Source organism: Planococcus citreus (assembly GCF_003664125.1).
GTDB classification, from domain to species: Bacteria; Bacillota; Bacilli; order Bacillales_A; family Planococcaceae; genus Planococcus; species Planococcus citreus.
The window spans coordinates 1-57,671 of the sequence record NZ_RCCP01000006.1 but is presented as its reverse complement, the minus strand read 5'-3'; the positions used below and the strand labels follow the sequence as shown (position 1 = coordinate 57,671).

Genomic DNA, 57,671 nt, shown 5'->3' with positions numbered 1-57,671 from the left:
CGGTGCGCAGACGGCAGCCAATTTGATCCAGCCGGATATCTTTTATGCGCTGGACGCAAGTCCGGCAAACGATGCGACAGGGGACAAGAACGAATTCGGCCAGTTAGGGAAAGGGGCGCTATTGCGCATCCTCGACCGCACGATGGTCACGCATCGCGGCATGCGTGAATTCATTCTCGATACTGCTGAAACACATAACATCCCCTATCAGTATTTCGTTTCGCAAGGCGGAACAGATGCTGGAAAAGTCCACATCGCCAACGAAGGCATTCCGAGTTCCGTCATCGGCATCTGCTCGCGCTATATCCATACTTCCGCCTCGGTCATCCACACCGACGATTACGCAGCGGCCAAAGAGCTGCTCGTGAAATTGGTGAAAGCTACAGACCAGTCGACGATTGACACAATCAAACAAAACGTCTGACGAAAAGCGGCCCCCGGGCCGCTTTTTATCTAGTTGTGAATAAAAATTTACCGCGATGCAAAGGAGAGAGAGAAATGAAATTATGTGTGGCATCGACCAATCCGGCTAAAACCGGGGCAGTCGCATCAGCTCTTGAGAAGTTGGGCATTCAGGCAGAAATCAATCAACAAGAAGCACAATCAGGTGTTTCAGCACAGCCATTTTCCATTGAAGAAACCAAAGCCGGAGCGATCAATCGCGCCCATCATGTGCTTGGGGATTGTGACGCAGCAATCGGATTGGAGGGCGGTGTTTTTGAACTCGACGGGACATTGTATTTGTGCAACTGGGGAGCCCTCGTGACGTCTAGTGGTGCTGTATATGTTGCAGGCGGTGCGCAAGTGCCATTGCCTGCGGAAATTGCCATGCTTTTGCGAGCTGGCGAAGAACTCGGCCCTGTCATGGACCGCTATGCACAAGAAACGGGAATCCGCCATCATAAAGGAGCGATCGGCATTTTGACTGCCGGCAAGCTGAACCGGGTCGAGATGTTTTCACAAATCATCGTCTTATTGTTCGGGCAATGGCAGGCAAACAGCGATTAAGTTGCATGTGCCCTTAAACATCTTTAAAATGTAGCTAGAAAAGAAAAGCTTATTCAACCAAGCCCGTTTTTCTGCATGAGTCAGGAAACGGGCAGCTGATGGAGAAAAAGAGGGGGAAATGCTGTGCTTCGAATGGGTTTACAAATGATGTTGTTTTCGTCAGTCCTGATCCTCGCTGGCTGTGTCAGTCCAGAGGACGAGCTGGTGGAAGGCGTATCAAGCGCCAGGGCGGCATTTGAAGAGGAGGCGCCGGAACCGAACGAAACCGCCGGCGAAACGGAGCTGTATGTTCCCGGGGGCTATGAAGTGGAACAGCCTTCAGATGATCATAATGTATTGATCACCCGCGGCAGCCAAGCGTTTGCGTTGTTCCTCAACCCAAACGAAGCACCGGACAGCACGTTCTTCTACGATTTGCAAAAAGCGAATCCGGAAGAAACGTGGCTTGCTGATGAGAAATTCAGCCAGCATGGCCGGTTCGGTTTCGTCACGGTCCGGACGATTGCAGAAGACCGCTATGAATTGGTGGTCAGTTCCGGAGGCGCGAAACTTTCAACGATTACAGAACAAGCCGCGCTTCGAAACCATATGGAATGGATGATGAAAACTGCCCGTTCCATCGAAGCGGCAAAAGAGGAGTGAACGATATGGAAAAATTGCAGTCAGTCCAGCAGTTTACGCAACTGGCAAACTCAGAGAACGTCATTTTCATGTTTACGGCCGGATGGTGCCCGGATTGCCGGGTGATCGATCCGATCATGCCTGACATTGAAGAAAAATTCAGCGACTATACTTTTATCTCGGTCGACCGGGACGAATTCATCGACCTATGCATCGAAAAAGATATCTATGGAATCCCGAGTTTCCTTGGATTCCGTGAAGGCGACGAGCAAGGGCGCTTTGTCAGCCGCGACCGCAAGACGCAGGAGGAAATTGAATCGTTTATCTCCAACCTGTCGAAATAAAAGGGCAAACGGTTCTCCTGTGTGCAGGATGAACCGTTTGTTTGTGAAAAGGAGGAAATTAGGAATGAAATCCGCCGAGTTATTTACTATACTGAAAGAGCGGGTTGCAAATGACCAGTTGAGCTGGACATTGGACCGCCAAAAAGATATCGCAAATGTTAGGCATAAAAAGCTGGGGAAAGGCATGACCATTTCCTTGCCGCAAGTGATCAACCGTTTCGAAACAAAAGGCGATTCAGCAATTGAAGAAATCGCCTACACGATTTCCCAAACTTTCCAGGCGATGGAACGCGAGTCGGAAGGGGAATTGCCGGGCGAGCAGCATATTTACCCGGTCATCCGCTCGACTTCGTTTCCGGAAGAATCGCGTGAAGGCCATCGTTTCCTGACATCGCCCCACACGGCAGAAACACGTATTTATTACGCTCTCGATGCCGGGAAGACTTACCGGTTAATTGATGAAAAAGTGTTGGAAAACCTAGCGCTGACAGCCGATCAAGTGCAGGAAATCGCTAAATTCCAAGTGAAAAAATTGAAAACGGCTGTCAAAGAAGACCATGTGGCAGGAAATGTCTTCTATTTCCTGAACGAAAATGATGGTTATGATGCCACGCGCATCTTGAATGAAACATTTTTGAAAGATATGAAAAAGAAAGTACAAGGGGATATGACAGTCTCAGTTCCCCATCAAGACGTCTTGATCATCGGGGATATCCGCAACGAGACCGGATACGATGTGCTTGCCCAGATGGCAATGCATTTCTTCACGAACGGCAAAGTGCCGATTACGTCCTTGTCGTTCGTCTATGAAAACGAGGCGCTTGAACCGATATTCATCTTAGCGAAAAACAGACCCGAGAAGGAGAACGATAAAAAATGAATGCATTCTATAACAAACAAGGCGTGGGCGACGTGCTGCTCGTTCAATTGACATTGGAAAAACCGGATAAAATCCACACAGAACAATTTGGGGATGTAACCTTGATCAAAAATGACCAACAGGAAATCGCCGGTTTCAACCTGTTCCAGGCAAGCGATTACGCAGATTTGCCGGAAGGGCAGCCTGTGGAAGTGACGGAAGCACTCGTGACAGCGCTTCAAAATGCATTGGAGAAAAACGGCGTCTCCCATACGCTGGAAGTTGATTTGACACCGAAATTCGTTGTCGGCTATGTAGCGTCGAAAGACAAGCACCCGAATGCGGATAAATTGAATGTGTGCCAAGTGGCGGTCGGCGAAGAAACCTTGCAAATCGTTTGCGGCGCGCCTAATGTGGAGGCTGGCCAAAAAGTGGTCGTCGCCAAAGTCGGGGCGGTTATGCCTTCCGGTATGGTCATCCGCGATGCAGAATTGCGCGGCGTCGCTTCTAGCGGCATGATTTGCTCTGCGAAAGAATTGGACTTGCCGGATGCACCGGCGGAAAAAGGAATTTTGGTATTGCCGGAAGATGCGCAAACAGGATCTCCATTTGAAATGAAGGTGTAACGATGAGCTGGATGAAAAACATGTGGAATAAAATGTTCTCAGAAGACACTGAAACAGAAGAAAAGCCGTTCGTGCGCAGTGAAGAAACACAGCACGTTGAGCCGAAACCGCAGGAAAGCAAGCCGGCGCCATTCCGGTTTCCGCTCATTTCCGACGAAGAAGCAAAAGGCTTGCCTGTAGAAAACCGCAAACCCGAACGGCGTGAAGAAAAGCCGCGTGTTGATGTTCCTTTAAAAGCAACGGAAGAAAAGACTTATGAACTCGATGCTTTGGAACCGAGCGGGAAATTGCCGAAACCAAATGCAGGGCGCAATAAGAAAAAACGCCCCCATGTGCCCAAAACAGCTGAACCGCAGGGCCTTGATCTTCCAGGTAACACGACGCGGCGCTTCCAGCCGACGCGTGTAGCTTCCCCTGTGCATGGATTTACAGACCGTCCGACGCCAATCGATGAATTATTGGAACAGGAAGCGAAAAAGAAAGCAGAGCTTGAACGCAAAAATGATTGGTCGCAGCGCAGCCTGCAAGAATTGTACAAAAAAAGTGACGACCGTTTGCCGCAGTCAAAAAAACCAGGTTCTAATTTGGAAACAACGGTATATAAGCCTGTAGAGCATAATGAGCAAGCTCCAGAAACTGAACCTATCAGTGAAAAAACACATGAAAAAGCAGAAATGGGAGAAGACCAACAACCTGAAAAAAAGCCTGAACCCCATTATGAATGGGCAGACCGCAGCCTTCAGGATTTATTGCCGAAAAACCAAAAAGTGGAACAAGAACCTGAAAAAACGCTTGAACAAGAACCTGAACAAGCGGAAGTGAGGGTTTACCGCACAGCCGAGCAAGAACAGCCATCGAACGAGGTGGCGGATGCTGGCAACGCTGAAGAGAATGGCGGAGTCTCCGAGGAAGATACAGGCAAAGGCGGCCCAACAGCAATTGTTGAACCGCCTGTAACGGAATCGGAAACACATGCAGAAACGGCACAAACGTCACAGCCGGAACCCGAGCGTGAAAAACCTATACATAGCCCGGAGCCGAAACCGGTATTGCCGCAAGCGAAAGCACAGGAAAAAGGCAAAAAAGAACGAACAGTGCCATTCAATGTGTTGATGTTGAAATCGGATAAAGATCGTTTGCCGAAACAACAGCAAGCACCGACAGCGGAAAAAAAAACGGCATTAATAGAGAAAACCGCAGCTGAACCTGTAAATGATGATGAAAAAAGCTATACCGGGTATCAATTGCCTGGCCATGAGTATCTGCTAGAGCCTGAAAATGACTTGAAAGATGAAACGTGGATGCAAGAACAAGGCGAGCGCCTTATCGAAGCTTTGTCTCATTTCCAGATCAAGGCAGAGATTGTCGGAACGGTGCAAGGGCCGGCCGTCACCCGTTTTGAGCTGCGTGTGGCGCAAGGAATTAAAGTGAGCAAAATCCGCAACTTGGCCGATGATTTGAAATTGGCGCTTGCAGCCCGTGATATCCGCATTCAAGCGCCGATTCCCGGAAAAAGCTCGATTGGCATCGAGATTCCGAACCGCCAAAGCCGCGCAGTGCGTTTGTCGGAAGTTATCGGAAGCCCGAATTTCAAGGCTTCGGATTCACCGCTTGAAGCAGCGCTCGGCCTCGACTTGGCCGGGAATCCGGTCACGCTTGATTTGCGTAAGATGCCACACGGCCTGATCGCGGGCGCTACAGGGTCCGGGAAAAGCGTATGCATCAACTCGCTGCTCGTGAGCCTGCTGTACCAATCTTCGCCTCGCGATTTGAAAATGCTGTTGATTGACCCGAAAATGGTGGAACTGGCTCCTTATAATCATATTCCGCATTTGGTCAGCCCCGTCATTACAGATGTTAAGGCAGCGACCGCTTCTTTGAAATGGGCCGTGGAGGAAATGGAACGCCGTTATCAGCTTTTCGCCCATACTGGTGTCCGCGATTTAGATCGTTACAATAAAATGGTCAATGACAAAGGGCAGCCGGCACAGCATCTGCCGTATATCTTGATCGTCATTGATGAATTGGCCGATTTGATGATGATGTCACCTTCTGATGTGGAAGATTCCATTTGCCGCATTGCTCAAAAAGCGCGCGCCTGCGGAATCCATTTGGTGATCGCCACCCAACGCCCGTCTGTAGACGTCATTACAGGCTTGATCAAATCCAATATTCCGACGCGCATCGCTTTTTCTGTCTCGTCGCAAGTGGACAGCCGGACGATTTTGGATACCCAAGGAGCAGAGCGTTTGCTTGGGCGAGGGGACATGCTGTATTTGGGGAATGGCATGGCCGCTCCGAACCGCTTGCAGGGAACTTTTGTAACAGATGATGAAATCGAAAAAGTCATCGCCCATGTGCGTGCACAAGGCGAGCCTGATTATATCTTCAAAGAAGAGGAATTGATCCAGCGCAGCCAGTCACCTGCCGAACAGGATGATTTATTCGAGGAAGCCTGCCGTTTCATCATGTCGCAAGGAAGCGCATCGACTTCGCTTTTGCAGCGGAAATTCCATATCGGCTATAACCGGGCCGCCCGTTTGATGGACTTGATTGAAGAATATGGTTTCATCTCCGAACAGAATGGCAGCAAAGCGAGAACGGTGCTAATTACGGAAAGCGATATCGAAGAAGTGTTCCGTTGAACCTAGAAGCCGCCAGAATTACAGGAATTATTGATTATTTCAGTGCCTCCATACTTTGTGATATAATCGGAGCATTGTGAAAAACCACCCAGCTATTGATTCCGCACAGGCGGTTTGACTAGACTAATTTTCCACTCCCACAGGAGGTTCATTTATGACAGTATTACATTTTACGGGCATTAAAGGCTCTGGCATGAGCGCTCTGGCCCAAATCATGCATGATATGGGCGAGTCGGTGCAAGGCTCTGATATCGCGCAGCATTTCTTCACGGAAGAGCGGCTGCGGGAGAGAGGCATCACGATTTTGCCTTTCGATCCCGAAAACATTTCTCAGGATATGACAATTGTTGCCGGAAATGCATTTAACGACGAACATCCAGAGCTGGTCAAAGCCCGTGAAAGCGGCGCAACCATCATCCGGTACCATCAATTCCTCGGCGATTTGATGAAGCAATACGTATCGGTCGCCATCACCGGCGCCCACGGGAAAACTTCGACGACCGGGCTTATGGCGCATGTGCTGAACGGTTATAAGCCGGTCTCGTACTTGATCGGTGATGGGACAGGATCTGGCCAGGAAGATTCCCATTTCTTCGTAGCGGAAGCATGCGAATACCGCCGCCATTTCTTGGCGTATCACCCGGATTATGCAATCATGACCAATATCGATTTCGACCATCCCGATTATTTCGGCAGCATTGACGATGTTTTCAAGGCGTTTCAGGAAATGGCGCAGCAAGTGAAGAAATGCATCATCGCTTGTGGGGACGACGAATACTTGCAGCAGATTCAAGCGCCGGTGCCGGTTGTCTATTACGGTTTTGGCGAGGAAAATGATTTTCAGGCACGTAATATCGTCAAAACAACGGAAGGCACGACATTCGATGTGGTCATCCGCAATGAATTCTTCCATACGTTCACCATTCCGATGTACGGCGACCACGCTGTGCTGAACGCACTCGCTGTCATTTCGCTATGCCAGTATGAAAGCATCCCTGCTGATATCATCCAGCGCCAATTCGTGAGCTATGAAGGCGTTAAACGCCGCTTCACGGAGACAGTCATCGATGATCGCGTTTTGATCGATGATTATGCCCACCATCCGACGGAAATCCGCGCCACTTTGCAATCGGCGAGCCAGAAGTATCCTGAGCGCGAACTGATCGCGATTTTCCAACCGCATACATTCAGCCGTACGCAAACCTTCCTCCAGGAATTTGCTGATTGCCTGCAGGAAGCAGATCATGTCTATTTATGCGATATCTTCGGTTCTGCTAGAGAAGAAGCCGGCACTTTGACGATCCGGGACCTTCAGGAAAAAATCGAAGGCAGCCAGCTGCTACAATTGGAAGATGTCGAAAAACTGGCCGTCCATAATAATGCAGTATATCTTTTCATGGGAGCTGGAGATGTAACGAAATTCCAGCAAGCATATGAAGAAGTTTTAGCAATGCCGAAAAAAGCCTAACCATTACATATGGTTAGGCTTTTTTCTTATGGAGACAAAAAAGGCGTCGCAAATACAAAAATGTTTGGTTAAGCAGGGAGGCATTTAAAAGCTTTTGCCGAATAATATTAGAGGCGTGTTTAAACCCGTATAGGGCAGGGTAGAAAACAGGTATACGAAATTTAACTAAACCGAAGGAGGAAACAGAATGGATTGGTCAATCTTGCTTTACATTGCCGCGATTGTCGCCGCTGTTGGATTTTTAATTCTATGCGTAGCGCTGGCGATGACTTTGAACTCACTCAAGAACACATTAAAAGAGGTTTCCGGCACTGTTTCAGGGCTGGAGAATCAATTGCAGGGGGTTACGTTGGAGACAACAAACCTATTGCATAAGACGAACGAACTCGCTGAAGACATCACGGTCAAATCAGAGAAATTGAACGGTGTCGTCGATGCGGTCAAAGGCGTCGGAAACTCTGTAACAGACCTGAACTCTACAGTACGCCACATCACTTCACGCGTCGGCGTGCAAGTTGAGCAGAACGAAGATAAAATTGCTCAAGTGGTCCAGTGGAGCAATGTTGCAATGGGCATTGCTGATAAATGGAAAGAGCGCAAAGTATACCAAACACGCAGCACAGAGCAATACACGCCGGTTCCTGGCCAGAAGAAATTGCCAGGCAGCAGCGACCAGTATTAATACCATCTAATCACCAACATAATGGAGGAATGGACAATGGGAAAAAATAAAAATACTTATTCGAAACCTAATTATAATGAATCCCAGTACAATGGCGAGTACTATACGCAAGGCGGCAAATACAGCGACCAAGGCGGGCAATATGAACAAAGCCAATATGTACCGCAATCCTACGGTTCATCAAGCCGCTATGACGATCTATACGATTACGAAGAATCGAACGGCGGATCCGGCTTCCTGACAGGCATGATTGTCGGCGGTCTTGTCGGAGCGGCGGCAGCATTGTTCTTCGCGCCTAAAGCAGGCAAAGAATTGCAAGCTGACTTGAAGACGCAAGCGACTACTATCAAAGAAAAAGCGCAGCAGTCGAAGGACTCAAGCGATTCAAATGATGGCCCTGGCTTCACGCAGCAATTGAAAGAACAGTCGACAAAAGTGGTCGATAAAGTGAAGAACATGAAAGGCAACAATTCACCGATGGATGACGGCACTGCTTCATCTGAAGGCGAAGAAAGTGTTGAATTGCTCGAGACAGTACAAAACAAAGTCGATAACGGCGACAAAGCCGGAAACGATGCATTCACATCTACAGCCAATGCTTTGAAAGAAGCGGTTGAAGAAGTGAAAGAAGAAAACAAATCAAGCCATAACGACTCGAAGACGTCAGCGGGCACAAATGCCTCTGCAAGCCTTCAAGGATCGGCTGATGCAAAATCTTCCTCAAGCGCTAAAGGCTCTGCATCTTCACAAGGGTCTTCATCTGCAAAAGGAACTTCAAGTTCGCAGGGATCTTCAAATGCTAAAGGGTCTTCTAATTCACAAGGCTCCTCGAATGCAAAAGGATCTTCAAATCCACAAAGCAATCAGAACAAAAAGAATTAATTTTGGGAGCGGTTGAAATGGAAAACTTCGTACATGTGAGAAACTTGGATGAGCTTAAGCAAGCGGTCGGCAATGAACAGCATTATTGGCTGTTGAAACATAGCAGCACTTGCCCGGTCTCAGCAGGCGCATGGAAAGAATATTCAGAGTATGCATCATTGCATCCCCATCAATTATTCCTTTATCTCGTCGTCCAGGAAGACAAAGAACTTTCGACGTCTATCGAGGAAATCACAGGGGTTCGCCATGAATCGCCTCAACTCTTCCATTTTGCCAGCGAGCAAGTTGACTGGCATGCGAGCCATAATAAAATCAAAAGCAAAGCGATGGAAGCATTCATCGCCTAGCCCAAATGCAATAATAGGAAGAGCGGATGGATTTATTCCATCCGTTTTTCTATGGAAAAAATATTTCCTGAAACGGCTGTGCGCCCCGCCATGTGTACATTCTACCTTCAAAATTCCTCATGAAAACGCTTTAGCGCGTTGAATCGCTAAACATATTTCGTGACTTTGCTGAATAGTTTGCTTATAATGGTCATATCGTGTTAATATGACACCTATTATAGGGTCACTCTTGAAAGGGGAAGTGGAGAATGAGTCAGACAGAATTGGAACAGCTTAGAGAACAAGTGGATGCAGTAAACCTGCAAATTCTTTCTCTTATCAACGAGAGAGCTTCCGTGATCCAAGAGATCGGGAAAATCAAGGAAAAGCAAGGCGCTACTAAGTACGATCCATTACGCGAGCGTCATATGCTTAATCTATTGAAAGACAATAACAATGGTCCACTCGATCAAAAGACGGTCGATCATATTTTCAAGGAAATCTTCAAATCGGCACTCGATATGCAAGAAGAGGACAGCCGCAAAGCACTTCTCGTTTCCCGCAAGAAAAAAGCGGAAGACACAATCGTTTCCGTCAACGGCGAGAACATCGGCGAAGGCACACCATCGTTTATCTTCGGCCCATGTGCTGTTGAGTCGCAAGAGCAAGTTGACCAAGTAGCACAAGCTATCAGCGACAAAGGCTTGAAACTGATCCGAGGCGGGGCTTACAAGCCGCGTACATCGCCATATGATTTCCAAGGACTAGGGTTAGAAGGCTTGAAGATGCTGAAAAAAGCAGCTGATCAATATAAGCTTGGCGTTGTGACAGAAATCGTGACACCGCATCATCTGGAAGAAGCATTGGATTACCTGGATGTCGTTCAGGTCGGCGCACGCAATATGCAAAACTTCGAACTATTGAAAGCTGTTGGGCAGATCAACAAACCGGTGCTCTTGAAGCGCGGCATGTCTGCAACGGTCGATGAGTTCATCAAGGCAGCTGAATACATTATCGCTAACGGGAATGACCAGATCATCCTTTGCGAGCGGGGCATCCGCACATACGAAAAAGCGACGCGCAACACGCTGGATATTTCCGCGGTGCCGATCTTGAAACAAGAAACGCATTTGCCGGTCTTCGTGGATGTTACGCATTCTACTGGCCGCCGCGATTTGCTATTGCCTGCAGCTAAAGCGGCAATCGCTATCGGAGCTGATGGCGTGATGGCAGAGGTCCACCCAGATCCTGCAGTCGCACTTTCTGACGCACAGCAGCAAATGAGTTTGCCGCAATTCGATGAATACTACGATTCATTGATGAAATTCATGAAGCAGTACGAATTGAAAGTATGAGCAAAAGCCGGACTCGTTCCGGCTTTTTTGTGTTTTAAAAGGCAGGCAGCGGGGAAAGGTCATGGAATAAGGGCTTAAAGATGGACAGTTTCATGAACTTTCCCGATAAGCGCTGCTGCAATACATAATAAGAGTTGATATTCATAAAGCGGTTATCGTATCATTGAATGAAAGAATGGAACAGGAGGGCGCAAAATGACCGTTACGATTTATGATGTGGCACGTGAGGCAAATGTTTCCATGGCTACCGTATCCCGGGTAGTGAATGGCAACCAGAATGTAAAACCAGCCACAAGAAAAAAAGTATTGAAAGTGATCGAAGAACTCGGCTATCGTCCGAATGCCGTAGCTCGCGGATTGGCGAGCAAGAAAACAACAACGGTCGGCGTCATTTTACCCGATATATCGAATAGCACGTATTCTGAACTGGCACGGGGCATTGAAGATATCGCGACGATGTACCGCTACAATATCATCCTGTCCAATTCTGACCAAAATCCGAACAAAGAGCTTCAATTGCTTGAAACGATGCTCGGCAAGCAAGTGGATGGCATTGTCTTCATGAGCGATGTCATTTCGGATGAATTGCGCAAGGAGATGGAACGTTCCCCAACACCAATCGTATTGGCGGGTTCAATCGATGATACAGCATCGATCGCTTCCGTTAATATCGATTATTATGCAGCTGCCTATGAAGCGGTCAAGAAATTCATCGACAGCGGGCATAAGAAAATTGCTTATATTTCAGGGCCGTTATCGTCCGAGATCAACCGTGAACATAAGCTGAAAGCCTATCAGGATGCATTGCAGGAAGCAGGGCTCGATTATGATGAGCGCCTTGTCGTCGAATGCAATAACACCTATGAAGAAGGCCTGGAAGCTGTGAGTGAACTGGAATCGATTGAACCGACAGCTTATTTCGTCAGTAACGATGAAATGTCCATAGGCGTCATCCATGCAGTGGAAGCGCTCGGCAAACAGATTCCGGAAGACGTTGAAGTCATCACTTACGAAAACTCGAAGCTTGCACGCATGGCACGACCGATGTTGACGGCTGTGGCATTGCCGCTATACGATATCGGTGCGGTGTCGATGCGCTTGCTGACAAAGTACATGAACAACGAAGAAATCGAAGAAAACCAAGTCGTTCTGCCTTATCGCTTGGAAGAACGTCAGTCCACTAGGCATCAATAGATTTCTTTGATTACGTTTATTCAATAGAAAACCGCCCTTGCGAGGGGATTGAATCCAATCCTCAAGCAAGGGCGGTCTTTTTGTTCAAACTGCGGAATATTCCGACTAAATAAAGCGTGGCTTATTGATTGCGGATCATATACAGCGCCTTATCGAGCATTTGCTGATTTTTTTCGGTGATCTCCGCTTTTCTTGGAATCGGCTTGTACATATTTTCCGGATCTTCCCATGTCTCGATCAAAGGGACAGGGGATTCAGGCTGCCAGCGCTTGAGCCATGCTTCAGGCAACTTTCCATGCGGCAACGGATGGCTGTTCATTTCCATCCATAGGAGCGACCAAGCACGGGGTACGACCCGCCAGATGTCATAGCCGCCGCCACCGACCGCTATCCACTTGCCGTCGCAAAACTCATGCGCCAATTCATGGGCGATTTTCGGGATTTCGCGGTAGATTTCCATCGTGCTGCTCAAATGGGTCAAGGGATCCAAATAATGTGCATCAGCGCCGTTCTGGCTTAAAATGACATCCGGCTTGAAATGTTCGACGATTTCACGCATGGCGGTCCGGTAAATTTCCAAAAACGATTCATCTTCAGTGAAGGCATCGATCGGGAAATTGAATGAAGTGCCATAGCCTTGGCCACTTCCGCGTTCGTTGATATTGCCGGTGCCGGGGAATAGGTAGCGTCCCGTTTCGTGGATCGACACGGTACATACATCCGGGTCATCATAGAAGCACCATTGCACGCCGTCGCCGTGATGGGCATCCGTATCGATATAGAGGACGCGTGCACCGTATTTTTCTTTCAAGTAATGGATGGCGACCGAGCTGTCGTTATAGATGCAAAATCCCGACGCCTTTCCTCGGAATCCGTGGTGTAAACCGCCGCCGAGATTCAAGGCATGTTCGGCTTTGCCTTCCATCACTTGATCGACTGCGGTCAATGTGCCGCCCACCAAGCGGGCACTCGCTTCATGCATATTCTCGAAAATCGGCGTATCTTCCGTACCGATGCCGTAACCTTCCCCGGCTTCCGGAGTGATTTCGCCGCGGCTTGCTTTCTTGACGATATCGATATAGCGCTGGTCATGCGCGAGCAATAGTTCTTCATCTGTTGCAGTCCGTGCAGGCACAATCAAATCCTCTGGAAGGGCGTCCATTTCCCTAAGTAAATCAATGGTAAGAATGAGCCGTTTTTGGTTGAACGGATGCGTATCAGAAAATTTATACCCCAATTGATCTTCTGAATAGATGAAGACAGCGTGTTTTTTCATTCCTGCATGAGATTCGGCCATAAGACATCGAAACCTTCTTTGCGCAGATCTTCAATAATGGAAATGGGGTTCATCGTTTTGATACGGGAAGCCAGGATCTTATTGGAATTGTCTTCCCGATCCGGGTAGACGAGTACGCTCAATACATTGACTTTGTGCTCATAGAACACTTTGCTCACTTCATAGAGTGCGCCTGAACGGTTAGGGACTTTGATTTCGATTTGAGAGCCGGGTTGGTGTGCGCCGGTCAATTCGATGTACGTATACAATAAGTCGGTTTCTGTCAGAAAGCCGACAAGTTCATTTTGGCTGACGACCGGCAGGCAGCCGATCTTCTGTTCATAGAACAGCAAGGCGATTTCTTCGACAAAATCGAGCGGGTGGGCGATCATCGGATTTTTGGTCATGATCTCCGATACTTTCTTTTTATACGGTTCGCCTTTCGGGGATACCGTGAACATGGAAGGCATGGCATCTTTCAAGTCGCGGTCAGTGACGATGCCGACCACTTTCCCGTCATCGACGATGGGCGCGTGGCGAATCCGTTTTTCTTCGAACAGATCCAGCACGTCTTGGACGGTCTGGTCTGAGCGCAGCGTGAAAACATCCTTCTTCATGATTTCTTCTACTAACATACAAACACCCCTTTAGTAATCAGTACATATAGCGGTTCATGAAACGCAGCTGGTCGAACTTTTGAATCGACTCGGTATCGACGCGAGAACCGATGCGCGCCATCAGCGTGTTGGCTGGATGCGAGCTGATTTCCGGATCATCCGTGGCGAAATACTCCAGCCCCCCAGCCTGCATCATCTTTTCCATGATCTTGCGGTATTCCCAGACATTCAGCCCGGTTCCTTTTAAATCCCAATGCCAATAATATTCGGTCGTGATGACGATGAAATCGTCAAAGGCATCATCCATCATCGATACTTGCAGCAGTGCTTTGCCGACACCGGCACCGCGATATTTCGGAATGACCTCGATCGCCCCGAGCTCGATCAAGTTTTCCATCTTTCCTTCGGACCAGCGTTCAAGTGGATCGGGGTAGAGGTAGGTGACATACCCGACAATCATGTTTTGGTCACGCGCAATCAATATGCGCCCTTCCGGTAAATCCGCTATTTCCGTGATGGCTTTATGCTGCTGTTCCGGTGGGCGGAAAGCGACCAAGTCCTCATGGAAATCCAGTTCTTTCAATTCCTTAGATGGGACGGGGCCTTCGATGATGAGTGGCCCGTGTTTCGTTTTCAATTCCATCGCATTGTACGTCTTCTTATGTTCCATCATTTCACCGCCTGTGGTTGCAATTAGCTTCATTATACATGAAGGGCGGAAGGAAAAGAAAGTTGCTTGGATAAATACACCGTATTTTCTAAAGAATTAAAATTATTAGCATTTACCTTCCAGGTTGATGTAGAATATAGAGAAACAAAGGGAAAGGGTGATTTATGTGAAAGTGGAAGCGTTACCAGCAAAACCAGGGGAGCATCATTTACATAATTACGAAGAGCAGTCGGCGAGTTTCGATTGGTCGGAAGTTGAAAAAGAGTTCAGCTGGTCTCAAACCGGAAAAATCAATATGGCCCATGAGGCGATTGACCGCCATGCTGAATCGGACCGCAAAAACAAAGTCGCTCTCTATTATAAAGACCAGCATCGTCATGAAACCTATACATTCTATGAGATGAAGCGCATGACGAACCGCGCGGCGAATCTTTTGAAATCGCATTCCGATTTGGAGAAAGGAGACCGCATCTTCATCTTTATGCCGCGTTCTCCTGAACTGTATTTCCTGATGTTCGGTGCATTGAAGATGGGCTTGATCGTTGGGCCGCTATTTGAAGCATTCATGGAAGGGGCAATCTACGACCGTCTGGATGACAGCGACGCCAAAGCGATCATCACGACGCCGGAATTGCTCCCGCGCATCCCGAAAGACCGTCTTCCCAATTTGAAGACGATCTTCCTAGTGGGAGCGGAAGGGGCAGAAGAAAGCGGGGGCCATGTCGATGTGCTCAAGCATCTTGATTCCTGCTCGGATCAATTCGATGTCGAATGGCTGGAAAAAGAAGATGGATTGGTTCTTCATTATACATCCGGTTCTACAGGCAAACCAAAAGGCGTCCTGCACGCGCAATATGCCATGGTGCAGCAATACCAGACAGGTAAATGGGTGTTGGATTTCCAGGAGCAAGATATTTATTGGTGCACAGCTGACCCAGGCTGGGTGACGGGAACGGCTTACGGCGTGTTCTCTCCGTGGCTGAACGGCGTCACGACTGTCATTCTCGGGGGTCGTTTCTCTCCGGATGCCTGGTATCAGGCAATTGAAGATTTTGGTGTCACGGTATGGTATAGTGCCCCGACAGCGTTCCGCATGTTGATGGGCGCAGGTGATGCATTGGTGAAAGAATACGATCTGTCCACATTGCGCCACGTTTTATCCGTGGGTGAGCCGTTGAACCCGGAAGTCGTCAAGTGGGGTGCGCAAGTGTTCGATAAACGGATCCACGATACATGGTGGATGACGGAAACAGGGGCACAAGTCATTTGCAATTACCCATCGATGGCAATCAAGCCAGGCTCGATGGGCAAACCGATACCAGGTGTGCAAGCGGCGATTGTAGATGATCAAGGCAAGGAATTGCCGGCGAATCAAATGGGGAATCTGGCGATTAAAAAAGGCTGGCCATCCATGATGCGCCAAATCTGGAACAACCCGCAAAAGTACGACTCCTATTTCTTGAATGATGAATGGTATGTGTCTGGAGACTCGGCTTATATGGACGAGGATGGGTATTTCTGGTTCCAAGGAAGAGTGGACGATGTCATTATGACGTCAGGCGAGCGTGTTGGGCCATTCGAAGTCGAAAGCAAACTACTCGAGCATCCGGCAGTCGCTGAAGCAGGTGTCATCGGCAAACCTGATCCGGTGCGCGGGGAAATCATCAAAGCGTTCGTCGCGCTTGTTGAAGGCTACGAGCCATCCGATGAACTGATCGAGGACATCCGGCAGTTTGTCAAAAAAGAACTGGCTGCACACGCAGCACCGCGTGAAATTGAATTTAAAGACAAGCTTCCGAAAACGCGAAGCGGCAAAATCATGCGCCGTGTCTTGAAAGCTTGGGAATTGGATCTGCCGACTGGCGATTTGTCCACAATGGAAGATTAAAAAAAGCCCCTCTGCTAAATGCAGAGGGGCTTTTGTCATGCTGCGTCTTCTTCGTTCTCTGGAGTTTCCGTGTCAGGTTCTGACTGCTCTTCTGGTTGTTCCGGTTCTTCCGGTTCTTCAGGTGGTGCTTCTTCCTCTTCTTCTGGTTCTTCTTCCGGTTCTTCTGGAGCTGGAGTTTCTTCGGCTGGTTCTTCCTCAGCCGGTTCTTCTTCCGGCTCTTGTCTTTCTGTTTCTTGCGCTGGCGCCGGAGTTTCTTCTCTTTCAGGTTCCGGTTCCGGGGCAGGAGCAGGTTCTGGTTCAGGAGCAGGTTCCGGTTTTGGCGCTGCAATCGTCACGCCATTGGACGCTGCCGATTGACGGCCTGTAATATCCACTGCGACGACTGTATAAGTTCCAGGGCCAGGTGCGCTAAAGGAGTTACTGCTCGATTCTGAAACTGAAGCGACTCTGCTACCGCCGCGGAATACACGGTAACCGACGACATCGTTTGAAGCGGAATCGCTCCACGTGATTGTGCGTCCATTGATCGAAGTGCCGACAGGGGCAGGGGCCGCGCTGTCTGCATCGAACTTGGCGCTGGAGACGACGTTGCTGAATCGTGAACTGCCAGGGAATAATTTGCCTGCGTCTCCTCCGAATGGAGCGAGCATGCGATCGACGTATTCTTCTGAAACGCCGAGGCCGCCGCCTGACACAAATTCACTTGGAGTATTTGACAAAGCAGCATAGCGTTTGCCGTTGATGGTCGTGTATGAGCCGCTGCTCAAGCTGTCGTCGCCATCTTTAGGCGTCATGATATCAGCGATGAACAAGTCGGAGCGGACCAAGCCGGCTTTTTTACAAGCTTCGTTCGGAGCGAATCCAGAGATTCCGCAGAACGAGCGGCTGACGATGCCATCTGGTTCCTGGAATTTGTCTCCTGAACCGATAGCGTCAGGTGCGACGTCATAAGTTGCATTCATCAAGTTCGCCCATAATTGGTTGACGCGGACGGATGGCTGCAAGTTTTGGTTTCTGAAATTATCGAGAGAATACTTTTCTTTATCATAGCCGAGCCAAACGCCCATCGTGATGTTCGGGTTATAGCCGACGAGCCAGACATCGCGTGTTTCTTGTGTCGTTCCGGTCTTGCCGGCAAAGTCCGCGTTGAACTTCAGCATGCCGTTTGCGCGATTGGCCGTTCCGCGATCTGTCTTGAAGACATCGCGAAGCATATCGGTCAATACGTAGGAAGCTTGAGGCGTGAAGACGTCTTTCGCTTCGGCTTCATGTTCATAAATGACATTGCCATCTGCATCTTCGATTTTATCGATCATCGTTGTTTCCATATGCTTGCCGCCATTGGCGAGAGCTGCATAGGCATTCGCGACTTCTTCAACAGACCCTTCAATGCCGCCGCCAAGTGCTGAGGAAACGACGCCATCACCTTCATCTACGCGCGAGAAGCCATTGTCGATCAAATATTGGATCGGCATGTCGTCGCGCATTTGAGCAAACAAGCGCAAGGCGGGAAGGTTCTGCGATTGTGCAAGTGCATCGCGTGCCGGCATGATGCCTTGCTCGCTTGTTGGAATGAAGTTCGTTGGTTCATAGCTATTGCCGTTATCGTTCATTGTAAATTTCACATCGACCACCGGGCTGCCGGCGCCGATCAAGCCATTTTCCAAGGCTGGGCCGTAAACGAGCAGGGGCTTAACCGTAGAACCGATCGAGCGATAGGCTTGTGTTGCGTGGTTCAAGTTTTCGATTTCGTGGTCACGTCCGCCAACAAAGCTTAGAATACGGCCGGTGTCGTTTTCCAAAGTAACACTGCCGACTTGTACAGGCAGTTGGCGGGTTTTTGTTTCGCCGTCTTCATCGATATAATCCTCGGATAGGGTCGTGCCGTATCCTTGATAGGCTTTTTGTGTCTTTTCTTGCGCAATATACAGTTCTTTATTGATACTCGAATGGATTCGGTAGCCATTCGACCGCACAGCGCGGTCAGCTAAAATTGCATATTCCTCATAGAGGTTTTGATCCTGGTCCAGTGTTTCAGGATCAATGCCATTTTGCTCGGCCAGCACATCCATGATGATGCGGGTGGCGCGTTTCTCTAACTCTGCAGTTACGAAAGGATGATCTTCGTATGAGCGGGTTTCACCAGTTCTGAAGTCTGCGACAATATCGTACTCCAAAGCTTCTTGATATTCCGCTTCGGTGATATAGCCTGTTTCAAGCATGCGGTACAAGACCGTTTTCATGCGGTTGAGGCCAGGCTCAAGGCCGGCCTCCTCTTTAACTTCACCCCTGTTTGTATATGGTGTGTAACTGAAAGGCGCTTTCGGGATGCCGGCGATGAATGCCGCTTGCGGCAAGTTCAAGTCGCTTGCAGGAACATCGAATATGCCTTTAGCAGCCGTTTCGATCCCTGCGATGTTCGTGCCCGCTGAATTTCGGCCATATGGGATGATATTCAAATAAGCTTCCATAATGTCTTCTTTGTTCATGAATTTCTCAAGACGCATCGCCAAGAGGATTTCTTTCGCTTTGCGTTCATAAGATACTTCGTTTGTCAAAATCTGGTTTTTGATTAATTGCTGGGTCAACGTTGATCCGCCTGATTGGCTGTCCGAATTGGAGACATCCTGGAACAAGCCACGCATGATTGCTTTCGGGACAATTCCTTCATGTTCAAAGAAATACTCATCTTCAGTAGCTAGGACTGCATCGATAGCCACATCGGAGACATCTTCCAAAGTCGTTTCTTCGCGGTCAAGGTCGGTTTGCAGTTTGCCAAGGTAGGTATTGTCGGCAAAGTACAATTGGGAAGTTTCTTCATAGCTATAGATGTCCGACAGCATTTCCTCTTCAGTCCGCAGCTGTTCTTCGTCCACCAGTGAAGCGAAATAGCCGGCTCCTGCCGATGCGGCAAACACGCCGCCCGCCACCAGTATAATAGCTAGAATGATTGCCAAATTCCAAATGACGCCCGTCGTGATTTTAAAACGCCTAAACCACTTATGGGAAGTCCATCTATCGGTTGTTTCCTCTGCCTTCAATAACCATCTTCTAAATTTATCTTGCACATTATCCCCCTCCTAAAAATCTTTTTCATTATAGCATAATCCGATAATTGAAACGAAAGATATTGACAATCTTTAGGATTCGAGTACACTACATAATAGAATCTTCATAATCAAACGGAGAACGGCCCCCAGTAGGGCATGCAATTTTGAAACCAGAGAGCCGGTGGATGGTGCAAACCGGCCAAAATGCATGCGTCGAATTACAGGCCTGGAGTTTGCGGAAGTGCCCCGTCTGGCACGTTCAAGTGGGAGGATGTGTCCTCCAAGCTGGGTGGTACCGCGCATATGCGTCCCTGCATGAATTTCATGCAGGGGCTTTTTTGTGTCCCGGCAATCAGGTGAAGCAGATAAAGGGAGGAAATTTACATGACAAATGCATTAATCGACGATTTAAACTGGCGTGGGCTTCTGTACCAGCAAACAGACGAAGAAGGAATGGCAGAAGTGCTAGACCAGGAAAAAATTTCACTGTATTGCGGTGTCGACCCGACTGCCGACAGCATGCACATCGGCCATATCGTGCCGCTTTTGACTTTGCGCCGTTTTCAATTGCACGGCCATCGCCCGATCCTTTTGGTGGGCGGGGCAACCGGCATGATCGGGGATCCATCTGGACGCAACGAAGAGCGCCAATTGCAATCGACGGAACAGATCGACCGCAATGTCGATTCGATCAAAAAGCAAATGGAACAGATCTTTGACTTCCAGACGGAGAACGGGGCGAAAATGGTCAATAACCGCGACTGGATCGGCGGCATGAGCGTCATCGAGTTCCTGCGCGATTTCGGTAAATTAATTTCCGTCAATTACATGCTGGCGAAAGATTCGGTCGCATCGCGTCTCGAAGGCGGAATTTCGTTTACGGAGTTTTCCTATACCTTAATCCAAGCGATCGACTTCAACCATCTTTACAATGAATACAATTGCCGCGTTCAAATCGGCGGGTCGGACCAGTGGGGCAATATCACCTCAGGTCTCGAAGTGATCCGCAAGACGCACGAAGAAGAAGCGAAAGCGTTTGGCATTACAATCCCGCTTGTAACAAAAGCGGACGGCACAAAATTCGGCAAGACGGCGGGTGGCGCAGTTTGGCTTGATGCGAAAAAGACCTCCCCTTACGAGTTCTACCAGTTCTGGATCAATACGGCTGATGCAGATGTCGTGAAATACTTGAAGATTTTCACGTTCCTCGAAAAACAGGAAATCGAAGCACTCGCCGAAAGTGTTGAAACGGAAGCGCATCTCAGAAAAGCGCAAACCGTGCTCGCGGAAGAAATGACCAAGCTCATTCACGGGCAAGAAGCACTCGCAGATGCCCAGCGCATCACAAAAGCATTGTTCAGCGGCGATCTGAAAAGTTTGAGCGCAGACGAAATGAAAGCGGCGTTCAAAGACGTTCCTTCTGTCGAGATGACGAAACAAGCGAAGCCGATCGTCGATTTGATTGTCGACAGTAAAGTATCTCCTTCGAAACGCCAAGCACGTGAAGATATCACGAACGGTGCGATTTCGATTAACGGCGAGAAAATCCGCGACCTGGAATACGTGGTTGATGAAAAAGACCGTTTGGATGACGAATTCGCGATCGTCCGGCGTGGCAAGAAAAAATACCATATGATCCATTTCGTTTAAACACTGACGCCGCCAGCATTTGCTGGCGGCGTTTTTTGATGTTGTGAAATGTTTAGCGCATCTTCGATGGGGAAACATATATCACTAAGATGCATGAACAGGATTCCAAAATATGAAATGGAGGGCGAGTAATATGTCACGAGTGGTCGGATCATACGGTACGGAAATGGAAGCGGTGGAAGTCATCGAAGATCTTCAGCGGCAAGGCTACCGCGACGAAGACATTTCAGTGCTCAGTAAAGATAAGGGTGATGTAGAGCGCGTAACAGAAGAAACTGGGACGCAGGCCGGTGAAGGAGCCGCTGCCGGTGCCGCTACAGGCGGAGCGCTCGGCGGTCTCGGCGGCGTCTTGGCCGGCCTTGGCGCGCTGGCAATTCCGGGCATCGGGCCAATCGTTGCAGCTGGCCCGATTGCAGCCGGTTTGACAGGCGCAGCAGCGGGAGCGGGCGTTGGTGGGATTGCCGGCGCTTTAATTGGCCTTGGCGTCCCTGAAGACGAAGCAAAAAGCTACGAAGAACAGTTTAAAGAAGGGCACATTCTCGTACTAGTGGAAGACGATGAAGCGAAACAGCCCGACCGCAATGATGTGGACCGGTTTACAGAAAATGATGATCCATTGATCGGTACCGAACGCTCAACAAATATTCGCGGTGATGCCGGGCCGGGGCGCGACCGGCTGTAAAGTTGGATAGACGAAAAAACCCCGCGGCGCTGTTATGCGCCGTGGGGTTTTTGGGGTCTTGCATTATACATGCGATTGCTTTTCTTTAATGAATGAAGGGAGCGGGAAATCCGCGAATGCTTGTGGATGGACCAATTTGCCGAGTTTGATGGCCCCTTCGATCAACCTGGGGGATGGCCGGCAGAATAAAGCCTCTTCCATCACATGGATATGTTCGATCGCTTTCATCGATTTCCAATCCGGGCGTTTCAAGACAAGTTCTGGTTTGACTTTCGAGGTCATGATGCCGACCCAAGCGAGCAAAATATAGTCCGGATTGCGTTGTTTAACGGCATCCCAATCTGTTTGGATGTTCGCCGGTTCCTCATCTTCGAAACAATTGCGGGCGCCGACAAGCCGGCTGATTTCGCTGAGCCAATTGACGCCTCCCGGGGTGAAGACGGGTTTTGGCCACCATTCCCAGTAGAGGGACGGAGAGGACGTGGCGCTGTCGCCTCGTTTTTTCAATTCGGCGATCGCTGCGTCATATTCCGCGAGAACCGCTGAGCTGTCGAAGTGAATGGCTTCGGCGACCGTTTCCAGATCATTGCGGATGTCCGCGAGCGATTGCGGGTCCAGGATAAGGTGCGGAATGTTGCGTTTTTCGAGCTCTTCAATATTTTTTTCCATGCCGGGCACGCTGAGCGATGCCAGGACGATGTCTGGCGCAAGGGCTTCGACTTCATCCATGCGTATTGAGAGATCCGGCCCCAGACGCGGAAGCCGTTCGATGCTCTTCGGCCAGTCGGAATAATCATCGACGCCGACCAGCAGATGATCGGCTTTCAAAAAAGCGAGCAACTCGGTATTGCTTGGGCAAATGGATACGATTCGCATAAAGACGCCTCCTTTATATGGCTACAGTGTAGCATAGCCCGCGAGAGGAATCGACGACATAAAAGGAGTTGGCGCTATTTTGAGGGGAAGTTTAGAATACATTATAGAGAATAGAGGCCGAAAGCGAATTCGGGATATAGCGCCGGTATGGTCAAGAAAGGGGTCAGCGCGATGATAAACAAAGGGAAAATCATCTTATTAAATGGTGTTTCCAGTTCAGGAAAATCTTCTTTAGCTAAGCTGTTGGCAACAAAATTGGAAGGGTATTTCCATTTTGGCATTGACGACTTTGATCTAGTAATCGAGAAAATGGAAAATCGCAACACGTCAAAGTTGATACCCATTCCGACAGAAGTGTTTTTTCACGAGACTGTAAAGCTGTTTTCGGATAAAGGCATCCACTTGATTGTCGATCAAATCCTTCATGATGAGGAAACGATTTCCCATCTTGTATCTGTATTGAAGGAATATCCGGTGCTTTTTATAGGCATCCATTGCAGTGTAGAGGAAATCGACAGGCGGGAAAAGAACAGAGGGAACCGAATAATTGGGCAAGGACGGGCGCAATTGGAGTTTGTCCATCGCCAAAATGAAACCTATGACATTGAAGTCAATACAATGGAAACCTCTCTTGAAGTGGCTGCAGAGAGGATCGTTGCAAGGATAATGGATGGGGAAGCAATTGGCGGATGGACGAATTTTAGTGAAAGTTGGAGTAAAAAGCTGGCCGAAGAATAATTGCCATAGAAAATAGAAAAAACCCTCCAGGCGAACCTGGAGGGTTTTCGTCAATCGATTAACGTGAGTAGAACTCAACGATCAATTGTTCGTTGATTTCAGCAGACAATTCGCTGCGCTCTGGGAGACGGACGAATGTGCCTTCTTTTTTGTCAGCGTCGATTGAAACGTATTCTGGAACGAAGCTGTTAACTTCGATCGCTTCGTTAACAACATCAAGGTTGTTGGACTTTTCGCGGAAAGCGATTGTTTGTCCTGGTTTCACAGCGTAAGACGGGATGTCTACACGTTTGCCATCAACAAGGATGTGGCCGTGGTTTACCAATTGGCGGGCTTGGCGGCGAGTGCGCGCAAGGCCGAGGCGGTAAACGACGTTGTCAAGGCGTGTTTCAAGCAAGATCATAAAGTTCTCGCCGTGTTTGCCTTCCATTTTACCAGCTTTGTTGAACAAAGTTTTGAACTGGCGTTCGTTAACTCCGTACATGAAGCGTAGTTTTTGTTTTTCTTGCAATTGCAAACCGTATTCAGAAACTTTACGGCGTTGGTTAGCACCGTGTTGACCTGGTGCGTAAGGGCGTTTTTCGAGTTCTTTACCTGTGCCGCTCAAAGAAATTCCAAGGCGACGTGACAGTTTCCATGCTGGACCTGTATAACGAGACATAATGAGTCTCCTCCTCTAATTTGGTTTTTAGAGTAAAATAAAAACCAGATGTATTCATGCTGTAAGCCATTTTGTTTTCATGTACCTTCGCTCAGCAGCCAAGAGTTACGCGATACACCTCTGTCTAGACGAAAGCACCGGAAACCCGGTTCACGCTTTTCTGGACAAGGAACAAAATGGGCAAACCCGCACATACAACTGCTGCGATTATTTTACACAAAGGCTAGTATACCCGATATCGACTGCGGCAGTCAATGGATAATGGGCAAGAAGCGCAGAAATGGCACTTTCTTTTTTTGCGTTCTCAGAGTAAAATGGAGATAGTTGTAAATGTAAGCGCTTTCTATTTTTGTTGAGGGGTGTATGAATGATGAGACAAAAGAAAAAGTTTGAAACAGCAGTGATTCATGAGGGTTATGACAGTTCTGTGCATCATGACAGTTTGGCTACGCCGCTTTATCAAACGTCCACGTATTCGTTCGCGAATGCCGAACAGGGAGAAGCCCGTTTTGCTGGGGAGCAGGACGGAAATATTTATTCGCGCCTCGGCAATCCGACAGTGCGCGTCTTGGAACAGCGCATGGCGGAGATCGAAGGCGGGGGAGGCGCACTGGCATTTGGGTCGGGGATGGCCGCAGTCAGTGCGATCCTTGTCCATTTGACGAAAGCAGGCGACCACGTGCTGTGTTCGCGTGGTATTTACGGCTGCACATTCGGGTTATTGGAAATCATGGAAGACAAGTACGGCATTACGCATTCGCTCATTGCGATGACGACTGAAGAACAAATCGAACAGGCGATCCGTCCGGAGACGAAAGTCATTTATGTCGAAACGCCAATCAATCCGACGATGGAACTTGTCAATTTACGCGCGGTTGAAGCCGCTGCACAAAAACATGGCTTACGGGTGGTTGTCGACAATACGTTCAGCTCGCCGTATCTGCAGAATCCGCTCGAGTTCGGCGCTGATTTCGTACTTCACAGCGCGACCAAGTATTTGAACGGCCATGGCGATGTCGTCGGCGGTGTACTCGTCGGGGCAGATGCGGAGGAAATGCAAATGATCCGCATGACCGTCCAGAAAGATTTCGGGGGCATCATGTCACCGTTTGATGCCTGGCTGTTGATCCGCGGATTGAAGACTTTGCATGTGCGGATGGACCGCCATATCGACAATGCGGAAAAGGTCGTCGCGTTTCTCCAGGGCGAACAGGCGGTCAAGCGTATTTTGTATCCATTTGATGCTGGACACCCGCAAGTGTCGATTGCCAAAGACCAGATGCGCCGCGGCGGCGGATTGATCTCGTTCGAGCTAGAAGGCGGAAAAAAACAAGCGCAGGAATTTTTGAATGCCTTGTCGCTCATCAAGATTGCCGTAAGCCTGGGGGATGCCGAAACCTTGATCCAGCATCCGGCAACGATGACCCATGCGGTCGTGCCTCCGGAAGAGAGGGAACGGATGGGCATCAGCGATTCACTCGTGCGCTTGTCGGTCGGGCTTGAGAACGTCGAGGATTTAATGGCCGATCTTGAGCAGGCTTTCGCTCAAATCAAATCCAATTTGCAGGAAATCTAAAAAAGATCCCGGCAGATAGTCTGCCGGGATCTTTCATGCGTTTAGATGTGCTTCAATAAGGTTTCTGCAAACTTTTCAAGCCCGGTGCGGTCTTCGTCCGTAAAACGGGCAAGTTCCGGGCTATCGATGTCGAGCACGCCGTAAGCTTCGCCGTCTTTGAATAGCGGTACGACGATTTCCGAACGGGAAGCAGCATCGCAGGCAATGTGGCCAGGAAAAGCATGGACATCATCGATGAGCATCGTTTCATTTTTGTCGATGGCCGTGCCGCATACCCCTTTTCCGACCGGGATGCGGACACAAGCCGGCATTCCCTGGAATGGGCCAAGGACAAGCTCGCCGTCTTCCATCAAATAAAATCCGACCCAATTGATGCGGTCAAGGAATTGGCCAAGCAATGCAGAAGCATTCGATAAATTGGCGATGCGGTTCGGTTCGCCTGCAAGAAGGGCGTCCAATTGTTTATTGAGCAGGTTGTATTGCTCTTCGCGTGTGCCGCTGTAAGTGGATGTAGCAAACATGGAATCATCTCATTTCTAAAAGTTTCTATTTAATAGTGTTCAGTATAAAAGCGATCCGCGTATTTGTGCAAGCCTTCAGCACTATGGGCATCGGACCCGAAGACGAGCGGTATGCCGAGTGTACGTGCATAGGAGATATAAGGCTCCGGCGGATAGAATTCCAGGCAGCCTGGTTTTGACAGCCCCGCGGAATTGACATCCAGTTCATAGCCATGTTCTTTTATCATTCTGAGGATTTTACGGATGCGCGCATCGTCATCGATTTGTTCCTGATGGACGTGCTGAAATTTATGGCATAAAGTCGGATGGCCGATGCGATTCGGTTTATGGGGCCCGAGGTCTGCCAATATGGAAGCTTCGACCGTATCATAATACAGGTCGTAAACGGCTTGTACAGAACCCATGTCTTTTGCAAGGTCCATAAATACTTCCGCACTGAAGTCAGAGCAGATCCAGCGGTCTTGATAGCGCAGAAAATGGACCGACAGAATGGCGTCGTCCAGTTTTGGCCCTGCTTGTTCGAGCAGTTGTGCTGTCTGTTTTTCGAAGCCTTCGATAAAATCCACTTCCAGGCCGCTGCGGATCCGCATACCTGGCGCTTGCGCTTTGGCCTTATCGAGCGCTTCGAAATAGGCTGGCAACTCGCCCAATTCCATGCCGCTGTCTTGATCGGGCGTCGTATCTATAAAGCCGGCAGGCAGAGGGGCGTGCTCGGTAAAGCTGATATCCGAGAATCCACTTTTTTCCGCTTTTTCGATATAAGCCCAGAACGGGTCGCTTGTTCCATGGGGGCAGAATGGGGTATGGATATGGCCGTCGCGTTTATTCATAAAGTTCACCATCTTTTCAATTTGATAAAATTATTCCCTGTTTTCTTCTAATTTGGCAAACAAAAGAGTAGAATACATGTTAAAATAAAAGAATCATTAAACATACTTATGTAACCGGTAATGTATTTGGAACAGGGGGCTAAATGACTTATGATGGAGTATATCATCATTGCGGTCATCATTCTATTGGCGCTGCTTATCATCGGCATGGTGTTTCGAAAAAAACACAATGCGGAAATCGAGCGTCTGGAACAACTGAAACTGCAACTAAAAGAGAAACCAATTATGGAAGAACTTACTAAAGTGAAACAATTAAACTTGAACGGCCAGACAGAGGAAATGTTCGAGCGCTGGCGTAATAAATGGGACGAAATCATGGATGTCGATATCCCGAAAATAGATGCAACACTCTATGACGCAGAAGAATCGATCAAGCGCTTTAACTTCCCGAAGGCTTCCAAGCTTGAAAAACAAGCCGAAGTGAAAATAGATGACGCCGACCAGCAAATCGCGGTCATCTTCGCGGAACTGGACGAGTTGATCGGCAGCGAAGAGAAAAACCGCAGCGAGATGGATTTGATTCAGGACAAATACGTTCGCGCCCGCAAAAACTTGCTCGCGCATAAGTCTTCGTACGGCGCAGCTGCCGGTCCGCTTGAGAAGCGCTTGGAGTCATTCGTCCAACGCTTTGAGGAATACGACCAGTTGACGGATGAAGGCAATTACTTAAGAGCGCGTGAGACGGTCATCAATCTATCGGCTGACAGCGCACAAGCCTTTATGCTGGTAGACGATATCCCGATGATGCTGACGGAAATCGATGAGAAGATTCCACAGGATTTGGCGCAACTGCGCCAAGGCAAACAAGAAATGGAAGAGCAGTCGTATTACCTCAACCATCTTGGGTTGACCGAAAAGATCGAAGAAATCGAACAAGAGCTGGCTGTCTTGAAAAAACAACTGGAAACTTTGGAAGTAACCGATAGCAAGAACCGTGTCGACGAAATAAAAGACCGAATCGATGCCATGTACGACCTGCTTGAAAAAGAAGTAGCGGCAAAACATTATATCGACCAGCATTTGATGGACACAGAGCGCCACCTGCAAGTGGTCGCGCGCGATACCCAGGAACTGGAAGAAGAAAGCCGTTATGTGCAGCATAGCTATAAAATCACGGACCAAGAAGCGGCAATTCCGAAGACTTGCTTAGAGAAAGTCGAACAGCTTGCAAAGCGCTTTGAACTATTGGCGAACCGGTTGGAAGAAGACCAATCCGCCTATTCAAGCCTCCAAGATGAATTGATGCACATCCGTGAAGATTTGACGATCGTCGATTCCACGCAGATGGACTTTACCGATGCATTGAAAAACTTGCGCGTCGAGGAAAACAAGGCCCGCATTCATGTGGAGGAACTGAGGCGCCGCCTTCAAGAGACGGACCGCATGTTGCATAAAGCGAATATCCCGGGTATTCCGGAAGACATGGATGTCCGTCTCGAGGAAGCCGAAGAGCATTTGTTTGTCGCGATGCGCGCGCTTCGCGAAGTGCCCCTTAATATGAAGCTAGTCGATAATTATATGGAACAGGCAGAAACGAGTATTACGGATGTGGAGATCAAAGCAAAAGAAATGGTCGAAAACGTCTTGCTAGTGGAACGCATTATCCAGTACGGAAACCGTTACCGGAAGACGAATCCACAGCTTCACGCCCATCTTTTGGAAGCGGAAGAATCGTTCCGCCAAATGCGCTATACGAAAGCGCTCGAAGAAGCGGCGACGGCTGTCGAGAATTTTGAACCCGGTTCGATGAAACGCATTGAAGTGCTCGTAAAAGATAAGGACTAAGAAAATAACGAAACCACCAGCAGATAAGCTGGTGGTTTTCTTTTCGGAGGGATTGCAAATGATTTATTTGGATAATAGCGCAACGACCGAACCCGACCCGCAAGTGCTCGAAACCTATGTAAAGGCGAGCAGCCGCTATTTCGCGAATCCGGCTTCGCTGCATCGCCTGGGAAACGAAGCGGAAGATTTACTCGAGTCGGCGCGCAGCCAGATCAAAGGCCTGCTCGGCTATGGGCGCATAATTTTCACATCCGGCGGCACCGAAGCGAATAACCTGGCGATTCGGGGGGCCGCTCATGCCAATCAAGAAAAAGGGCGGCACATCATCTCGTGCAAAACCGAACACCCATCGGTTTTGGAACCGTTGAAGCAACTCGAAAAAGAAGGATTTGAAATCACGCTGCTTTCAGTCGATAGAAAAGGCGCGATCGATCTCGCTGACCTGCAGCAGGCGCTTCGGGTAGATACAATTCTCGTCAGCCTGATGCAAGTCAATAATGAAATCGGCACGATCCATCCGCTGGCAGACATTCGGCGCATGCTTAACAACCACCGGGCGCTGTTTCATGTTGACGCCGTGCAAGGCGCCGGTAAACTGCCACTAAGTGAGCAAGAGATGCCGGATTTACTGACCGTCTCTGCACATAAGTTCCATGGGTTGAAGAACAGCGGGGTTTTGGCCGTCCATAAGGCGGAACTCGAACCGATCTTGTTCGGCGGCGGCCAAGAAGGTGGACTTCGCAGTGGCACGGTCTCGGTTCCGAATGCTGCAGCATTGGCAAAAGCATTGCGCCTTGCAACACCAAACCCTGATCATCTAGAATGGAATGCGGAATTGCGCAGCTTTTTCGCTGGATACAAAGACATTTTCATCGTCAGCCCATCCAGTGCAGCGCCGCATATCCTGGCTGTGGCGATCAAGGATGTGCGCGGGGAGACTTTAGTCGGTGCCTTGCAGCAAGAAGGCGTCATCGTTTCCACTTCGAGCGCCTGTTCTTCCAAGAATAAGCAGGCAAGCCACGTCATTGAAGCAATCGGCTTGCCGCGCGAATACCGTGACGGCACAATCCGCATCAGCTTTGGCGCTATGACCACCCATGAAGACATCAGCGAATTGAAGAAACGTTTCCATAAAGCGCATCAATTGATCAAAGGAGTCGAACAATCATGAAAACCAATCAAATACTTATCCGCTACGGCGAGCTGTCGACAAAAGGCCGCAACCGAAAAGCGTTCATTTCACGGCTCCGCAATAATATACAGACTTTATTCGCAGGCACGCCGACTTTGCGCATCAAAGCCGAACGCGACCGGATGTTCCTATTCTGCGACGACGAACAAGGCATGGAAGACATTGTGTCTCGCCTTCCTTATGTGTTCGGCATCCAGTCGTTCAGCCCTGTGACACAGACGAGCCTGGAATTGGATGAGATGAAGCATACTGCTTTGTCGATCGTCAGCAAGATGGATACCAAGGACAAGAGCTTTAAAGTTTCCGTCAAAAGGCCAAACAAGGAATTTCCCTACGAAAAACCGGAGATCATGCGCACAATCGGGGGATATGTACTCGGTAATACGCCTGAGCTGACAGTCGCGATGAGAAATCCTGACATCGACTTGAGTGTTGAAATCCGCCAAGATGCCGCTTATATGATGGCTGAAACGATCCAAGGCGCAGCCGGATTGCCGATTGGCGCAGGTGGCAGGGCGCTATTGATGCTGTCAGGGGGAATTGACAGCCCTGTTGCGGGATATCATATGCTCAAGCGGGGAGTCAGGCTTGAATTGATCCACTTCTTCAGTCCGCCGTTTACGACCGAGCGTGCAAAAGAGAAAGTGCTCGATCTTGCCGAGAAATTGAGCGGCTTTGGGTCTCCTGTCACCTTGCACATCATTCCGTTCACAGAAATCCAGCAGGAAGTCCATAAGCAAGTGCCGGACAATATCACGATGACGTCCACGCGCCGGATGATGATGCGCATAGCGGATGCCGTGCGCGCAAAAACCGATGCCAAAGCAATCATTACCGGCGAAAGCCTTGGCCAAGTCGCCAGCCAGACGCTTGAGAGTCTGCAAGCTATAAACGCAGTGACAAACACGCCGATTTTGCGCCCCTTGATCGCACAGGACAAACTTGAAATCATCGAAACGGCGCAAGCGATCGGCACATACGATATTTCCATCCGACCATATGAGGATTGCTGCACGATCTTCACGCCGGCCAACCCGAAAACGAAACCAAAAACCGATAAAGTAGAGCATTACGAGAGCTTTGTATCATTCGACGAAATGATCGACCGAGCGGTAGCAGAGCGCGAGATCATCGAATTCCCAAGAAAGAAGCAACAGCGTTTCGAAGACTTGCTGTAATCCGATTCACTCGAAAAGCCCAGCCAAGAACAGAAAGTTTGTTCTTGGCTGGGCTTTTGTTATGACATAAATTCGTTATTCTATTAGAACGATCACTTGAAATATTGATATTGGTTTTGGAAAGAAATCACTAGTGTCAAATTAATTAAGTTAGAAAATCAATTGAAATTGAAGTCGCTGCGTTTTAAATAATTATTTTGAATAATTAAATATCTATTGTATAATAATATAAGAATAATATTAGTTCATTGGCAAAGGGGAGATTGGAATGAAACGCGAACAATTGCTGGCACCTGAAAACTATAATTTGGTGGAAGAATTCGAACGCTTTGCGACTGGGGACGGGCGCAAAGCGATCATTTGGGAAAATGAGCAAGGGGAAAAGAAGGAACTTACATATGACGAATTAATTCAACAAGCAAACCGTGCAGCGAACAGCTTCGAGAAAGCTGGCCTAAAAAAAGGCGATGTCGTATTGGTCATGGTGCCTCGCCTCGTCGAAGCCTATGTAGTTTACACTGGGGCATTGAAAGCAGGGCTCGTCGTCATTCCAAGTTCTGAAATGCTGCGGGCGAAAGACATCTCTTACCGGCTGAATCATAGCGAAGCCAAAGCGGTCATCGCGTATGAACCGTTTCTGGGCCAATTCGAGGGAGTCGCCGAAATGGATGGGCTGACGAATTTCGTCATCGGCCAAGGATCGGATTCCTGGATTTCATTGACGGACGAAATGGCTTTAGCTTCTGATCGTTACGAAGCGGCACCGACCAAGAATGACGATATGGCGTTTCTCTCCTACACATCGGGGACGACCGGCAATCCTAAAGGCGTTGTCCATAGCCATGGCTGGGCGTATGCACATTTGCGCACCTCTGCAGAGCATTGGCTCGGGGCAAAAACAGGGGATCTGGTCTGGGCGACGGCGAGCCCGGGCTGGCAAAAATGGATCTGGAGCCCGTTCCTCGCGACACTTGGAAGCGGGGCGACGGCATTTGTCTACAACGGCAAATTCGACCCGGCAGTATACTTGGAGTTGCTGGAACAGCGGAAAATCAATGTGCTGTGCTGCACGCCGACAGAATACCGCTTGATGGCGAAGCAAAAAGATTTGGCGAAATACGATTTAAGCGCGCTTCACAGTGCCGTGTCAGCCGGCGAACCCTTGAATGCTGAAGTGATCGATGTGTTCCGGAAGCATTTCGAGTTGGATGTACGCGACGGCTATGGGCAGACCGAGAACACCTTGCTTGTCGGCACGATGAAAGGCACAGAGGGGCGCACAGGTTCGATGGGCAAACCGACACCAGGCAACCGGGTGGAAATCATCGACGATAACGGCGAGCCTTGTGCAGTTGGAGAAGTCGGGGATATCGCTGTGCATGTCGAGACGCCGGCGCTGTTCAAGGAATATTTCAAAGACGCCGAGCGGACGCAAATGCAGTTCCGCGGTGATTATTATGTAACGGGCGACAAAGCGTCGAAAGACGAAGACGGCTTTTTCTGGTTTGAAGGGCGCGGCGATGACATCATCATTTCTTCAGGCTACACAATCGGGCCATTCGAAGTGGAAGATGCGCTCGTCAAGCATCCCGCCGTACAGGAATGCGCCGTCGTCGGTTCACCGGATGAAATCCGCGGGACGATCGTGAAAGCGTTCGTCGTCTTGACTCAAGGACATGAGGGCGGAGAAGAGCTCGTCAAGGAACTCCAGAACTACGTTAAGGAATTGACGGCGCCGTATAAATATCCGCGCGCGGTCGAGTTCCGCAGCGAGTTGCCGAAAACCGCATCCGGCAAGATCCGCCGCGTCGAACTGCGGCAAGCTGAAAACGCAAAAAAATAATAATTTAGCCAAAAGCCTCCGCTCATACCGGGGGCTTTTGCTGTATTTACTTTCCAATAGGGCAGGCATATAATGGGTCTATTATTTCGTGAATAAAAATATTTTAAGAATGGTGCGCGATGCGAAGATGACTGAAGAGAAAAAAGGAACATTGCTGACGATTTTAACTTATACGATTTGGGGATTTCTCCCGATATTCTGGAAACAAGTCGACCATGTGCCCGCTGATGAATTATTGGCCGGCCGTATTTTCTGGGCGTTTTGGCTGACGCTTGGCTTTATCGTGCTGACAGGAGGCGGCAAGCGGTTCGTGGAAGATATCAAGTCTTTATGGAAGTCGAAGAAAACCTTCTTCCTGCTCATGCTCGCTTCGTTTCTCATTTCGGCTAACTGGTTCTTCTATATTTATGCCGTGACCAACGACCGGATCGTCGAAACGAGCCTCGGCTATTACATCAATCCGCTGATTTCCGTGCTGCTCGGCTCGTTCTTTCTAAAGGAAAAGCTGTCGCCGGCGGTAAAAATTGCGTTCGTGCTTGCGGCAATAGGCGTCTCGGTGATCACGATTTCCTATGGGACGCTGCCTTGGCTGGCACTCGGCATGGCGTTCAGTTTTGCGTTCTACGGATTGATCAAGAAGACCATCCAATTGAATGCGTTAAGAGGCCTTGCAATCGAGACACTGTTCGTGCTGCCGTTTGCGACCGCCTACTATGTCTATTTGTTTTCGATCGACCGTGCGGCATTCCTGCATAGCGGCGTGTCGACCGACTTGCTCGTCATCCTTAGCGGCTTTTTGACTGCTTTGCCGCTTCTGTTGTTTGCCATGGGGGCGCCGCTCATTCCTTTATACATGATCGGCTTCCTTCAATACATTGCCCCGAGCTTGATGTTGTTGATCGGCGTCTTCCTTTATGGGGAGAAATTCGGCTTAATATCGGTCATTTCCTTCTCGTTTATCTGGAGTGCTTTGATCTTGTTCACGGGATCGAAAATTGTGGAGGCGAGGCGGACAAGGAAGAACCGCCATTTAGTTGGTGCCGAATTTAGCGGAAAGTGAAACATTTTGAATGCTACTGCGTATAGTTAAATGGAATACTTAAGGAGGGAACTGAAACATGATGAACACAAAACGATGGATTGCCTTGCTGGCCGCTGCTGCTTTGCTGGTGATATCTCTAGTCATTAACTCGGCTTTTTCAGTGCTGCAATCGGATTTCACTTCAGGCTTTGACGATTGGACAGGCATGGAACAGACGGCTTTAAGCGAACAAGTGGTGGAGTCAGGCGATACGTCCAACCGGATTGCCGTATTGAATGTGGACGGGGCGATCCAAGATACAGGGGAGTCTTCCGTATTTGCCGCTGCTGGCTATAACCATGATTTGTTCATGGAGCAATTGCAGGCTGTTAAGGAAGACAGCAGCGTCAAAGGCGTTGTGCTGCAAGTCAACTCCCCAGGTGGAGGGGTCGTTGAGTCCGCTCAGATCCACGATAAGATAAAGGAGATTCAGGAGGAAACCGGCAAGCCGCTGTACGTTTCGATGGGTGCCATGGCTGCATCAGGCGGTTATTATATTGCCGCGCCAGCTGAAAAAATCTTCGTCAGCGAAGAAACCTTGACAGGATCGATCGGCGTTATCATGCAAAGTGTCAATTATGGCGAATTGGCAGAACGCTACGGCGTGGATTTTGTCACCATCAAATCGGGGCCATACAAAGACATCCTGAGCCCGACACGTGAAATGACAGAAGAAGAACGTGCGCTTTTACAAGACATGCTCGACAGTTCATATGAAGAATTTGTCGATGTTATCGAAGAAGGGCGCGATATGACCGAAGCGGAAGTGAAGGAATACGCGGACGGGCGCATCATGAACGGCCGCCAAGCAGTTGAAGCGAACCTTGCGGACGACTTCGGCTTTGCAGAAGATGTCATCCAGGCGATGCGCGATGATTTCGATCTAGCCGATGCCGAAGTTTTCGAGTACGGTGCAGGAGATGACTGGTCCTCACTTTTCGCGATGAAGGCAGGCTCATTTTTCGGCATGGACATGGAAACGAAGTTCATCTCGGATATGCTGTCCCAAAACAGCGGGCCGCGCATGATGTATCTATACGGTGAAAACTAAGGAGGTGGAGAAGCATGACTGATCACGTCAACAATGATGGGGCGGAGCGAGCGGCTGCAACTCCGCCGGTCCGGCCGGAAAACGATCAGATTCTTTTTTATGAACGCAAGCCGGCTGGTTTCTGGATGCGCTTCTGGGCGTATTTGATCGATGTCCTGGTTATTTCGGCAGTTTCTTCTATTTTGATCCGCCCGTTGTTTGCGCTCTTCGGGTGGGAAACGGCTGAAACGGCATGGTACGCGCCTTATGCGATTTTGACAGCGATTGTCTTTTACGGTTATTTTGTCTTAATGACCAAATTTTTCGCGCAGACGGTCGGCAAGATGATTTTCGGCCTGCGTGTTGTTTCACTGAAAACGGATCGTTTATCCTGGTCGACTTTATTGTTCCGCGAATGGATCGGACGCTTTATTTCAGTAACAATTTTGCCTTTGTATTGGATTGTCGGCTTTACGCCATTGAAACAAGGTGTACATGATTTTATCGCGGATACGACCGTTGTTCACGAGGAATCCTACCGCAAACAGCAGATGGCGAGGAAGCGTTTGGAAGGGTCTCGGTTGCAAGAGAGTGAAAGCATTTAGTATGATAAAGGTAATCTGAAAGGGAGGCGTTGCAATTTGGTACAAATCACATTCAAGCAAAACCCTGTAACATTGCCAGGCAATGAAGTGAAAGTGGGCGATGAGGCACCGGATTTCACGGCGCTATCGAATAGCCTTGAACCGAAGACCTTACACGATTTCAAAGGCAAAGTGCTTTTGGTCAGTGTCGTTCCATCACTCGATACAGGAGTATGTTCCGATCAGACAAAACGCTTCAGCGATGAAGCGGCATCACTCGGAGAAGACGTCGAAGTGCTGACGGTTTCCTGCGACTTGCCATTCGCGCAGAAGCGCTGGACAGAAATTAACGGTGTAGACTCGATCACGACATTGTCTGACCATCGTGACCTTTCGTTCGGTGAAGCGTATGGATTGACGATGCAGGAATTGCGTTTGTTGGCACGTTCCATTTTCGTAGTCGACACAGACGGAAAAGTTGCATATGTGGAATACGTGGCAGAAGGCACCGATCACCCTGATTACGACAAAGCACTCGAAGCAGTTAAAGAGCTGACAAACTAATACCAGGAAACCCACTCTTGCCGAGTGGGTTTCCTTATTGAGGACGGAGATTTATGAATTCATCGATGGAAAGCATTTTTACGGCGATTGACAATGAAACGGTATCGATCCAAAAACAGGAAGAAAATTCCTATTTGGAAAGTTTGCTTACGACGACCGAGCGCTGGCTGGACGGGCAATTGACTATCGCACAAGACGCAACGAAAGAAGATATGCGAAAAGCGATCCAGCTGTCGATTTTGAAAGGCATGAAAGAGCATGTCCAGCCACATCACCAGATGACGCCGGATGCTCTCGGCTTGCTGATTGGCTACTTGGTAGAGCTATTCGTCAAGGAACAACAAGCGACTGTCCTGGATCCAGCTGCGGGCACGGGCAATCTGCTGTTTACGGTAATGAATTATTTGGATGGCCGCATGAGCGGAACAGCTGTCGAACTGGATGACCTGTTGATCCGCCTTGCTTCGAATATCGGTAATTTGATCGAGCAGCCAGTGACCTTTTATCTGCAGGATGCCCTGCAGCCGCTGCTGATCGATCCAGTCGATTGCGTCGTTTCCGATTTGCCGGTCGGTTATTATCCGGATGAAGCAACTGCCTCGAATTATGAACTAAAAGCGGAAGAAGGCATGTCCTATGCCCATCACCTATTCATTGAGCAGTCCTTGAAGCATACGAAAGAAGGCGGCTATTTGTTCTTTGTCATTCCCCGGAACATCTTCGAGTCGCCGCTTGCCGGGCAATTGCACAGCTTCCTGAAACAGCAGGCCCACATCCAGGCGGTGATGGAACTGCCGGAGAACATCTTCAAAAATACCCAGCACGCAAAAGCCATCTTGGTTTTGCAGAAGAAAAAGGATGGCCTGAAAGCACCGAAAGAAGTGCTTCTTGCGCGTGTCCCGAATATGTCGAAGCCGGAAACGATGGCGAAATTCTTCACACAAGTCAACGGATGGTTCAAAGAAAATAAATCATGATACAAGCCGGCCCTATCTGGATTGGGCCGGTTTTTTATCATGTTGTACAGAAATTCAGCAACCGTATTTTCCGAAGCTTATCGCTCGCTTTCCGTGGGGCGGGAATCGAGCCTCCTCGTCACTGCGTTCCTGCGGGGTCTCTCAAACCCGCTAATCCCACAGGCAAGATAAGGTCGAACTACGTGAGACATTATCTTTGCGAAGTAATGCGCAGCATTATTGAGCAGAAGGTTTTACGAGCAAACGCTTCTCCAAATACTCAGGTAGGACAATGTGCTTTGAATGTATAAAAGCTAATCCCTTTTTAATTCATTGGGTACCATAGATTTCTTCAGCACTCTTAAAAAGGCAGGAACTTTGGGGGAAATGGCGAATAGCGTAAAGAGGCAAGAGAACGACCAGTTTGAAAGGAGTGGGAGTATGTATCAGCAAATCTTATTGGCAGTAGATGGTTCGGAAAACTCCATCCGCGCAGCCAAGGAAGCGGTAAAGATTGCCAGCCTAGTAGAAGGGGCGGAAGTGACAGTTGTCTATGTTTCCGATTACAAGGAAGATGAGAATGAAGTAATCCACGACGCTTCGGCGATGGAATTCGATTTGGCGAGACGGAAAAAGATCCAGCCAGTAACCGAAATGCTTGATAGGGAGAAAATATTCCATCATATCGAAGTGCTGCACGGCATTCCGGGACCTGCTATCGTTCAGATGACGAAAGATAAGCAATACAACCTGCTTGTCATCGGAAGCCGGGGTCTGTCGCCAATCCGTGAAGTGATGCTCGGCAGCGTCAGCCACAAAGTTGTCAATCATGCAGAATGCCCCGTCTTGGTGGTCAGATAAAGACCGCCCCATGCGCTTCGGTGATTTGGTATACTAAGTACATCTGTCGGTGTTTTAAGCATCGTGAAATATAGGAGATGAGAAGTAAATGATGGAGTTGCCAAATTGCCCGAAATGCGGTTCTGAGTATACGTATGAAGATGCGGGAATGGCGGTCTGCCCGGAATGTGCCCATGAATGGAACCCGGCTGAACAACCGCAAGAAGAAGTAGTGCGCGATGCCGTCGGAAACATTTTGCAGGATGGGGACGCTGTTACGGTCATCAAGGATTTGAAAGTGAAAGGCAGTTCCAATCCCTTGAAAATCGGCACAAAAGTCAAAAGCATCCGACTTGTGGACGGAGACCATAATATTGATTGCAAAATCGATGGCTTCGGCGCGATGCAGTTGAAATCGCAGTTTGTGAAAAAAGCCTGATCCTTTAAGTATTAAGTGCATCAACATAAAAACCGGCATTCCCCGATTATTGGCGGAATGCCGGTTTTGTTATTGCAATTTATACGCCACGCTTATTGCCCCATAACAATGTATGGAGCTGCGGCAGCACTTTTGCGTCATTGAGAGGGGCGGAAACCAAATGCCTGTCGATTAGCCATTGATAGCGCCCAAGCAGATGCTGGACCAGTTTCTCATCTTCGGTCGTCTGCGTGTCGTCATTGCCGACTTGCAAAAAGAATGGGAATGACGGATAGCGCAGGTGGAGCTGTTCCGCGAAAAAGAAATCCGCTTCATCGAAAACGACGACTTTCAGGCTGGCTTGAGATGACGATAGCCTGCCGAGCATCGCATCGAGCTGGGAATAGTCCAGAATCATGCCAGAACTCGGCGGCTTTGGGGAGACGGTGACTTCATCGATTTCCAAGAGCCAGTCCTGCCAGATGCTGCCTTGCGTTTCGACAGCTGTGCGCCAACCTTTTTCTTGGCATAATGCGACCAGTTCCGCGATGCCTTTATGAAGTGCCGGGTTGCCTCCGGAGATGGTGACGTGAGAAAAGGTGTCTTTACCAAGCGCCTCGAGCTGTCGGACAATGTCATCTGCGGTCATCGCAGTACTTTTTCCGGTGCCGTCCCAAGTGAATTTGGAATCGCACCACGAACAGGAATAATCGCAGCCAGCGGTCCGGACGAACATCGTCTTCTGGCCCATGACCATGCCTTCGCCTTGGATCGTCGGGCCGAATACTTCCATTACAGGAATCTTCATGAAGACACCTCTTTTGGCCGGTAAATGACATAGCTTGTCGGGGTTTCCCGGACGATGACTTGGATGCATTTCGGCTGGTTGTCTGAGCGGTCGAGCGTGTCTTGGGTCAGCTTGTGTATTTGCTGGGCGAGCTGCTCGGTCGTCGGGAAAGTCTCTGTGAATTCCGGGTGGTCATTCAAAACACTGTGGTCATAGCGTTTATGGATCAAGTCTTTTAATTGCTTGAAGTCGATAAGAAAACCGGTGCTGTTCAAGTGGTCGCCGGCAATCGTGATATTTAAATGGTAAGTATGACCATGCATTTTCGCGCATTTTCCGGCATCATCGGCCGGGATATAATGCGCCGCGGAAAAATGCATGTCTTTATTTAATTCAAAGCTATAGGGATGCTGAACGGAAGGGTAGAATTGTTGCATCAAAATTTCGCACCTTCTTTTTTGGAAAGGTAGGTCTGCAAGCCTTGGTTGCGCAGCACACAAGACGGGCAAGTTCCGCAGCCCGCTGCCGGAATGCCGTGGTAGCAGGTCAAGGTTTCGGTCTGGACGAACTCGAATGCGCCAAGCTCGTCGGACAATTCCCAGACGCCTGCCTTGTCGAGCCACATGAGCGGCGTATGGATGACGAATTGCTTGTCCATCGATAAGTTGAGCGTGACATTGAGCGACCGGATAAAGGTATCCCGGCAGTCTGGATAACCGCTGAAATCCGTCTCGCTGACACCGGTCACGAGGTGGCGTGCGCCGAATGCATCGGCGTAAATCGCCGCAAAAGACAGGAACAATAAATTGCGTCCGGGAACGAATGTGGAAGGCGGCCCGTCCTTTTGCTCTTCGACTTCAATCGAATCGCGCGTCAAGGCATTGGCGGATAATTGATTGATCAGCCCCATGTCGAGCACTTGCAATGTTACGCCGAGCGTTTCTGCAATGCGTTTTGCATGGTCGATTTCCTGCGCATGGCGCTGGCCATAATCGAAAGTGACGGCGAGTACTTCGCTGAATTGTTCCAGCGCCCAAAATAGGCAAGTGGTACTGTCTTGGCCGCCGCTGAAGACAACGACTGCTTTTTCATTTTTCATTTAAATACAGCTCCTTAGTTTTTTAGAGAGGGAGTTTGCGAACCTCTTTTATGAAACAGTTACCATAATAGCATAATTAGGCAAGTTCCTGTGATTTTTCAGGTGTAGCAAAATGGTGTCAGGGTATACAGGTGGTAAAAGGGAGGAGTGGGTGCAGATGAAAGCGATTGTCATTGACCAGTACGGAGGAAAAGAGCAACTGAAAGAACGAGAAGTGGAAACGCCAGCCATTTCAGCGCATCAAGTGTTGGTGGAAGTTCACGCAACTTCAGTCAACCCGATTGATTGGAAGCTGAGGGAAGGCTATTTGAAAGAAATGCTGCCATGGGAATTCCCGATCATTCTCGGATGGGATGTTGCAGGAGTCGTCAAAGAAGTAGGCGATGAGGTCAAGCATTATCATCCAGGCGACCGGGTTTTTGCGCGTCCGGATACTACACGTCAAGGGACGTATGCAGAATTCGTCCCGGTTGATGAAAATCTGCTGGCGCGCATGCCAGAAAGCATGAGTTTTGAAGAAGGCGCAGCGATTCCATTGACTGGGCTAACTGCATGGCAATGCCTGGTGGAGATCGGGCATATCAAGAAAGGCGATAAAGTGCTGATTCATGCAGGTGCTGGCGGTGTCGGAAGCATGGCGATCCAGATCGCCAATAGCATCGGCTGTTATGTAGCGACAACAGCGAGCGATAAAAATGACGAACTCGTCACTTCTCTCGGCGCGAACCGTGTCATCGATTACCGCGAAGAGGATTTCTCGGAAGTGCTGGAGGATTTTGATTTTGTATTGGATACGATGGGCGGCGAAACGCTCGAAAAAAGTTACGGCGTATTGAAGCGCGGCGGCAGGCTTGTCAGCATAGCCGGACAGCCCGATGAAGAGCAAGCGGAGAAGCTCGGCATCGACGTCAGCAGTTTCTGGCTTGAGCCAAACGGCCAGCAATTGAAGAAATTGGGCGATTTGTTCGTCAGCGGCGAAGTGAAGCCGGAAGTCGGCCACCTCTATCCGTTGACGGAAGAAGGCGTCCGGGAAGCGCATGAATTAAGTGAATCCCATCATGCCAGAGGGAAAATCGTTATTCAAGTGAAAAAATGATCATAGTAAAAGCACGCGGCAATGATGCCGCGTGCTTTTGTGTTCGTTATTCAGGTTTGCCGGAACGTTCTTCCGAATAATAATCGTCTGGTGCATCGCTTTGTGCTTCGTCTGTACGGACAACAAGCACGTCGCATTTAGCTGAGCGGACGATATGCTCGGACACGCTGCCGATGAGGAAACGTTCGACTGCATTCAAACCGGTCGCGCCACAGATGATTAAGTCGGCTTCGACTCGTTCCGCAAGCTCACGGGGAATCATCGTTTTAGGAGAACCGTAGTCGACCACGATATTGACCTTTTCAACACCGCCGGCTTCGGCTTCTTTTTTATAGTCCCCAAGTAAGTCTTCAGCGAATTTCTGTGCACGGTCAGCAATTGAACGGTCATAAGCTTCGATTGCAGCGAATGAGCGGGTATCGATCACGTTCACCAAATTCAACGTCGCGTGGTTCCGTGTTGCGATACCGATGGACTTTTTAAAAGCCCATTCCGCTTCTTTCGATCCATCCACAGCTACCATGATTTGATTATACTTTAATGTCATCTGTACATTCCTCCTTTGTCTATACTGTAACTTTCGAGGGATAGGCAAATTGTTCCTTCTTTAAGATTGAAATTTATTGATTTATTTGTGATTTCTTTTTCGTTCATTATTTTGAAATATCTTTCATTCTTCTTGCAAACCGGATTATGCAGCGTTTTGACATAGCAAAAATTATCTTCTGCAAAGACAAATTAATAGAGCAATATCAAAGAGAATCTGTTAGAATGGATGTGGTTTCAAATACTGATAGTTTGGTTCATTTTATTATTTCAGACACTATATAATGGAGGGTTTCGTAATGCGTATTGGGGTACCTACAGAAGTTAAGAACAATGAAAACCGCGTGGCAATGACGCCAGCGGGAGTAGTGAACTTGGCACTTTTCGGCCATGAAGTTTTCATCCAATCCGGTGCAGGGCTTGGGTCGGGTTTTACGGATGCCGATTATGAAGCAGCCGGCGCTGTCATCGTCGCCGATGCTGACCAAGCGTGGGCACAGGACATGGTCATGAAAGTCAAAGAGCCAGTAGCTAGCGAGTACAAGCATTTCCGTGAAGGCCAAGTGCTTTTCACTTACTTGCATTTAGCGCCGGAAGTGGACTTGACGAATGCATTGCTCAAGTCGAAAGTGACGGGCGTGGCTTATGAAACGGTCCAACTTCCAAATAACTCCTTGCCGCTCCTTACGCCGATGAGCGAAGTCGCCGGCCGCATGTCAACACAGATCGGTGCGCAGTTCCTTGAGAAAATCCACGGCGGCGGGGGCATCCTGCTCGGCGGCATCCCTGGCGTTTCACGCGGTAAAGTGACGATTGTCGGCGGTGGTGTCGCTGGAACGAACGCTGCGAAAGTGGCGATCGGGATGGGCGCTGATGTAACGATCCTTGACTTGAACCCTGAACGCTTGCGCCAACTGGACGACTTGTTCGGCAAAGATGTGCAAACTTTGGTTTCTAATCCGCTTAACATTGCGCAATCGGTTAAAAATTCGGATCTGGTCATCGGAGCGGTATTGATTCCGGGAGCGAAAGCACCGAAATTGATCACTGAAGACATGATCAAATCGATGAAGCCGGGTTCTGTCGTAGTGGATATTGCGATTGATCAAGGCGGCATCTTCGAGACAAGCGACCGCATCACCACTCACGATGCACCGACTTATGTAAAACATGACGTTGTTCATTATGCCGTTGCGAATATGCCGGGTGCAGTTCCGCGCACATCGACAATCGGCTTGACGAATGTAACGGTCCCTTACGCAGTGCAAATCGCCAATAAAGGACTTAAGCAAGCAGTCCTCGACAACGAAGCATTGAAAAAAGGCGTCAACACGATGGATGGTCATGTTACGTATAAAGCCGTAGCTGACGATCAAGGCCTTGAATACAAATCAGTCGATGAATTGCTGCAATAATAATGCAAAAGAGCTGTCCCAGAAAAATCCTCTAGATGGATTTTCGGGACAGCTCTTTTTTCATTAACGGTTGATGATTGTCAATTCTTTCGGGTATTTGGTCAGCACTTCGTAGCCGTCTTCGGTGACGACCAGGTCATCTTCGATGCGCACGCCGACTTGGTCCGTGACATAAATGCCGGGTTCGATCGTAAACACCATGCCCGCCTCAAGCGGCATATCGTTGCCTCCGTGGATCGACGGGAATTCGTGGACAGAAATCCCAAGGCCGTGGCCGAGGCGGTGCGTGAAATAGTCCCCGTAGCCTGCGTCTTCAATGGTCTTGCGGGCAATCCCGTCAAGCTCAGCCGCTGTAATGCCAGGTCGCACCGCATCAAGTGCCGCTTGTTCAGCGCGTTTGACGATATCGTATACTTCTTTCGCTTGTTCGCTCGGTTCACCGAAAGCCAGTGTGCGGGTGATGTCCGAGCAATAACCCTCATAAATGACGCCCAGGTCCATTAGCACGAGATCGCCGCGTTCAATTTTGCGTTGCCCTGTTTTGCCGTGTGGAGAGGCTGCTTTTGGCCCTGTCAGCACGGTGGTGTCGAACGACATGTGGGTAATGCCGCGTTTTTTCAATGCATTTTCGATTTCGGTCATCAGCTCGATTTCCGTCATGCCTTCTTGCATCACGTCAGCTGCGACTTCGATGGCGTAATCCGCAAGTGAGGCAGCGTGGCGCAAGATGTCGAGTTCGGCTTCATCCTTAATGACGCGCATGGCATTCATCTGGGCATCGATCGACTGAATTTCTGGCGACTGGAAATAATGGTTGACCGCGTCATAACGCTCGACGTTCATATGGACTTTCTCGATAGCGATGCGCTCCATTTGCTGATCGCGTTTGGCTGCCGTTTCGTATAATACTTGCATCGCGTCTTGTGTATCGGCATGCCCCGCAATTTCACCCGTCCAGCCCGCCGCTTTTGCATCAGGCGCTTCCATTGCCGGACAGATGAGAAACGGTTCTGCCTCAGCAAACACCATGACGGCGAGCAAGCGCTCTTTCGGGTCGCTGTTAAAGCCGGTTAAATAGAAAACATTGTGCGGGTCGGTAATGAGCGCCGCATCGAGTTGCTGCTGTTTCAAAAAACTTTGCAAATTGGTCAATTTGTTCATATGTATTCCTCCCCTTCATGTGTAGCATATCAAAAATCAGGGTATAAAACAGCAGAAAGCAAGGAGCCAAAACTCTATTGGAGGGATATCATGAAAATCTCATATCACGGTCATTCGGTTGTGAAAATTCAAACCGGTGGCAAAACGATACTCATCGATCCATTCATTACCGGAAACGAATTGACGGATCTGACGGCAAGTGAGGAAAAGCCGGACGCAATTCTGCTGACGCATGCGCATAACGACCATGTCGGCGATACAGTGGACATAGCAAAATCAAGCGGAGCGGTCGTCGTGGCGCCGGTCGAACTGGCGAATTACCTGAGCGGGCAAGGCTTGGATGCAGTCGGCATGAACCTTGGGGGCGCCAAAGAGTTCGAGTTCGGTAAAGTGAAATTCACGAAAGCGTTCCATAGCTCGTCCTATACGGCAGAAGACGGTGAAGTCATCTACGGCGGCATGCCAGCTGGGATTCTCTTTGAAGCGGAAGGAAAGACGGTGTATCATGCTGGGGATACCGAAGTGTTCGGCGATATGGAAATCATCGGCAAGCGCCACTCGATTGACTTGGCGTTCGTCCCGATTGGCGATTTCTTCACGATGGGCCCCGAAGATGCAGCTTACGCCGTAGAACTCATTAATCCGAAGACGGCGGTGCCAATCCACTACAACACCTTCCCGCCGATCAAGCAGGACCCGGAACAATTCAAGCAGGCTGTCAAGCAGGCGGAAGTCAAGATCATGGAGCCTGGAGACAGCATCGATTTATAAATTCCTTTAACAGAAAACAGGCAAGGGAGGACAACAATCCCCCTTGCTTGTTTTTTTATTGCCTAGAGCCAATCCCTGCTTTTAAAGGCTGCCGCCGGATTGTCGACTTCCATTCGGATTATGATAAACTAAGGGATAGAGGATAGCAGAAAGATTGGTGAAATAATGGCTACGAAACACGAACAGATTTTGGATTATATCGAGACTTTGGCTGTTGGGGAGAAAATCTCCGTTCGCCGGATTGCCAAGGAGCTTCAAGTATCAGAAGGCACCGCTTACCGGGCCATAAAAGAAGCGGAAAACAAGCGGCTGGTCTCGACGATCGAACGGGTCGGCACCATCCGCATCGAGCGCAAGAAAAAAGAGAACATCGAACGTCTGACGTACGCGGAAATCGTTAAAGTCGTCGACGGCCAAGTGCTCGGCGGGCGGGCTGGGCTCCATAAATCACTAAACAAATTCGTCATCGGGGCGATGCAGCTCGAGGATATGATGCGTTATACGGAAGCAGGCAATTTACTGATTGTCGGAAACCGCTACAAAGCCCATGAATATGCCCTTCAAGCAGGGGCAGCGGTGCTCGTGACAGGAGGTTTCGATGCTTCTGAGCAAGTAAAAAAGCTGGCCGATGAATTGGAATTGCCTGTCATTTCCACCAGCTACGATACCTTTACGGTAGCGACGATGATCAACCGGGCGATTTACGACCAATTGATCAAAAAAGAGATCCTGCTCATTGAAGACATTTTGATCCCGCTGGAAAATACGCATTTCTTGCATGTCAAAGATCCAATCCGCCGCTATAACGAACTGAACAATGAAACGACGCATGGCGGATTTCCAGTCGTCGACAGCAACGGTAGGCTGGTCGGGATCGTCACTTCGCGGGATGTCATTGGCGCAGCGGATACGGAAACGATCGATAAAGTGATGACTAAAGACCCCATCACCGTGTCGCTCCAGACGAGCGTCGCAGCAGCAGGGCACCGGATGATCTGGGAAGGTATCGACTTGCTGCCGATCACCGACGACCATCATAATTTGATGGGCATCATCAGCCGGCAGGATGTGTTGAAAGCAATCCAAACAGCACAACGCCAGCCACAACAAGGGGAAACCATCGACGACATCATCAAAAGCCAATTGAATCTGGTGCAGGAAGACGAGCTCAGCCTGGAATTCCGTGTCACTCCCCAAATGACCAATGCGTATGGCTCGCTGTCATACGGAGCTTACACGATGGTGCTGACAGAAGCAGCGGCGACGGCACTCAAGACAAAAAACCGCAAAGACAGCGTACTGGAAAACATTACCGTCTATTTCCTGAAACCGGTGCAGTTGGACGCAGCATTGCTTATTCGGCCGACAATCCTGGACATTAGCCGCAAATCAGCGAAAGTCGATGTCGAAGTGTTGTACGAACAGCAAGTGATCGGCAAAGCGATGCTGACCTTCCAATTGCTCGACCGTTAATGAGCATTGCCTTGACAGGGTAGAAGAGGCCTCTGCATTAATCAAAAAAACAACCTCTCCGCAAGGGAGGGGCTGTTTTATGGGTTAAGGCGTGTTTCTTCATCGAGAAATGCTTGGTAATGGCGGTTCGCCTTGAAATTATGGACGATCAGCGCCAAGCCAAGAACGATAAAGATGCCGGCAATGATATAAGTAACGACAGTTTGAAAAATGAACAGCTGGTTGATGCCGAAAAAGGTGATAAAGCTGCCAAGTGCAATCTGCGCACGGCTGGCATACCAGTTTTTGCGCACCGGCAGTCGTGTACGAATCTGTTTCGTTTTATAGTATAAATAGAATACAGCAGAAATGATAATCAAAAATACGAATATGAGCATGGGGAACCTCCTGTTATGCAAATCTATTTCCATTGTAATGGGGATGATCAGAAAATGCGAATGGATTTCCCTGTCCACTGGAGGATTGAAGTAATGTATAGTCAAATCATCGACACAATTAAACAATTCGATACGATCATCATCCACCGCCATGTGCGTCCGGACCCGGATGCATACGGATCCCAAATCGGCCTGAAATACATATTGAGCCACAACTACCCAAACAAGCGCGTGCTTGCGGCAGGGGAGCACGATTACACGATGGATTTTCTCGATTTTCCCGATATGGTCGAAGATGCTGATTTCGAAGGCGCATTGGTCATCGTGACGGATACCGCAAATACCGACCGAATCGACGACCAGCGCTATCACAGCGGGGCGAAATTGGTGAAAATCGACCACCATCCGAACGATGACGATTATGGGGATATTTGCCAAGTTGATACGAAAGCCAGTTCATCTTCTGAAATGATTTTTGAACTGTTTACCTATGGGCAAGCGGATGAAGGTTGGACCATGCCCGATGCCGGTGCCAGACTGCTCTATGCAGGAATCATTGGGGATACGGGGCGCTTCCTATTCCCGAGCACAACACAAAAAACCTTCGACGTGGCGGGCGAACTGATCAAATATAATTTTGACCGCAACGAGCTCCATAACGGCATGTACGAGATGGACCGCAAATTGCTTCATTTACAAGGATATATGTACCAAAATTTCCAAATAGACGAAAACGGCGCAGCTTTTGTGAAAATCACACAGGACATTTTGGCGAAATTCGATGTGACCCCGACAGATACGTCTTTGCTGGTCGGTTCACTAGGCAATGTCAAAGGCATCAAAGCTTGGGTCATTTTAATAGAAGAAGATACTGAAATACGTGTCCGCCTGCGTTCCAAAGGGCCGGTCATCAATACGCTCGCAAAAGAATTCGGGGGCGGCGGGCATCCGATGGCATCTGGCGCAGTCGCTTATTCGTGGGATGAGGCGGACCGCGTCATCCTTCGCCTGGAGGAAATTTGCGCGAAGGCATAAGGAAAGAAGGTGTTAGAATGGTCTACCCGCATATCGTAACGGCGGCTGATCCGCTGCAAAGCACGATTCGCCTCGAAGAACTGTTCACAGTTCTCGCCGAACAAGGCGCTGATGCAGCAGCCTTAGTAAATTCCAAATTATACGGGGTCCTGCCATTTTGGGACGCCTGCAAAAAGGCCGGCGTCCACGGGGTGCTCGGCCTTTCCGTGCCCGTCGACTTTGACGGCACCGCGCTTCCTGTGGTGCTCTATGCGCAGAACAACACCGGCTACCAGATGTTATTGAAACTGACGAGTGCCTTATCGACTCGTGATGTGGAAGCCATCCCTCAAAAATGGCTGGCAGCTTATCAGGAAGGCCTGGTATGCGTGATTCCTGACAATGCGGCGTGGGTGCTGACAGACCGCAGCGAAGCGCTCGGAATGCTGTCAGGGTTATTCGGCGAGCGCTTATTAGCCAGCATCGAGCGGCCTGGCGGAACTGTACAGGAGACTGAAGAAGCATTTATCGATTTCTGCTCGACATTCAACCTCAAATTCATGGCGAGCCATGAATGCCGTTACGTGAAGCAAGAAGATGCGTTTGCCTATGAAGTGGCGAGGTCAATCGGGGGCGGCTTCAAGTTAAGCGACCCTGAACGCCCGAAGCCTGAACATTCAGCGGCATTCGTGCCGACGCAAGCACAATTATCGGAGTGGTTTTCAGATCATCCTGAATGGCTGGAACAAAGCCGTGCGCTGCTGATGAATTGTCGTGTCACCATCCCATTGAACCGCCAATTGCTGCCGAAATATCCTGTGAAGCAAGGCAGTGATAAAAACGAGCTCATCCGCACGCTTTGCTTGAAGGGGCTGGAAGAACGCGTCGGCAAATTGGCACAAAGCTATTCGGATAGGCTCGATTACGAACTTGGCATCATTTCGACTATGGGCTATATCGATTATTTCCTCATCGTTTCCAATTTCATGGCTTATGCAAGAAACAGGGGCATCCTGACCGGCCCGGGCCGTGGATCCTCTGCCGGTTCGCTCGTGGCCTTCGCGCTGCGCATTACGGATGTCGACCCACTCGCCCATGGATTGCTATTCGAGCGCTTCCTGAATCCGGAGCGCGTCACCTTGCCGGATATCGATATTGACTTCGCGGATCACCGCCGCCATGAAGTCGTCGAATACGTCGCGAAAAAATACGGTGCCTTACAGACTGCACAAATCATCACATTCGGCACTTTATCCACAAAAGCGGTCGCGAGAGACACGGCGAGGGTATTCGGTTTTGAAGCCGAAGAGCTCGACAAGATCTCCAAACTCATCCCGAGCCGGCCGGGCATCACTTTGCGCGAAGCGCTCCGTGAATCGAAAGCGCTGGAGGATTGGATCATCGGCAATGAAACCCGTGAACGCTGGTTCAAGACGGCGTTGAAGCTGGAAGGACTGCCACGGAATTCGTCAATTCACGCAGCAGGCGTCATTTTGAGCCCAGGCCCGTTAGTGGATTATGTCCCAATCGAAAAAGGCAATGATGACATTTTCATTACCCAATGGCCGATGCAGGAACTTGAAGCGATTGGCTTATTGAAAATGGACTTTCTCGGATTGCGAAATTTGACGATTCTGGAAAACATGGCACATATGCTGAAACACGACCGGCAAGTGACGATTGATTACCGAAGTTTGAAGCTCGACGATAAAGAAACTTACCGTTTATTGGCGAAGGGCGATACAGCGGGGATTTTCCAGCTGGAGTCGCCAGGCATGCGGCGCGCGTTGATGCTCATCAAACCGAGCGCATTCGGCGATATTGTCGCGGTCAATGCCTTGTACCGCCCAGGCCCGATGGAATTCATCCCACTTTACGCACGCCGTAAGCACGGCGAAGAGGCGGTGTCCTATATCCATCCAGTGCTGGAGCCGATTTTATCGGAAACGTACGGTGTCATCGTCTACCAGGAGCAGATCATGAAAATCGCCGCCGAAATGGCGGGCTTCAGCTTAGGCGAGGCTGATCTATTGCGCCGTGCGGTGAGCAAAAAAAACCGCCAGATCCTTGATGAAGAGCGAGAGCATTTCGTCGGCGGCGCCACCGCAAAAGGCTATACCGCAAAAGAAGCGGGAGACGTCTATGACCTGATTGTGCGTTTTGCCGATTACGGGTTCCCGAAAAGCCACGCAGTCGCCTACAGTATGATTTCCTATCAACTGGCTTATATGAAAGCCCATTATCCCGTGCAATTCTATGCCGCGCTGTTATCGAACAGCCAAGGGAATAATGAGAAAACGGCACAGTTCATGCGTGAAATGAAAGAACGCGGAATCCAGCTCGCCGCCCCGTGCATCGCGAAGAGCCGCTACGGCTTTTCATCGGAAGAACAACAGGTGCGCACGGGGCTAAGCGCTGTGAAAGGCGTCCCCGGCACGGCCGTTAAAGCCATTCTCGCGGCGAGAAAGGACGGCGCTTTCCAAAGCCTGTTCAATATCGCGGAACGGATATCGGCGGTTCATTTCACCCGCAAGGCTTTCGAGCCGCTTATCAAAGCGGGGGCACTGGACGTGCTCGGAAAAGACCGTGCCGTGCTGCTCGCGTCGCTTGATAGTGCGATCAAGCACGCGGAACTGGTCAAGCCGACTGAAGACCCGGGCTTGTTCGATGACATGGGATCCAGCTTCATGAAACCGAAGTACACCAAAGCTGAACCGATGCCGGACGGGCTCAAGCTCGATTTTGAAAAAGAAGCACTCGGCTTTTATTTGAGCACGCACCCTGTCGAACGGGAAAAAGAGCAGCGCAACAAAGCCTACACTGCGCTCAATGACCTGCCGAAGAAAAAAGACCGCGAGCGCGTGGAAGTGCTTGGGCTGGTCGAAGACGTGCGGCGCATCCGCACGAAAAAAGGCGATGCGATGGCGTTTGTCACCTTGCAGGATGAAACCGGCGTCGCATCGGTGACACTGTTTCCGAAAGAGTATGCGCAATACAACGAAATGCTCGATAAAGACGCCTTGCTCGAAATTCAAGGAACCGCTGAAACCCGCCAAGGCAAGACGACCATCATCTGCAAAACCATTGTGTGAAAGAACAAAATGAGCCGCATTCATATAAGAGAATCGATAACGGACTGCATTTCTTAAAAAGAAATGCAGTTTTTTCTTTACGGCAGCCGAAATTTTTTGTAAGGTATAGAAAGATTAGTGGTCAGACCACTTTCAAAAAAATGGAAACAAAAGGAGTTTTCATGAATCAGCCTAAACGCTATTTAAATATTGTAAGTGAAATGCGGGACATGATTCGGGAACAGAATATTCGACCGGGCGACCGGATCCCTTCCGAACGAGAGTTGGCTGAAAAGTTGGCGGTCGGCCGTTCGACGATTCGCGAGGCCCTCCGCAGCCTGGAGTTGCTGGGGCTTATCGAAACCCGTCGAGGGGAAGGGACATTTTTAGCCGATCCAAGAAAACACCGCCTCGTAGAATTGCTGGCGACCTTTATATTGCAGGACACAAAAACCCTGGAAGATGTGCGGGAAACAATGTGCATACACGAAACCGCGGCAATCCAGGCAATCTGCGCAAGCGATGCCTCGAAATTGCCGGTATGGGAAAGTTTACGCGAGCGGCTGGATGGGCATGAATTCATAAGGGAAGACTTTGTCCGCGAATTGATGGTGCTGTCCGGCAACCGCCTTTCGCTAAAAATTTGGTTCTTATTAAAGCAATACGGGGGCAACCCTTATGACGGCGAAGTAATGCCGGAAGAGAGACCCTTGCTGAAAAACATCCTGCATGCAATCGAGCAGCAGGATGCCGAAACGGCCATCCGGGATTTTAAAGCCTGGAGCAGCGTCTTAATCAAAGGAGAGAATGCACAATGGCAATGATACGCGATATATTCAAGCGAAAACGAGATGAAAAAGAAGCGACCATCCCTTCTAAAGCGGCAAAAGACGTGCCGGAAGGCTTGATGACGAAATGCCCGAACTGCAAGCACATCACCTTGACGAAGGAATTGGAGAATTTGGGCAAAGTATGCCCGAAATGCGACCATCATTTCAAGATGACGGCCCGCGAACGAATCGTATACCTATTAGATGATTCAAGCTTCGATTCGGTAGACGATCATTTGAAATCCGAAAACCCGTTGAATTTCCCGGGATACAGCGAAAAAGTCCAAGCCGACAGTGAAAAAACTGGCTTGAACGAAGCTGTTCTCACAGGGACCGGTTCGCTCAAAGGACAGCAAGTGGTCGTTGCCGTAATGGATTCGCATTTCCGCATGGGCTCGATGGGCTCAGTGGTCGGCGAGAAAATCACGCGTGCTGTCGAATTGGCAACTAAATTGAAAGTGCCGTTTTTGATCTTTACAGCTAGCGGTGGAGCGCGCATGCAAGAAGGCGTGTTGTCGCTCATGCAAATGGCGAAAACAAGTGTCGCCTTAAAACGCCATTCGAATGAAGGTTTGTTGTTCGTATCAATTTTGACACATCCGACGACTGGCGGCGTATCTGCTAGCTTTGCTTCTGTTGGTGACATCAACCTGGCGGAACCAAAAGCTTTAATCGGCTTTGCGGGGCGTCGCGTCATCGAACAGACCGTGCGCGAGAAATTGCCGGAAGACTTCCAGACGGCAGAATTTTTGCTTGACCATGGCCAGCTCGATGCGGTCGTGCATCGCTCTAAAATGCGCGAGACGCTGTCGACTATTGTGCAATTGCACGTGAAAGGAGCTGGATCCGATGCCTAAAAAGAAAATGAAAACGATGGCGTTTGAAGAACCTTTGATTGAATTGAGAAAAAAGATTTCCGAGTTGAAGGAATACACCAAAACGGCGGATGTCGATCTCAGTTCCGAAATCACTTCTTTGGAAGAGCGTTTTGCCAAACTCGAGGAAGAAATCTATGAGAACATGAAACCGTGGGACCGCGTTCAAGTGGCGCGCCATCCGGAACGCCCGACGACTTTGGATTATTTGCCGCTCGTCTTCAAGGATTTCATCGAACTGCACGGGGACCGTGTCTACGGGGATGATGAAGCGATCATCGGCGGCATCGGGAGTTTTGAAGGGCAGCCGGTGACGATCATCGGCCATCAGCGCGGCAAGGACACAAAAGAAAACGTCCGCCGCAATTTCGGCATGCCGCATCCTGAAGGTTACCGGAAAGCATTGCGTTTGATGAAACAGGCGGAAAAATTCGGCCGCCCGGTCATTTGCCTAATCGATACAAAAGGCGCTTATCCGGGAAGAGCTGCAGAAGAACGCGGGCAAAGCGAAGCGATCGCCCGTAACCTCGTGGAGATGGCCGGTCTTGAAGTACCGGTGCTGTCGATCGTCATCGGCGAGGGCGGAAGCGGCGGGGCGCTCGCGCTTGGCGTCGGCAATCAGATCCTGATGCTTGAAAACTCGACATTCTCGGTCATTTCGCCTGAAGGAGCGGCTTCGATTCTATGGAAAGATGCGGCACTTGCGAAAACCGCAGCGGAAGCCATGAAAATCACTGCGCCTGACCTTTTGGAGATGGGCATCATCGAGCATATGATTCCCGAAGTACGCGGCGGCGCTCATCACGACACCGCCCGCCAGGCACAATTGATCAGCGGCGCCATCCGCTATTCATTGAAGGAATTGGAAGGTTTGAGCGCAGAGCAGTTGATTTCGCAGCGCTATGAGAAATTCAGGGCAATCGGTGTTTTCACGGAATAAAAATCAGGCCGCGTAAAGCGGTCTTTTTGTTTTTCGGAATTCAATAAAAAACGCATGCTAAACAGGAGTTATGGACTGACAGCACAGGCCCTGCGTGGTAAGGTGAATAAAGTAAAAAGGAAGTGCAGGAGGCGGTTTTGGTGAAGAAAATTGGAGTGTTGACAAGTGGCGGCGATTCGCCGGGGATGAATGCAGCAGTACGCGCAGTCGTCCGGAAAGGCATTTACCATGGCATCGAAGTGGCTGGCGTCTATTATGGCTACCAAGGCTTGATTGAAGGCAATATTAAAGACTTGCAAGCAGGAGATGTCGGCGATATCATCCAGCGTGGTGGCACGAAGCTTTATTCTGCTCGTTGTGACGAATTCCGGACAGATGAAGGGCAATGGAAAGCAATTGAACAGATGAAGAAAAATGGCCTTGAAGGTTTAGTGGTCATCGGAGGAGACGGTTCATACCGCGGAGCGATGGCGTTAACCAAAAAAGGTTTTCCAAGTATCGGGGTTCCGGGAACGATCGATAACGATATCCCCGGGACGGATTATACAATCGGTTTTGACACGGCATTGAATACCGTCATCGAAGCGATCGATAAGATCCGCGACACGGCGACAAGCCATGAGCGGACATTCATCATTGAAGTGATGGGTAGAGACGCAGGCGATCTTGCTTTATGGGCTGGGCTTGCCGGCGGTGCCGAAACCATCCTCATTCCTGAAGACCCGTTTGACATCGACGATATGCTGGAACGGCTCGAAAGCGGACGCAAGCGCGGCAAGAAACACAGCATCATCATCGTCGCAGAAGGCGTTATGAGCGGCGGGGAGCTGGCTGAGCTGATTTCGGGCAAGACGAATGTAGAAACGCGCGTTTCGGTTCTTGGCCATATTCAGCGCGGTGGTACGCCGACTGCCCGCGACCGTGTGCTCGGCAGCCTATTCGGCGCACGTGCAGTAGAAGTGCTGCTCGAAGGAAAAGGGGGCCTGGCGATTGGCATGAAAAATCATCAGGTGGTAGACTATGATATGACAACGGCGTTCGAAAAAGAGCACGATGCCGATATGAGTTTGTACAAGCTTTCTAAAGAACTATCAATTTAAACAGTTAATTGGAGTGAGTCTATTGAGAAAAACGAAAATCGTCTGCACAATCGGGCCGGCAAGTGAATCACCGGAAGTATTAGAACAATTGATGAAAGCGGGCATGAACGTTGCCCGCCTGAACTTCTCGCACGGCGACCACGAAGAGCATGCTTTGCGCATCAAGCGCATCCGCGAAGCTTCAGAGAAGACCGGCATCACAGTAGGGATTCTTTTGGATACAAAAGGCCCGGAAATCAGAACTCATAAAATGGAAAACGATTCCATCGAACTTGAAACAAACCAAGAAATTACGATTTCCATGACAGAAGTGCTGGGCACGAAAGAGATGTTTTCGATCACTTATGAAAAATTGATTGAAGATGTACATGAAGGCTCGATGATTTTGCTAGATGATGGCCTGATCGAGTTGCGCGTTACAAGCATCGATAAAGAACGCGGCCAGATTCATACGATCGTTGAAAATGCCGGTACATTGAAAACGAAAAAAGGCGTTAACGTTCCAGGAGTCTCCGTACAATTGCCAGGAATCACTGAAAAAGACGCGGCCGATCTTCTATTCGGCATTGAACAGGATGTCGACTTTGTCGCTGCATCATTTGTCCGCAGACGTTCGGATGTTATGGAAATCCGTAGCTTACTGGAAAAAAATGGCGGTTCCCATATCCAAATCATTCCGAAGATCGAAAACCAGGAAGGCGTCGACAACTTGGATGAAATCCTTACGGTGTCCGATGGTTTAATGGTTGCACGCGGTGACCTCGGAGTGGAAATTCCAGCGGAAGAAGTGCCGATCGTGCAAAAATCGATGATCGATAAATGCAATAGCGCAGGGAAGCCGGTTATCACGGCGACCCAAATGCTGGATTCCATGCAGCGCAACCCGCGCCCGACTCGCGCAGAAGCAAGCGATGTAGCGAACGCCATTTTTGACGGCACAGATGCTATCATGCTATCAGGTGAAACGGCAGCAGGGCTTTATCCGGTAGAATCAGTCGAAACGATGCATCGCATTGCGGAGACAACGGAAGCTGCGCTTAACCATAAGCAAATCGTTTCCAACCGCCGCAAAGAAAAAGAATCGAATATGACCGAAGCGATCGGCCAAGCGGTTGCTTACACAGCGCTTAACTTGCGCGTGCAGGCAATTTTGGCGCCGACCGAGAGCGGCCACACGGCTAAAATGATTTCCAAATATCGTCCAGGTTCGCCGGTCATTGCAGTAACATCTACGGCACGAACTGCGCGCAAACTGACTTTGATCTGGGGCGTCCAGCCGATTGTCGGTACACGCGTTGAGTCGACAGATGAAATGCTCGATGTCGCAGTAGTAGAAGCGCTTAAGCACGGCTTGATCAAGCACGGCGACCTGGTTATCATCACAGCGGGAGTGCCAGTTGGTGAAGCAGGAACAACAAACTTGATGAAGCTGCGCGTTATCGGTGACATCTTGGCTAAAGGGCAAGGCATCGGCAAGAGCGTCGGCTTCGGTGAAGCAGTGTTGGTGCGCAATGCTGAAGAAGCATTGGCAATGGATACCGAAGGCAAAATCATCGTCACTTACGGTACCGACCGAGACATGATGGATGCCATCAATAATTGCGCAGGAATCGTGACAGAAGAAGGCGGTTTGACAAGCCACGCTGCAGTAGTGGGGTTAAGCCTTGGAATTCCTGTGATCGTCGGTGTCAAAGATGCAGTGACGAAAGTGGAATCAGGCCAAGACATCACGATCGATGCAGATGCAGGCGTTATTTATCATGGGCATGCAAGCGTATAAGTAAAGAAAGTATGGAGGTCGATTGACTATGATGAAGTGGATCTTTCTGGCATTGGTGATCGTACCGACCCTTGAGCTTGCGATTTTGATCTGGGCAGGCGGGCAGATTGGATTCTTCTGGACACTCGCCTTGATTGTGGCGACTGGATTGCTCGGTGCTTTCTTGGCAAAACGCCAAGGGCTGAAAGCGATCCGTGATATCCAATCGAGCATGAACCAGATGCAGCCGCCGGGCGACCGCCTGATTGGCGCAGCCTTTATCCTAGTCGGCGGCACATTGCTGCTGACGCCTGGATTTATTTCAGATGCAGTCGGGTTCAGCTTATTATTCACCCCGACGCAAAAGCTTTACAAGCCTCTCGTTTATCGGATGCTTCAGAAGAAGATGAAAAATACCCGGATTATCGTAGGATAATTCCGGGTTCATTCATCATCAGGCAATCGTTTTAAATTTTACCAAGCGTTTTCATTCACAAATTGTACAAAGTTGATTATAATGACTAGGTAAGTCCATTTACGGAAAAAGTGCATGAAAGCAGATGGCTCATTATTCTGTCTTTTTTTTTGGAATGATGAAGTAGAATGTAGAAGGAGAGATTTACATGACATCATCAAAAGGTTTAGAAGGTGTAGTCGCAACTCAATCGGCGATCAGCTCGATCATCGATGACACACTTACATACGTCGGCTACAATATCGACGATCTGGCGGACAACGCCAGCTTCGAAGAAGTGATTTACCTGCTTTGGCACCAACGTTT

General features: G+C 49.4%; 56 protein-coding genes and 1 riboswitch (1 of these 57 running past the window's edge). Of the genes, 42 read left to right on the top strand and 14 right to left on the bottom strand.

Going from position 1 to position 57,671, the window contains the following annotated elements:
- The 13 genes from DFR62_RS15295 to ccpA all read left to right on the top strand — a co-directional run.
- Positions 1 to 424, top strand: partial view of a M42 family metallopeptidase gene (locus DFR62_RS15295; protein WP_058381132.1) — the 3' portion only. 650 nt of this gene lie to the left of the window's left edge; 424 of the gene's 1,074 nt are visible here — the last part of the coding sequence; its start codon lies off the left edge, out of view; it ends in the stop codon at positions 422 to 424.
- A 74-nt stretch (positions 425 to 498) separates the two neighbouring features.
- A complete protein-coding gene (locus DFR62_RS15290) occupies positions 499 to 1,008 on the top strand; it encodes a DUF84 family protein (RefSeq protein ID WP_121301168.1) in 510 nt (169 codons plus the stop codon).
- A gap of 132 nt (positions 1,009 to 1,140) precedes the next feature.
- Entirely contained in the window at positions 1,141 to 1,650 is a 510-nt protein-coding gene (locus DFR62_RS15285; RefSeq protein ID WP_121301167.1) for a hypothetical protein, read from the top strand.
- A gap of 5 nt (positions 1,651 to 1,655) precedes the next feature.
- Entirely contained in the window at positions 1,656 to 1,973 is a 318-nt protein-coding gene (locus DFR62_RS15280; protein WP_121301166.1) for a thioredoxin family protein, read from the top strand.
- 64 nt (positions 1,974 to 2,037) lie between these two features.
- Positions 2,038 to 2,853 carry a DUF1444 family protein gene (locus tag DFR62_RS15275; RefSeq protein WP_121301165.1) on the top strand — a complete coding sequence of 272 codons (816 nt, stop codon included), beginning with the start codon at positions 2,038 to 2,040 and terminating at the stop codon, positions 2,851 to 2,853.
- On the top strand, positions 2,850 to 3,458 hold the full coding sequence (gene ytpR / locus DFR62_RS15270; RefSeq protein WP_121301164.1) for a YtpR family tRNA-binding protein: 609 nt from the start codon (positions 2,850 to 2,852) through the stop codon (positions 3,456 to 3,458). The genes DFR62_RS15275 and ytpR overlap by 4 nt, the downstream gene beginning before the upstream one ends.
- Before the next feature lie 2 nt (positions 3,459 to 3,460).
- Complete coding sequence (locus tag DFR62_RS15265; RefSeq protein ID WP_121301163.1) at positions 3,461 to 6,103, top strand: DNA translocase FtsK; 2,643 nt, start codon at positions 3,461 to 3,463, stop codon at positions 6,101 to 6,103.
- A 154-nt stretch (positions 6,104 to 6,257) separates the two neighbouring features.
- Positions 6,258 to 7,571, top strand: coding sequence for a UDP-N-acetylmuramate--L-alanine ligase (gene murC, locus DFR62_RS15260; RefSeq protein WP_121301162.1), 1,314 nt, complete (start codon positions 6,258 to 6,260; stop codon positions 7,569 to 7,571).
- A gap of 187 nt (positions 7,572 to 7,758) precedes the next feature.
- Positions 7,759 to 8,253 (top strand): DUF948 domain-containing protein, encoded by a 495-nt coding sequence (locus DFR62_RS15255; protein WP_058381125.1) that lies wholly within the window; start codon positions 7,759 to 7,761, stop codon positions 8,251 to 8,253.
- 36 nt (positions 8,254 to 8,289) lie between these two features.
- Complete coding sequence (locus DFR62_RS15250) at positions 8,290 to 9,135, top strand: YtxH domain-containing protein (RefSeq protein ID WP_121301161.1); 846 nt, start codon at positions 8,290 to 8,292, stop codon at positions 9,133 to 9,135.
- A 17-nt stretch (positions 9,136 to 9,152) separates the two neighbouring features.
- A complete protein-coding gene (gene ytxJ / locus DFR62_RS15245; protein WP_058381123.1) occupies positions 9,153 to 9,482 on the top strand; it encodes a bacillithiol system redox-active protein YtxJ in 330 nt (109 codons plus the stop codon).
- Between the two features lie 248 nt (positions 9,483 to 9,730).
- Positions 9,731 to 10,816: a bifunctional 3-deoxy-7-phosphoheptulonate synthase/chorismate mutase gene (locus tag DFR62_RS15240; protein WP_121301160.1), complete on the top strand. Its 1,086-nt coding sequence runs from the start codon at positions 9,731 to 9,733 to the stop codon at positions 10,814 to 10,816.
- 195 nt (positions 10,817 to 11,011) lie between these two features.
- Complete coding sequence (gene ccpA / locus DFR62_RS15235) at positions 11,012 to 12,010, top strand: catabolite control protein A (RefSeq protein WP_121301159.1); 999 nt, start codon at positions 11,012 to 11,014, stop codon at positions 12,008 to 12,010.
- Between the two features lie 121 nt (positions 12,011 to 12,131).
- Here ccpA and DFR62_RS15230 read toward each other — a convergent pair whose 3' ends face one another.
- The 3 genes from DFR62_RS15230 to DFR62_RS15220 are packed head-to-tail and all read right to left on the bottom strand — an operon-like array spanning position 12,132 to position 14,573.
- On the bottom strand, positions 12,132 to 13,307 hold the full coding sequence (locus tag DFR62_RS15230; RefSeq protein ID WP_244201661.1) for an acetoin utilization protein AcuC: 1,176 nt from the start codon (positions 13,305 to 13,307) through the stop codon (positions 12,132 to 12,134).
- Complete coding sequence (locus tag DFR62_RS15225; protein ID WP_121301158.1) at positions 13,283 to 13,921, bottom strand: acetoin utilization AcuB family protein; 639 nt, start codon at positions 13,919 to 13,921, stop codon at positions 13,283 to 13,285. Before DFR62_RS15225 ends, DFR62_RS15230 begins: the two co-directional genes overlap by 25 nt.
- A 19-nt stretch (positions 13,922 to 13,940) precedes the next feature.
- On the bottom strand, positions 13,941 to 14,573 hold the full coding sequence (locus DFR62_RS15220; protein WP_121301157.1) for a GNAT family N-acetyltransferase: 633 nt from the start codon (positions 14,571 to 14,573) through the stop codon (positions 13,941 to 13,943).
- 166 nt (positions 14,574 to 14,739) lie between these two features.
- On the opposite strand from DFR62_RS15220, the gene acsA reads away from it, so the two are divergent.
- Positions 14,740 to 16,461: an acetate--CoA ligase gene (gene acsA, locus DFR62_RS15215; protein ID WP_121301156.1), complete on the top strand. Its 1,722-nt coding sequence runs from the start codon at positions 14,740 to 14,742 to the stop codon at positions 16,459 to 16,461.
- A gap of 35 nt (positions 16,462 to 16,496) precedes the next feature.
- Here acsA and DFR62_RS15210 read toward each other — a convergent pair whose 3' ends face one another.
- Positions 16,497 to 19,529 carry a transglycosylase domain-containing protein gene (locus tag DFR62_RS15210; RefSeq protein WP_121301155.1) on the bottom strand — a complete coding sequence of 1,011 codons (3,033 nt, stop codon included), beginning with the start codon at positions 19,527 to 19,529 and terminating at the stop codon, positions 16,497 to 16,499.
- A 366-nt stretch (positions 19,530 to 19,895) separates the two neighbouring features.
- Between DFR62_RS15210 and tyrS the strand changes: the two genes are divergently transcribed.
- Together tyrS and DFR62_RS15200 are read left to right on the top strand one after the other, a co-directional pair.
- Positions 19,896 to 21,161 carry a tyrosine--tRNA ligase gene (gene tyrS, locus DFR62_RS15205; RefSeq protein ID WP_121301154.1) on the top strand — a complete coding sequence of 422 codons (1,266 nt, stop codon included), beginning with the start codon at positions 19,896 to 19,898 and terminating at the stop codon, positions 21,159 to 21,161.
- 133 nt (positions 21,162 to 21,294) lie between these two features.
- Positions 21,295 to 21,843: a general stress protein gene (locus DFR62_RS15200; protein WP_121301153.1), complete on the top strand. Its 549-nt coding sequence runs from the start codon at positions 21,295 to 21,297 to the stop codon at positions 21,841 to 21,843.
- Positions 21,844 to 21,906: 63 nt separating this feature from the next.
- Here the strand turns inward: DFR62_RS15200 and DFR62_RS15195 are convergent, their stop codons facing one another.
- Entirely contained in the window at positions 21,907 to 22,719 is an 813-nt protein-coding gene (locus DFR62_RS15195) for a cobalamin-binding protein (RefSeq protein WP_121301152.1), read from the bottom strand.
- 171 nt (positions 22,720 to 22,890) lie between these two features.
- Between DFR62_RS15195 and DFR62_RS15190 the strand changes: the two genes are divergently transcribed.
- Entirely contained in the window at positions 22,891 to 23,457 is a 567-nt protein-coding gene (locus DFR62_RS15190) for a chloramphenicol phosphotransferase CPT family protein (RefSeq protein WP_158290818.1), read from the top strand.
- A gap of 58 nt (positions 23,458 to 23,515) precedes the next feature.
- Here the strand turns inward: DFR62_RS15190 and rpsD are convergent, their stop codons facing one another.
- The gene (gene rpsD, locus DFR62_RS15185; RefSeq protein WP_121301150.1) at positions 23,516 to 24,118 is read right to left on the bottom strand and encodes a 30S ribosomal protein S4; all 603 of its coding nucleotides are present in this window, start codon (positions 24,116 to 24,118) and stop codon (positions 23,516 to 23,518) included.
- Positions 24,119 to 24,485: 367 nt separating this feature from the next.
- Here rpsD and megL point away from each other — a divergent pair, with 367 nt between their 5' ends.
- Complete coding sequence (gene megL, locus DFR62_RS15180) at positions 24,486 to 25,694, top strand: methionine gamma-lyase (RefSeq protein WP_121301149.1); 1,209 nt, start codon at positions 24,486 to 24,488, stop codon at positions 25,692 to 25,694.
- Positions 25,695 to 25,735: 41 nt separating this feature from the next.
- On the opposite strand, the gene DFR62_RS15175 is transcribed toward megL, so the two are convergent.
- Positions 25,736 to 26,215, bottom strand: a complete 480-nt coding sequence (locus DFR62_RS15175; RefSeq protein WP_121301148.1) for a GAF domain-containing protein — start codon at positions 26,213 to 26,215, stop codon at positions 25,736 to 25,738.
- 29 nt (positions 26,216 to 26,244) lie between these two features.
- Positions 26,245 to 27,045 carry a histidinol-phosphatase HisJ gene (gene hisJ, locus DFR62_RS15170; protein ID WP_121301147.1) on the bottom strand — a complete coding sequence of 267 codons (801 nt, stop codon included), beginning with the start codon at positions 27,043 to 27,045 and terminating at the stop codon, positions 26,245 to 26,247.
- Positions 27,046 to 27,195: 150 nt separating this feature from the next.
- On the opposite strand from hisJ, the gene ezrA reads away from it, so the two are divergent.
- The 11 genes from ezrA to DFR62_RS15115 all read left to right on the top strand — a co-directional run bounded on the left by ezrA (position 27,196) and on the right by DFR62_RS15115 (position 38,597).
- The gene (gene ezrA, locus DFR62_RS15165) at positions 27,196 to 28,890 is read left to right on the top strand and encodes a septation ring formation regulator EzrA (protein ID WP_121301146.1); all 1,695 of its coding nucleotides are present in this window, start codon (positions 27,196 to 27,198) and stop codon (positions 28,888 to 28,890) included.
- Positions 28,891 to 28,948: 58 nt separating this feature from the next.
- Positions 28,949 to 30,061: a cysteine desulfurase family protein gene (locus DFR62_RS15160; protein WP_121301145.1), complete on the top strand. Its 1,113-nt coding sequence runs from the start codon at positions 28,949 to 28,951 to the stop codon at positions 30,059 to 30,061.
- Entirely contained in the window at positions 30,058 to 31,260 is a 1,203-nt protein-coding gene (gene thiI, locus DFR62_RS15155) for a tRNA uracil 4-sulfurtransferase ThiI (protein ID WP_121301144.1), read from the top strand. The genes DFR62_RS15160 and thiI overlap by 4 nt, the downstream gene beginning before the upstream one ends.
- A 268-nt stretch (positions 31,261 to 31,528) precedes the next feature.
- On the top strand, positions 31,529 to 33,103 hold the full coding sequence (gene mbcS / locus DFR62_RS15150) for an acyl-CoA synthetase MbcS (RefSeq protein ID WP_121301143.1): 1,575 nt from the start codon (positions 31,529 to 31,531) through the stop codon (positions 33,101 to 33,103).
- 127 nt (positions 33,104 to 33,230) lie between these two features.
- A complete protein-coding gene (gene rarD, locus DFR62_RS15145; protein ID WP_121301199.1) occupies positions 33,231 to 34,163 on the top strand; it encodes an EamA family transporter RarD in 933 nt (310 codons plus the stop codon).
- 61 nt (positions 34,164 to 34,224) lie between these two features.
- Complete coding sequence (sppA, locus tag DFR62_RS15140; RefSeq protein WP_121301198.1) at positions 34,225 to 35,235, top strand: signal peptide peptidase SppA; 1,011 nt, start codon at positions 34,225 to 34,227, stop codon at positions 35,233 to 35,235.
- 14 nt (positions 35,236 to 35,249) lie between these two features.
- Complete coding sequence (locus DFR62_RS15135) at positions 35,250 to 35,819, top strand: RDD family protein (RefSeq protein WP_121301142.1); 570 nt, start codon at positions 35,250 to 35,252, stop codon at positions 35,817 to 35,819.
- Between the two features lie 36 nt (positions 35,820 to 35,855).
- Positions 35,856 to 36,362, top strand: coding sequence for a thiol peroxidase (gene tpx, locus DFR62_RS15130; RefSeq protein WP_121301141.1), 507 nt, complete (start codon positions 35,856 to 35,858; stop codon positions 36,360 to 36,362).
- 53 nt (positions 36,363 to 36,415) lie between these two features.
- Positions 36,416 to 37,339: a class I SAM-dependent methyltransferase gene (locus tag DFR62_RS15125; RefSeq protein ID WP_121301140.1), complete on the top strand. Its 924-nt coding sequence runs from the start codon at positions 36,416 to 36,418 to the stop codon at positions 37,337 to 37,339.
- A 420-nt stretch (positions 37,340 to 37,759) separates the two neighbouring features.
- A complete protein-coding gene (locus DFR62_RS15120; RefSeq protein WP_121301139.1) occupies positions 37,760 to 38,179 on the top strand; it encodes a universal stress protein in 420 nt (139 codons plus the stop codon).
- 88 nt (positions 38,180 to 38,267) lie between these two features.
- Positions 38,268 to 38,597, top strand: coding sequence for a zinc ribbon domain-containing protein YjdM (locus tag DFR62_RS15115; RefSeq protein ID WP_121301138.1), 330 nt, complete (start codon positions 38,268 to 38,270; stop codon positions 38,595 to 38,597).
- Between the two features lie 79 nt (positions 38,598 to 38,676).
- Here the strand turns inward: DFR62_RS15115 and queE are convergent, their stop codons facing one another.
- From queE to queC, 3 genes are read right to left on the bottom strand one after another with little or no spacing between them, the layout of a single operon-like run.
- On the bottom strand, positions 38,677 to 39,384 hold the full coding sequence (queE, locus tag DFR62_RS15110; RefSeq protein ID WP_121301137.1) for a 7-carboxy-7-deazaguanine synthase QueE: 708 nt from the start codon (positions 39,382 to 39,384) through the stop codon (positions 38,677 to 38,679).
- The gene (gene queD, locus DFR62_RS15105; protein ID WP_121301136.1) at positions 39,381 to 39,803 is read right to left on the bottom strand and encodes a 6-carboxytetrahydropterin synthase QueD; all 423 of its coding nucleotides are present in this window, start codon (positions 39,801 to 39,803) and stop codon (positions 39,381 to 39,383) included. The genes queE and queD overlap by 4 nt, the downstream gene beginning before the upstream one ends.
- A complete protein-coding gene (queC, locus tag DFR62_RS15100) occupies positions 39,800 to 40,462 on the bottom strand; it encodes a 7-cyano-7-deazaguanine synthase QueC (protein ID WP_121301135.1) in 663 nt (220 codons plus the stop codon). Before queC ends, queD begins: the two co-directional genes overlap by 4 nt.
- A gap of 8 nt (positions 40,463 to 40,470) precedes the next feature.
- Positions 40,471 to 40,514: riboswitch (PreQ1 riboswitch) on the bottom strand.
- Between the two features lie 105 nt (positions 40,515 to 40,619).
- On the opposite strand from queC, the gene DFR62_RS15095 reads away from it, so the two are divergent.
- Entirely contained in the window at positions 40,620 to 41,558 is a 939-nt protein-coding gene (locus DFR62_RS15095) for an NADP-dependent oxidoreductase (protein WP_121301134.1), read from the top strand.
- A 46-nt stretch (positions 41,559 to 41,604) separates the two neighbouring features.
- Here the strand turns inward: DFR62_RS15095 and DFR62_RS15090 are convergent, their stop codons facing one another.
- Entirely contained in the window at positions 41,605 to 42,105 is a 501-nt protein-coding gene (locus tag DFR62_RS15090) for a universal stress protein (RefSeq protein WP_121301133.1), read from the bottom strand.
- Positions 42,106 to 42,403: 298 nt separating this feature from the next.
- On the opposite strand from DFR62_RS15090, the gene ald reads away from it, so the two are divergent.
- Complete coding sequence (gene ald / locus DFR62_RS15085; RefSeq protein ID WP_121301132.1) at positions 42,404 to 43,519, top strand: alanine dehydrogenase; 1,116 nt, start codon at positions 42,404 to 42,406, stop codon at positions 43,517 to 43,519.
- A gap of 63 nt (positions 43,520 to 43,582) precedes the next feature.
- Here the strand turns inward: ald and DFR62_RS15080 are convergent, their stop codons facing one another.
- On the bottom strand, positions 43,583 to 44,680 hold the full coding sequence (locus DFR62_RS15080) for a M24 family metallopeptidase (protein WP_121301131.1): 1,098 nt from the start codon (positions 44,678 to 44,680) through the stop codon (positions 43,583 to 43,585).
- A gap of 90 nt (positions 44,681 to 44,770) precedes the next feature.
- Here DFR62_RS15080 and DFR62_RS15075 point away from each other — a divergent pair, with 90 nt between their 5' ends.
- Positions 44,771 to 45,451: a metal-dependent hydrolase gene (locus DFR62_RS15075; RefSeq protein ID WP_121301130.1), complete on the top strand. Its 681-nt coding sequence runs from the start codon at positions 44,771 to 44,773 to the stop codon at positions 45,449 to 45,451.
- 165 nt (positions 45,452 to 45,616) lie between these two features.
- Positions 45,617 to 46,924 carry a DRTGG domain-containing protein gene (locus DFR62_RS15070; RefSeq protein ID WP_121301129.1) on the top strand — a complete coding sequence of 436 codons (1,308 nt, stop codon included), beginning with the start codon at positions 45,617 to 45,619 and terminating at the stop codon, positions 46,922 to 46,924.
- A gap of 77 nt (positions 46,925 to 47,001) precedes the next feature.
- On the opposite strand, the gene DFR62_RS15065 is transcribed toward DFR62_RS15070, so the two are convergent.
- Positions 47,002 to 47,301, bottom strand: coding sequence for a YtpI family protein (locus DFR62_RS15065; RefSeq protein ID WP_121301128.1), 300 nt, complete (start codon positions 47,299 to 47,301; stop codon positions 47,002 to 47,004).
- A 93-nt stretch (positions 47,302 to 47,394) separates the two neighbouring features.
- Here DFR62_RS15065 and DFR62_RS15060 point away from each other — a divergent pair, with 93 nt between their 5' ends.
- From DFR62_RS15060 to DFR62_RS15020, 9 genes are all read left to right on the top strand, one after another.
- Positions 47,395 to 48,336 (top strand): DHH family phosphoesterase, encoded by a 942-nt coding sequence (locus DFR62_RS15060; RefSeq protein ID WP_121301127.1) that lies wholly within the window; start codon positions 47,395 to 47,397, stop codon positions 48,334 to 48,336.
- Between the two features lie 17 nt (positions 48,337 to 48,353).
- A complete protein-coding gene (gene dnaE, locus DFR62_RS15055; protein WP_121301126.1) occupies positions 48,354 to 51,407 on the top strand; it encodes a DNA polymerase III subunit alpha in 3,054 nt (1,017 codons plus the stop codon).
- A gap of 161 nt (positions 51,408 to 51,568) precedes the next feature.
- Positions 51,569 to 52,210, top strand: a complete 642-nt coding sequence (locus DFR62_RS15050) for a FadR/GntR family transcriptional regulator (RefSeq protein WP_121301125.1) — start codon at positions 51,569 to 51,571, stop codon at positions 52,208 to 52,210.
- A complete protein-coding gene (accD, locus tag DFR62_RS15045) occupies positions 52,201 to 53,073 on the top strand; it encodes an acetyl-CoA carboxylase, carboxyltransferase subunit beta (protein WP_121301124.1) in 873 nt (290 codons plus the stop codon). The genes DFR62_RS15050 and accD overlap by 10 nt, the downstream gene beginning before the upstream one ends.
- Complete coding sequence (gene accA, locus DFR62_RS15040; protein WP_121301123.1) at positions 53,066 to 54,031, top strand: acetyl-CoA carboxylase carboxyl transferase subunit alpha; 966 nt, start codon at positions 53,066 to 53,068, stop codon at positions 54,029 to 54,031. The genes accD and accA overlap by 8 nt, the downstream gene beginning before the upstream one ends.
- Positions 54,032 to 54,171: 140 nt before the next feature.
- Positions 54,172 to 55,131 carry a 6-phosphofructokinase gene (pfkA, locus tag DFR62_RS15035; RefSeq protein WP_121301122.1) on the top strand — a complete coding sequence of 320 codons (960 nt, stop codon included), beginning with the start codon at positions 54,172 to 54,174 and terminating at the stop codon, positions 55,129 to 55,131.
- A gap of 22 nt (positions 55,132 to 55,153) precedes the next feature.
- Positions 55,154 to 56,911, top strand: coding sequence for a pyruvate kinase (gene pyk, locus DFR62_RS15030; RefSeq protein ID WP_121301121.1), 1,758 nt, complete (start codon positions 55,154 to 55,156; stop codon positions 56,909 to 56,911).
- Between the two features lie 28 nt (positions 56,912 to 56,939).
- The gene (locus DFR62_RS15025) at positions 56,940 to 57,326 is read left to right on the top strand and encodes an FxsA family protein (RefSeq protein ID WP_058381084.1); all 387 of its coding nucleotides are present in this window, start codon (positions 56,940 to 56,942) and stop codon (positions 57,324 to 57,326) included.
- A 187-nt stretch (positions 57,327 to 57,513) separates the two neighbouring features.
- A partial coding sequence (locus tag DFR62_RS15020) for a citrate/2-methylcitrate synthase (protein ID WP_279633947.1) occupies positions 57,514 to 57,671 on the top strand: 158 nt, incomplete at its 3' end.

Bases quoted from the DNA above. Each gene is read 5' to 3' on its own strand.
- DFR62_RS15290 (WP_121301168.1), top strand. From the start codon at position 499: ATGAAATTATGTGTGGCATCGACCAATCCGGCTAAAACCGGGGCAGTC.
- DFR62_RS15285 (WP_121301167.1), top strand. From the start codon at position 1,141: ATGGGTTTACAAATGATGTTGTTTTCGTCAGTCCTGATCCTCGCTGGC.
- DFR62_RS15280 (WP_121301166.1), top strand. From the start codon at position 1,656: ATGGAAAAATTGCAGTCAGTCCAGCAGTTTACGCAACTGGCAAACTCA.
- DFR62_RS15275 (WP_121301165.1), top strand. From the start codon at position 2,038: ATGAAATCCGCCGAGTTATTTACTATACTGAAAGAGCGGGTTGCAAAT.
- ytpR (WP_121301164.1), top strand. From the start codon at position 2,850: ATGAATGCATTCTATAACAAACAAGGCGTGGGCGACGTGCTGCTCGTT.
- DFR62_RS15265 (WP_121301163.1), top strand. From the start codon at position 3,461: ATGAGCTGGATGAAAAACATGTGGAATAAAATGTTCTCAGAAGACACT.
- murC (WP_121301162.1), top strand. From the start codon at position 6,258: ATGACAGTATTACATTTTACGGGCATTAAAGGCTCTGGCATGAGCGCT.
- DFR62_RS15255 (WP_058381125.1), top strand. From the start codon at position 7,759: ATGGATTGGTCAATCTTGCTTTACATTGCCGCGATTGTCGCCGCTGTT.
- DFR62_RS15250 (WP_121301161.1), top strand. From the start codon at position 8,290: ATGGGAAAAAATAAAAATACTTATTCGAAACCTAATTATAATGAATCC.
- ytxJ (WP_058381123.1), top strand. From the start codon at position 9,153: ATGGAAAACTTCGTACATGTGAGAAACTTGGATGAGCTTAAGCAAGCG.
- DFR62_RS15240 (WP_121301160.1), top strand. From the start codon at position 9,731: ATGAGTCAGACAGAATTGGAACAGCTTAGAGAACAAGTGGATGCAGTA.
- ccpA (WP_121301159.1), top strand. From the start codon at position 11,012: ATGACCGTTACGATTTATGATGTGGCACGTGAGGCAAATGTTTCCATG.
- DFR62_RS15230 (WP_244201661.1), bottom strand. From the start codon at position 13,307: ATGGCCGAATCTCATGCAGGAATGAAAAAACACGCTGTCTTCATCTAT.
- DFR62_RS15225 (WP_121301158.1), bottom strand. From the start codon at position 13,921: ATGTTAGTAGAAGAAATCATGAAGAAGGATGTTTTCACGCTGCGCTCA.
- DFR62_RS15220 (WP_121301157.1), bottom strand. From the start codon at position 14,573: ATGGAACATAAGAAGACGTACAATGCGATGGAATTGAAAACGAAACAC.
- tyrS (WP_121301154.1), top strand. From the start codon at position 19,896: ATGACAAATGCATTAATCGACGATTTAAACTGGCGTGGGCTTCTGTAC.
- DFR62_RS15200 (WP_121301153.1), top strand. From the start codon at position 21,295: ATGTCACGAGTGGTCGGATCATACGGTACGGAAATGGAAGCGGTGGAA.
- DFR62_RS15195 (WP_121301152.1), bottom strand. From the start codon at position 22,719: ATGCGAATCGTATCCATTTGCCCAAGCAATACCGAGTTGCTCGCTTTT.
- DFR62_RS15190 (WP_158290818.1), top strand. From the start codon at position 22,891: ATGATAAACAAAGGGAAAATCATCTTATTAAATGGTGTTTCCAGTTCA.
- rpsD (WP_121301150.1), bottom strand. From the start codon at position 24,118: ATGTCTCGTTATACAGGTCCAGCATGGAAACTGTCACGTCGCCTTGGA.
- megL (WP_121301149.1), top strand. From the start codon at position 24,486: ATGATGAGACAAAAGAAAAAGTTTGAAACAGCAGTGATTCATGAGGGT.
- DFR62_RS15175 (WP_121301148.1), bottom strand. From the start codon at position 26,215: ATGTTTGCTACATCCACTTACAGCGGCACACGCGAAGAGCAATACAAC.
- hisJ (WP_121301147.1), bottom strand. From the start codon at position 27,045: ATGAATAAACGCGACGGCCATATCCATACCCCATTCTGCCCCCATGGA.
- ezrA (WP_121301146.1), top strand. From the start codon at position 27,196: ATGATGGAGTATATCATCATTGCGGTCATCATTCTATTGGCGCTGCTT.
- DFR62_RS15160 (WP_121301145.1), top strand. From the start codon at position 28,949: ATGATTTATTTGGATAATAGCGCAACGACCGAACCCGACCCGCAAGTG.
- thiI (WP_121301144.1), top strand. From the start codon at position 30,058: ATGAAAACCAATCAAATACTTATCCGCTACGGCGAGCTGTCGACAAAA.
- mbcS (WP_121301143.1), top strand. From the start codon at position 31,529: ATGAAACGCGAACAATTGCTGGCACCTGAAAACTATAATTTGGTGGAA.
- rarD (WP_121301199.1), top strand. From the start codon at position 33,231: ATGACTGAAGAGAAAAAAGGAACATTGCTGACGATTTTAACTTATACG.
- sppA (WP_121301198.1), top strand. From the start codon at position 34,225: ATGAACACAAAACGATGGATTGCCTTGCTGGCCGCTGCTGCTTTGCTG.
- DFR62_RS15135 (WP_121301142.1), top strand. From the start codon at position 35,250: ATGACTGATCACGTCAACAATGATGGGGCGGAGCGAGCGGCTGCAACT.
- DFR62_RS15125 (WP_121301140.1), top strand. From the start codon at position 36,416: ATGAATTCATCGATGGAAAGCATTTTTACGGCGATTGACAATGAAACG.
- DFR62_RS15120 (WP_121301139.1), top strand. From the start codon at position 37,760: ATGTATCAGCAAATCTTATTGGCAGTAGATGGTTCGGAAAACTCCATC.
- DFR62_RS15115 (WP_121301138.1), top strand. From the start codon at position 38,268: ATGATGGAGTTGCCAAATTGCCCGAAATGCGGTTCTGAGTATACGTAT.
- queE (WP_121301137.1), bottom strand. From the start codon at position 39,384: ATGAAGATTCCTGTAATGGAAGTATTCGGCCCGACGATCCAAGGCGAA.
- queC (WP_121301135.1), bottom strand. From the start codon at position 40,462: ATGAAAAATGAAAAAGCAGTCGTTGTCTTCAGCGGCGGCCAAGACAGT.
- DFR62_RS15095 (WP_121301134.1), top strand. From the start codon at position 40,620: ATGAAAGCGATTGTCATTGACCAGTACGGAGGAAAAGAGCAACTGAAA.
- DFR62_RS15090 (WP_121301133.1), bottom strand. From the start codon at position 42,105: ATGACATTAAAGTATAATCAAATCATGGTAGCTGTGGATGGATCGAAA.
- ald (WP_121301132.1), top strand. From the start codon at position 42,404: ATGCGTATTGGGGTACCTACAGAAGTTAAGAACAATGAAAACCGCGTG.
- DFR62_RS15080 (WP_121301131.1), bottom strand. From the start codon at position 44,680: ATGAACAAATTGACCAATTTGCAAAGTTTTTTGAAACAGCAGCAACTC.
- DFR62_RS15075 (WP_121301130.1), top strand. From the start codon at position 44,771: ATGAAAATCTCATATCACGGTCATTCGGTTGTGAAAATTCAAACCGGT.
- DFR62_RS15070 (WP_121301129.1), top strand. From the start codon at position 45,617: ATGGCTACGAAACACGAACAGATTTTGGATTATATCGAGACTTTGGCT.
- DFR62_RS15065 (WP_121301128.1), bottom strand. From the start codon at position 47,301: ATGCTCATATTCGTATTTTTGATTATCATTTCTGCTGTATTCTATTTA.
- DFR62_RS15060 (WP_121301127.1), top strand. From the start codon at position 47,395: ATGTATAGTCAAATCATCGACACAATTAAACAATTCGATACGATCATC.
- dnaE (WP_121301126.1), top strand. From the start codon at position 48,354: ATGGTCTACCCGCATATCGTAACGGCGGCTGATCCGCTGCAAAGCACG.
- DFR62_RS15050 (WP_121301125.1), top strand. From the start codon at position 51,569: ATGAATCAGCCTAAACGCTATTTAAATATTGTAAGTGAAATGCGGGAC.
- accD (WP_121301124.1), top strand. From the start codon at position 52,201: ATGGCAATGATACGCGATATATTCAAGCGAAAACGAGATGAAAAAGAA.
- accA (WP_121301123.1), top strand. From the start codon at position 53,066: ATGCCTAAAAAGAAAATGAAAACGATGGCGTTTGAAGAACCTTTGATT.
- DFR62_RS15025 (WP_058381084.1), top strand. From the start codon at position 56,940: ATGATGAAGTGGATCTTTCTGGCATTGGTGATCGTACCGACCCTTGAG.